At 62.3% G+C, this 56604-nt stretch carries 53 protein-coding genes, 2 tRNA genes and 4 rRNA genes (1 of these 59 cut by a window edge); 21 read left to right on the forward strand and 38 right to left on the reverse strand.

The window, feature by feature from the left end:
* Positions 1-125: 125 nt before the first annotated feature.
* The 5 genes from YQ44_RS23365 to rsmB form a co-directional block, all read right to left on the reverse strand.
* Positions 126-527, reverse strand: coding sequence for a GTPase (locus YQ44_RS23365; protein ID WP_071325425.1), 402 nt, complete (start codon positions 525-527; stop codon positions 126-128).
* A complete protein-coding gene (locus YQ44_RS23370) occupies positions 524-1243 on the reverse strand; it encodes a response regulator (RefSeq protein ID WP_071325426.1) in 720 nt (239 codons plus the stop codon). The genes YQ44_RS23365 and YQ44_RS23370 overlap by 4 nt, the downstream gene beginning before the upstream one ends.
* A gap of 97 nt (positions 1244-1340) precedes the next feature.
* Entirely contained in the window at positions 1341-3638 is a 2298-nt protein-coding gene (locus tag YQ44_RS23375) for a sensor histidine kinase (RefSeq protein ID WP_071325427.1), read from the reverse strand.
* Complete coding sequence (locus YQ44_RS23380) at positions 3638-4198, reverse strand: DUF4390 domain-containing protein (protein ID WP_232250981.1); 561 nt, start codon at positions 4196-4198, stop codon at positions 3638-3640. Before YQ44_RS23380 ends, YQ44_RS23375 begins: the two co-directional genes overlap by 1 nt.
* Positions 4199-4241: 43 nt before the next feature.
* Positions 4242-5669 carry a 16S rRNA (cytosine(967)-C(5))-methyltransferase RsmB gene (gene rsmB / locus YQ44_RS23385; protein ID WP_071325429.1) on the reverse strand — a complete coding sequence of 476 codons (1428 nt, stop codon included), beginning with the start codon at positions 5667-5669 and terminating at the stop codon, positions 4242-4244.
* Positions 5670-6046: 377 nt separating this feature from the next.
* Between rsmB and argS the strand changes: the two genes are divergently transcribed.
* Genes argS through YQ44_RS23420 form a run of 7 tightly spaced genes read left to right on the forward strand, consistent with a single transcriptional unit; the run spans position 6047 to position 12298 of the window.
* On the forward strand, positions 6047-7756 hold the full coding sequence (gene argS, locus YQ44_RS23390; protein ID WP_071325430.1) for an arginine--tRNA ligase: 1710 nt from the start codon (positions 6047-6049) through the stop codon (positions 7754-7756).
* Positions 7757-7776: 20 nt separating this feature from the next.
* A complete protein-coding gene (locus tag YQ44_RS23395; protein WP_071325431.1) occupies positions 7777-8487 on the forward strand; it encodes an SPOR domain-containing protein in 711 nt (236 codons plus the stop codon).
* A gap of 9 nt (positions 8488-8496) precedes the next feature.
* Positions 8497-9168, forward strand: a complete 672-nt coding sequence (locus YQ44_RS23400; protein ID WP_071325432.1) for a thiol:disulfide interchange protein DsbA/DsbL — start codon at positions 8497-8499, stop codon at positions 9166-9168.
* A gap of 49 nt (positions 9169-9217) precedes the next feature.
* Positions 9218-10012, forward strand: a complete 795-nt coding sequence (locus YQ44_RS23405; RefSeq protein WP_071325433.1) for an SDR family oxidoreductase — start codon at positions 9218-9220, stop codon at positions 10010-10012.
* 15 nt (positions 10013-10027) lie between these two features.
* Entirely contained in the window at positions 10028-10828 is an 801-nt protein-coding gene (locus tag YQ44_RS23410; protein WP_071325434.1) for a biotin--[acetyl-CoA-carboxylase] ligase, read from the forward strand.
* A gap of 4 nt (positions 10829-10832) precedes the next feature.
* The gene (locus YQ44_RS23415; protein ID WP_071325435.1) at positions 10833-11606 is read left to right on the forward strand and encodes a type III pantothenate kinase; all 774 of its coding nucleotides are present in this window, start codon (positions 10833-10835) and stop codon (positions 11604-11606) included.
* Entirely contained in the window at positions 11600-12298 is a 699-nt protein-coding gene (locus YQ44_RS23420; protein WP_071325436.1) for an SPOR domain-containing protein, read from the forward strand. Before YQ44_RS23415 ends, YQ44_RS23420 begins: the two co-directional genes overlap by 7 nt.
* A gap of 115 nt (positions 12299-12413) precedes the next feature.
* On the opposite strand, the gene YQ44_RS23425 is transcribed toward YQ44_RS23420, so the two are convergent.
* The 6 genes from YQ44_RS23425 to YQ44_RS23450 all read right to left on the reverse strand — a co-directional run bounded on the left by YQ44_RS23425 (position 12414) and on the right by YQ44_RS23450 (position 19330).
* Entirely contained in the window at positions 12414-13451 is a 1038-nt protein-coding gene (locus YQ44_RS23425; protein WP_071325437.1) for a septal ring lytic transglycosylase RlpA family protein, read from the reverse strand.
* Positions 13451-14566 carry a rod shape-determining protein RodA gene (rodA, locus tag YQ44_RS23430; RefSeq protein ID WP_071325438.1) on the reverse strand — a complete coding sequence of 372 codons (1116 nt, stop codon included), beginning with the start codon at positions 14564-14566 and terminating at the stop codon, positions 13451-13453. The genes YQ44_RS23425 and rodA overlap by 1 nt, the downstream gene beginning before the upstream one ends.
* A 67-nt stretch (positions 14567-14633) precedes the next feature.
* Complete coding sequence (mrdA, locus tag YQ44_RS23435; RefSeq protein WP_071325439.1) at positions 14634-16604, reverse strand: penicillin-binding protein 2; 1971 nt, start codon at positions 16602-16604, stop codon at positions 14634-14636.
* A gap of 12 nt (positions 16605-16616) precedes the next feature.
* Positions 16617-17129 carry a rod shape-determining protein MreD gene (gene mreD, locus YQ44_RS23440; RefSeq protein ID WP_071325440.1) on the reverse strand — a complete coding sequence of 171 codons (513 nt, stop codon included), beginning with the start codon at positions 17127-17129 and terminating at the stop codon, positions 16617-16619.
* Positions 17126-18181 carry a rod shape-determining protein MreC gene (mreC, locus tag YQ44_RS23445; protein WP_071325441.1) on the reverse strand — a complete coding sequence of 352 codons (1056 nt, stop codon included), beginning with the start codon at positions 18179-18181 and terminating at the stop codon, positions 17126-17128. The genes mreD and mreC overlap by 4 nt, the downstream gene beginning before the upstream one ends.
* 105 nt (positions 18182-18286) lie before the next feature.
* Complete coding sequence (locus tag YQ44_RS23450) at positions 18287-19330, reverse strand: rod shape-determining protein (protein WP_010393186.1); 1044 nt, start codon at positions 19328-19330, stop codon at positions 18287-18289.
* 350 nt (positions 19331-19680) lie between these two features.
* On the opposite strand from YQ44_RS23450, the gene gatC reads away from it, so the two are divergent.
* The 6 genes from gatC (at position 19681) to YQ44_RS23480 (ending at position 26111) form a co-directional block, all read left to right on the forward strand.
* Complete coding sequence (gene gatC, locus YQ44_RS23455; RefSeq protein ID WP_071325442.1) at positions 19681-19983, forward strand: Asp-tRNA(Asn)/Glu-tRNA(Gln) amidotransferase subunit GatC; 303 nt, start codon at positions 19681-19683, stop codon at positions 19981-19983.
* A gap of 178 nt (positions 19984-20161) precedes the next feature.
* Entirely contained in the window at positions 20162-21646 is a 1485-nt protein-coding gene (gene gatA, locus YQ44_RS23460; RefSeq protein WP_071325443.1) for an Asp-tRNA(Asn)/Glu-tRNA(Gln) amidotransferase subunit GatA, read from the forward strand.
* Between the two features lie 62 nt (positions 21647-21708).
* Positions 21709-23169, forward strand: a complete 1461-nt coding sequence (gatB, locus tag YQ44_RS23465) for an Asp-tRNA(Asn)/Glu-tRNA(Gln) amidotransferase subunit GatB (RefSeq protein WP_071325444.1) — start codon at positions 21709-21711, stop codon at positions 23167-23169.
* Between the two features lie 191 nt (positions 23170-23360).
* The gene (locus YQ44_RS23470) at positions 23361-23744 is read left to right on the forward strand and encodes a BlaI/MecI/CopY family transcriptional regulator (protein WP_071325445.1); all 384 of its coding nucleotides are present in this window, start codon (positions 23361-23363) and stop codon (positions 23742-23744) included.
* Entirely contained in the window at positions 23741-24988 is a 1248-nt protein-coding gene (locus YQ44_RS23475; protein ID WP_071325446.1) for a M56 family metallopeptidase, read from the forward strand. The genes YQ44_RS23470 and YQ44_RS23475 overlap by 4 nt, the downstream gene beginning before the upstream one ends.
* 85 nt (positions 24989-25073) lie before the next feature.
* Complete coding sequence (locus YQ44_RS23480) at positions 25074-26111, forward strand: oxidoreductase (protein WP_071325447.1); 1038 nt, start codon at positions 25074-25076, stop codon at positions 26109-26111.
* Positions 26112-26117: 6 nt separating this feature from the next.
* Here YQ44_RS23480 and YQ44_RS23485 read toward each other — a convergent pair whose 3' ends face one another.
* From YQ44_RS23485 to YQ44_RS23505, 5 genes are all read right to left on the reverse strand, one after another.
* Positions 26118-26447 carry a hypothetical protein gene (locus YQ44_RS23485; RefSeq protein WP_071326718.1) on the reverse strand — a complete coding sequence of 110 codons (330 nt, stop codon included), beginning with the start codon at positions 26445-26447 and terminating at the stop codon, positions 26118-26120.
* Entirely contained in the window at positions 26447-26911 is a 465-nt protein-coding gene (locus YQ44_RS23490) for a carboxypeptidase-like regulatory domain-containing protein (RefSeq protein WP_071325448.1), read from the reverse strand. The genes YQ44_RS23485 and YQ44_RS23490 overlap by 1 nt, the downstream gene beginning before the upstream one ends.
* Positions 26912-26981: 70 nt before the next feature.
* Positions 26982-27173, reverse strand: a complete 192-nt coding sequence (locus YQ44_RS23495; protein WP_010393172.1) for a YqaE/Pmp3 family membrane protein — start codon at positions 27171-27173, stop codon at positions 26982-26984.
* A 94-nt stretch (positions 27174-27267) separates the two neighbouring features.
* The gene (locus tag YQ44_RS23500; RefSeq protein ID WP_071325449.1) at positions 27268-28143 is read right to left on the reverse strand and encodes an alpha/beta fold hydrolase; all 876 of its coding nucleotides are present in this window, start codon (positions 28141-28143) and stop codon (positions 27268-27270) included.
* 21 nt (positions 28144-28164) lie between these two features.
* Entirely contained in the window at positions 28165-29058 is an 894-nt protein-coding gene (locus YQ44_RS23505; RefSeq protein ID WP_071325450.1) for a LysR substrate-binding domain-containing protein, read from the reverse strand.
* A 127-nt stretch (positions 29059-29185) separates the two neighbouring features.
* Between YQ44_RS23505 and YQ44_RS23510 the strand changes: the two genes are divergently transcribed.
* A complete protein-coding gene (locus YQ44_RS23510) occupies positions 29186-29929 on the forward strand; it encodes a sulfite exporter TauE/SafE family protein (protein ID WP_071325451.1) in 744 nt (247 codons plus the stop codon).
* A complete protein-coding gene (locus YQ44_RS23515) occupies positions 29917-30171 on the forward strand; it encodes a GNAT family N-acetyltransferase (protein WP_071325452.1) in 255 nt (84 codons plus the stop codon). Before YQ44_RS23510 ends, YQ44_RS23515 begins: the two co-directional genes overlap by 13 nt.
* Here YQ44_RS23515 and pyrE read toward each other — a convergent pair.
* Positions 30168-30830: an orotate phosphoribosyltransferase gene (pyrE, locus tag YQ44_RS23520; RefSeq protein ID WP_071325453.1), complete on the reverse strand. Its 663-nt coding sequence runs from the start codon at positions 30828-30830 to the stop codon at positions 30168-30170. The two genes, YQ44_RS23515 and pyrE, sit on opposite strands and share 4 nt — an antisense overlap.
* 132 nt (positions 30831-30962) lie before the next feature.
* Here pyrE and YQ44_RS23525 point away from each other — a divergent pair, with 132 nt between their 5' ends.
* Positions 30963-31739, forward strand: coding sequence for an exodeoxyribonuclease III (locus YQ44_RS23525; protein ID WP_034784687.1), 777 nt, complete (start codon positions 30963-30965; stop codon positions 31737-31739).
* Here YQ44_RS23525 and YQ44_RS23530 read toward each other — a convergent pair.
* The 14 genes from YQ44_RS23530 to YQ44_RS23595 form a co-directional block, all read right to left on the reverse strand.
* A complete protein-coding gene (locus YQ44_RS23530) occupies positions 31729-32472 on the reverse strand; it encodes a hypothetical protein (RefSeq protein WP_071325454.1) in 744 nt (247 codons plus the stop codon). The two genes, YQ44_RS23525 and YQ44_RS23530, sit on opposite strands and share 11 nt — an antisense overlap.
* Positions 32459-33403, reverse strand: coding sequence for a pseudouridine synthase (locus YQ44_RS23535; RefSeq protein WP_071325455.1), 945 nt, complete (start codon positions 33401-33403; stop codon positions 32459-32461). The genes YQ44_RS23530 and YQ44_RS23535 overlap by 14 nt, the downstream gene beginning before the upstream one ends.
* A 1-nt stretch (position 33404) precedes the next feature.
* Entirely contained in the window at positions 33405-34307 is a 903-nt protein-coding gene (locus tag YQ44_RS23540; RefSeq protein WP_071325456.1) for a M48 family metallopeptidase, read from the reverse strand.
* Positions 34288-35547, reverse strand: coding sequence for an AmpG family muropeptide MFS transporter (locus YQ44_RS23545; RefSeq protein WP_071325457.1), 1260 nt, complete (start codon positions 35545-35547; stop codon positions 34288-34290). Before YQ44_RS23545 ends, YQ44_RS23540 begins: the two co-directional genes overlap by 20 nt.
* Positions 35547-36158 (reverse strand): methionine biosynthesis protein MetW, encoded by a 612-nt coding sequence (gene metW, locus YQ44_RS23550; protein ID WP_071325458.1) that lies wholly within the window; start codon positions 36156-36158, stop codon positions 35547-35549. Before metW ends, YQ44_RS23545 begins: the two co-directional genes overlap by 1 nt.
* A complete protein-coding gene (gene metX, locus YQ44_RS23555) occupies positions 36155-37357 on the reverse strand; it encodes a homoserine O-succinyltransferase MetX (protein ID WP_083412018.1) in 1203 nt (400 codons plus the stop codon). Before metX ends, metW begins: the two co-directional genes overlap by 4 nt.
* A 134-nt stretch (positions 37358-37491) precedes the next feature.
* The gene (gene ptsP / locus YQ44_RS23560) at positions 37492-39234 is read right to left on the reverse strand and encodes a phosphoenolpyruvate--protein phosphotransferase (RefSeq protein WP_071326719.1); all 1743 of its coding nucleotides are present in this window, start codon (positions 39232-39234) and stop codon (positions 37492-37494) included.
* A gap of 44 nt (positions 39235-39278) precedes the next feature.
* A complete protein-coding gene (locus tag YQ44_RS23565) occupies positions 39279-39548 on the reverse strand; it encodes an HPr family phosphocarrier protein (RefSeq protein ID WP_010393142.1) in 270 nt (89 codons plus the stop codon).
* A gap of 92 nt (positions 39549-39640) precedes the next feature.
* Positions 39641-40045, reverse strand: coding sequence for a PTS sugar transporter subunit IIA (locus YQ44_RS23570; RefSeq protein ID WP_029496035.1), 405 nt, complete (start codon positions 40043-40045; stop codon positions 39641-39643).
* 15 nt (positions 40046-40060) lie between these two features.
* Complete coding sequence (gshB, locus tag YQ44_RS23575; protein ID WP_071325460.1) at positions 40061-41017, reverse strand: glutathione synthase; 957 nt, start codon at positions 41015-41017, stop codon at positions 40061-40063.
* Positions 41018-41126: 109 nt separating this feature from the next.
* Positions 41127-42425, reverse strand: a complete 1299-nt coding sequence (gene gshA / locus YQ44_RS23580) for a glutamate--cysteine ligase (RefSeq protein ID WP_070222828.1) — start codon at positions 42423-42425, stop codon at positions 41127-41129.
* 334 nt (positions 42426-42759) lie between these two features.
* Positions 42760-44301, reverse strand: a complete 1542-nt coding sequence (locus YQ44_RS23585) for an ammonium transporter (RefSeq protein ID WP_071325461.1) — start codon at positions 44299-44301, stop codon at positions 42760-42762.
* An 11-nt stretch (positions 44302-44312) separates the two neighbouring features.
* A complete protein-coding gene (locus YQ44_RS23590) occupies positions 44313-44651 on the reverse strand; it encodes a P-II family nitrogen regulator (RefSeq protein WP_010393464.1) in 339 nt (112 codons plus the stop codon).
* A gap of 11 nt (positions 44652-44662) precedes the next feature.
* Positions 44663-45427, reverse strand: a complete 765-nt coding sequence (locus tag YQ44_RS23595) for a TorF family putative porin (protein ID WP_071325462.1) — start codon at positions 45425-45427, stop codon at positions 44663-44665.
* Positions 45428-45697: 270 nt separating this feature from the next.
* Between YQ44_RS23595 and YQ44_RS23600 the strand changes: the two genes are divergently transcribed.
* From YQ44_RS23600 to YQ44_RS23615, 4 genes are all read left to right on the forward strand, one after another.
* A complete protein-coding gene (locus YQ44_RS23600; RefSeq protein WP_035824443.1) occupies positions 45698-45946 on the forward strand; it encodes an accessory factor UbiK family protein in 249 nt (82 codons plus the stop codon).
* A gap of 111 nt (positions 45947-46057) precedes the next feature.
* Complete coding sequence (locus tag YQ44_RS23605; RefSeq protein WP_071325463.1) at positions 46058-47578, forward strand: YifB family Mg chelatase-like AAA ATPase; 1521 nt, start codon at positions 46058-46060, stop codon at positions 47576-47578.
* A 77-nt stretch (positions 47579-47655) separates the two neighbouring features.
* Positions 47656-48201, forward strand: a complete 546-nt coding sequence (locus YQ44_RS23610; protein ID WP_071325464.1) for a hypothetical protein — start codon at positions 47656-47658, stop codon at positions 48199-48201.
* 180 nt (positions 48202-48381) lie between these two features.
* The gene (locus YQ44_RS23615; protein WP_071325465.1) at positions 48382-48726 is read left to right on the forward strand and encodes a DUF1840 domain-containing protein; all 345 of its coding nucleotides are present in this window, start codon (positions 48382-48384) and stop codon (positions 48724-48726) included.
* A gap of 60 nt (positions 48727-48786) precedes the next feature.
* On the opposite strand, the gene rrf (YQ44_RS23620) is transcribed toward YQ44_RS23615, so the two are convergent.
* The 7 genes from rrf (YQ44_RS23620) to YQ44_RS23650 form a co-directional block, all read right to left on the reverse strand.
* Positions 48787-48899 (reverse strand): 5S ribosomal RNA (gene rrf / locus YQ44_RS23620).
* Positions 48900-49079: 180 nt separating this feature from the next.
* Positions 49080-49192 (reverse strand): 5S ribosomal RNA (gene rrf / locus YQ44_RS23625).
* A gap of 149 nt (positions 49193-49341) precedes the next feature.
* Positions 49342-52231: ribosomal RNA gene (locus tag YQ44_RS23630) — 23S ribosomal RNA — on the reverse strand.
* Positions 52232-52488: 257 nt separating this feature from the next.
* A tRNA-Ala gene (locus YQ44_RS23635) sits at positions 52489-52564 on the reverse strand.
* Between the two features lie 18 nt (positions 52565-52582).
* Positions 52583-52659: transfer RNA gene (locus YQ44_RS23640), tRNA-Ile, on the reverse strand.
* Positions 52660-52757: 98 nt separating this feature from the next.
* Positions 52758-54288: ribosomal RNA gene (locus YQ44_RS23645) — 16S ribosomal RNA — on the reverse strand.
* The 16S, 23S and 5S rRNA genes sit together here with 2 tRNA genes alongside, the layout of an rRNA operon.
* A gap of 379 nt (positions 54289-54667) precedes the next feature.
* Positions 54668-55444, reverse strand: a complete 777-nt coding sequence (locus tag YQ44_RS23650; protein WP_071325466.1) for an enoyl-CoA hydratase — start codon at positions 55442-55444, stop codon at positions 54668-54670.
* A gap of 79 nt (positions 55445-55523) precedes the next feature.
* Between YQ44_RS23650 and YQ44_RS23655 the strand changes: the two genes are divergently transcribed.
* On the forward strand, positions 55524-56604 hold the 5' portion of the coding sequence (locus YQ44_RS23655) for an MFS transporter (protein ID WP_232250982.1). The gene runs 224 nt beyond the window's last position; the window shows 1081 of its 1305 coding nt (coding positions 1-1081); the start codon lies at positions 55524-55526; its stop codon lies beyond the right edge, outside the window.

The raw sequence follows: 56604 nt of genomic DNA on the forward strand, positions 1-56604 counted from the left end.
AGCAGGAGAAGCTCCTGCGGTGTCAGAACAGAGGTGGGGTTCACATGGCGCCATTTCAAGCGGCCATGCCACCCTGCGGGCTACAGAGTTGTAACGAGATGCAAACTGCGGCTGCGGTACGTCGGTCAGGAAACCAGCAGGTCCGGTTCGAGGGCCAGCAGGACATCGTAGGGACTGGCCGTCAGCCAGGTGCGCAATTGCTCGATGTGCGAGGCGTCGGCCAGGCTGATGAACAAGCGCGCGGGCGGATGGCGCAGCAGACGATTCAATGTTACACGCAATACGAGATTGCCGCTGCAGCACAGGCAACCGGGTGCGATACGCAACAGTTGCAAAGGAAATGATGGGGAAGGAGAAACTTGCTCGGCCAGGTCGGCCAGGATGGAGTTGCCGTCGGTCAGCCCTTCCAGGATCACGGCGGCCGGCTGGTCCGGCAGCAGGGCTTGCGCAATGGCAGCTTCGCGCTCACCGGCACGCCCGCCACTGACCAGGGTCAGCGGCGTCGCGTGCCGCGCGGCTGCCGTCACAGGCTTTTCTTGGCCAGCTTGCCCGGTTCGACACCCAGCTGTTTCAGCTTGCGGTACAAATGGGTACGCTCGAGGCCCGTTTTCTCGGCCACGCGGGTCATGCTGCCCCCTTCGCGGCCCAGATGGTGTTCGAAATACATGCGCTCGAACGCATCGCGCGCCTCGCGCAGCGGCAAGTCAAACGACAGGTTGTAGCCATGGCCTTCGGCCACCGCCGGCATGGCGATGCCTGGACGCACCATCAACTGCTGCGGCGCGCTGCCGCCAAAGCTGGGCACGGGATGGCTGCTTTCCTCGGCCACGACGGGCGCCACCGGACGCGGCGCCACGCTCGGCGCGCGCACGGTTTCCTGTGCCCGCGTCAAGCCTTGCTGGACGGCCTTGAGCAGCTTTTGCAGGGCAATCGGCTTTTCCAGGAAGTTCAGTGCGCCGATGCGTGTCGCCTCGACGGCCGTATCGATGGTGGCATGGCCCGACATCATGATCACCGGCATGGTCAGCAAGCCATCGCGCTGCCATTCCTTGAGCAAGGTCACGCCATCGGTATCGGGCATCCAGATATCGAGCAATACCAGATCCGGCGCACCGGCCGCCCTTGCCTCGCGTGCCTGCTGCGCATTCTCGGCCAGCTGGATAGCATGTCCTTCGTCGCCCAATATTTCCGAGAGCAACTCACGGATACCCATTTCATCATCCACTACGAGTATGTTTGCCATTCGTGTCTTGCCTTCCTCATTTCGCCGACCGTCGCGCACAAGATGCACGCGCGGACAACTATGATTTTATTAGTGTTTTAAATACTAAACCAGACGCTCACGCCAGGAATTCCTGGGCAGGAGTGTCGGGAGCTAACTTTAACAGCAAAATGACCACCGAAGCGCCATTGCCGTCGACCCGGTTCTCGATATCGATGCGTCCGCCATGTTCATCGATAATTTTCTTCACCATCGCCAGGCCCAGGCCCGTGCCGCGCGCCTTCGACGTGACGTAGGGCTCGAAAGCCCGCGCCAGGATCTTCGGCGCGAAACCAGGACCATTGTCGGTGATTGCCAGCCGCACGGCGATATTCACGCCACCGTCCGCACTGCGATAATGAATTGCTTCCGTCCTTACGTCAATCCGCGGATGCGGCGAGTCCGGCGGCAAGTCCGCCATGGCGTCCTGCGCGTTCTGCAGCAAGTTATGGATAACCTGGCGCAGCTGGGTCGGATCGCCCATCACCATCGGCAGATTCGGCGCCAGCAGCGGGTGGATGATATCGCCATCATCGCCGCGCAGGTACAGGTTCAGGATCTCTTCGATCAGCTCGTTCAAGCGCAGCGGCACCAGCACGGCAGGCGGCGTGCGCGCATAGTCGCGGAAGTCGTCGACCATGCGCTTCATCGCGTCGACCTGCTTGACGATGGTGGTGGTGGCGCGGCTGAGCAAATCGGCGTCCGGCTGCTCCAGCTTGCCTTCGAGCTTCATCTGCAGGCGTTCGGCCGACAGCTGGATGGGCGTCAGCGGATTCTTGATTTCATGTGCCAGGCGGCGCGCCACCTCGCCCCAGGCGATCGAACGCTGCGCGGATATGACGTCGGAAATATCATCGAAGACGACGATATAGCCGCTGCCCGATTCCAGCGGCAGGCGCGAACCGCGCGCCAGCAGGGCGATGTCATGCTCATCGGCACTGCTGCCGACGCGGCGCGGAATCTCGATTTGCCGCTGCCAGTGCAGGCGCTGCTGGTTGCGGCCCGATGCCGATTGCGCGCTCTGCGCCGTGAAGGCGCTGATGATGGCCGCGCCGAACTCTTCCATTCCAGCAACATTTGCCAGCGGCTGGCCCACCATGCTGGCGCCCGAATGCTGGAGGATGCGCTCGACCGATTCATTGCAAGTCACCAGTTTGAAATCGCCGTCGAGCACCATCACGCCGGCCGACATGTTCGCCAGCACGGATTCCAGGTGGGCCTTGGCGTTCTGCAGCGCGGCGCGGTTGCTTTCGACGGCCGTGCGCGCATCGAGCAGCTGGCGCGTCATGATGTTGAACGACTGCGTCAACGTGCCCAGCTCGTCCTTGGAAGCGACGATGGGGCGCGGCGACAGGTCGCCCTCGGCCACGGCGCGCGTGCCTTCGGCCAGCAGCAGCAAGGGCTGCGCCAGGTTGCCGGCGATCAGGAAGGCGCTGCCGATGGCGCCAAAGATGGCCAGCAGCAAGGTCAAGGTGAGGATTTCCATGTACATCTTGCGCAGGCCCACGCGCGCGACGAAACGCTCCTTGTATTCGCTGTAGGCGGCGCGCAGCATCTCGCCGTTGGTGGCCAGCTTGGGCGGCACCGATTGCAGCAATTGCAGGTAGCGGGGCGACACGGACGGTCCCGGCACGACCACCAGCACGCGCAAGCGCAGGCCGGCGGCCGCGTCGACGCCCGCGGGCGGCCCGGCGCGGATGCCGCCGCCGCCCGATTCCATGCTGTCGTCATGCAATTCCAGCCCGCCTTCGGCGGAGGCATAGCCGGCCGGCAAGGCCGCCTGCGCCAGCATGGCCGGCGTCGGCAAGTCGGCCGCGCTGTGCGGGCCGGCACTGGCCAGCAGGACGCCGTCGCCGCTGACGATCATGACATTTTGCATGCCCTCTTCGCGCAGCAGGCTCGTCAGTACCGCCGGACCGGCCACCGGGTCGCTGCCCAGCTCCTCGACGGCCTTGTGGCCACGGTGGTCGAGCTCGACCAGGGCCGCATCGAGGCCGGCGCGGCCCAGTTCCAGGCCCGACTCGAGCGCCGCTTCAATCTTGACGTTGAACCACGATTCGATCGAATGGGAAACGAATTGCACGGAGACGAGGAAAATCACGAGGCCGGGCAGGATGCCGACGGCGGCGAACAGCATCACCAGGCGCATCATCAGCTTGGAGCCGAACTTGCCGCTCTTGTAGCGGGCATACAGGCGGCCCAGCGAAATGCCGACCAGCGCCAGCAGGGACACGGCCACGGCGGCGTTCAGGCCCAGCAGCCAGGTGTAGTAGCGGTCGAAGAAGCCGGAATTATCGGAAGCCGAGGCCAGCAGGAACAGCAGGATACTGACAATGCCGCCGCCCACCACCAGCAGATAGCGCAATGCTTGACTCACTACTCCGCCGTATACAAGAAGGTTTTTTTATTCGAAGCCAGGCGCCAGTCGCTGTTATTGAAGGCATTGACCTGTATCGGCTTGGGCAGGTAGTCGCGGTCCATGCCCATGCGCAGGGTCACGTTATACGTCTGCCCCACTTTCAGCGCGCCGCGCGGCGCCACCAGCCAGCGGCTGGGCCGGCGGATCAGGAACAGCGCATCGTCCAGGGTGGCAAAGCTTTGCTGCAAGCCGCCGCCCGACACATGGTACTGGCGCGTCAGCACGTTGTACGACAGCCGGCTGGTCTGGCGCGCAACGATGGCCTTTTCATCGAACCAGTACCAGCGGGGCCGCGTCAGTTCGATTTCCGTCGTGAAAAACAGCGGCACACCGTGCTGCACGGCGTCATCGAGGTCGTGATTGAGTTCAAAGGAATAGGTGGCGGCCAGCTTGTAGCCTTCTTCGCTCGACTCGATGTAGGCACGCGTGATCTCGACCATATCGGCGGCCTGCGCGCGCGGCATGGTACACGCCAGCATCAGCAGCAGGGCCAGGAGTCGGAAGAGTCGTGTTGTCACAAGTGTGCCGGTGTAGTCCGTAGGAAAAGATTCGACGTATCGCTCAAGCCGCATTTTTTTGGAACAGCGCATAGAACAAACCGTCATGGTCCTGCTCCGCGCTGCCAGTCGGCAACAGCTGACCAGGAGCTGTCAACCGGGTCGCATTATTACGCACCGCAAATGCCGCCGCCTGTGCCTCGGACTCTTGCGGCCACAGTGAACAAGTCACGAACAGCAATTTACCATCGGGGCGCAGCATCTGCCACAGGTTGTCCAGAATTTTGGACGAAAGTGTTGCAAGTTGGAACGCATCGCCCTTGCGGCGCAACCAGCGGATGTCCGGATGGCGGCGCACGATGCCCGAGGCCGTGCACGGCACGTCGGCCAGGATGCGGTCGTACTGCTGGCCATCCCACCACGCGCTCGATTGCGCATCCTGCGCCTTCAAGGTCGCGTCCAGGCCCAGGCGCTCGAGGTTTTCCGCGATGCGCGGCAGGCGTTTGGCATCGGCATCGATAGCCGTGACGTGCACATCGGCCAACTCGAGGATGTGGCAAGTCTTGCCGCCAGGCGCCGCGCAGGCGTCCAGCACGCGCATGCCGTCCTGCAAGTCCAGCAGCGGCGCGGCCAATTGCGCGCCGGCATCCTGAACGGAAACGACACCCTGTTCGAAGCCGGGAATCAGGGCCACGCCGATCGGCTTGTCCAGGCGCACGGCAAACGGCCCCACCTGGCGCGCGGCGATGCCAGCGTCCGCCAGCACGGCCAGGTACGCTTCCACCGTGCTCTTGCGGCGATTCACGCGCAAGGTCAGTGGCGGTACGGCATTGCCCGCCGTCAAAATGGCTTGCCAGTCGCGGGGATAGGCCAGGCGCAGCGAATCGATCCACCACTGCGGATAATTCCATTGCGCCAAGGGTTGCTGCAGGGCCGCTTCCAGCAAGGACTTGCGCTCGCGCAAGAAACGGCGCAAGACGGCGTTCACCATGCCCTTGGCATGCGCCAGGTCAGGGTGCGACGTGGCCACCGTGACAGCCTGGTCCACAACGGTAAACTCTTCGTACGGCTGCTCGCCCGGCTCGGCGGACATCAGGGACAGCGCGCAGCACAGCAGCGCGGCCAGCATCGGCGGCTCGGGCGCCTTCGACGTCATCAGGCCGACCAGGGTTTCGCTACGGCCCAGCTGGCGCATGGTACGGTAGGAAATATCCTGGATGGCGCCGCGCGCTTGCGGGCTGGCGTTCGATTGCGCAAACACCTTGGCCAGCGCCTGCGGCAGGGCCGTGCCCGTGCGCACTTGCGCCACGGCATTGGCAGCGCCCAGCAGGCAAAACGCCAGCGAGTCGGCGCGCAAATCGGGTTGGAAGCCAGGCTGCAAGACCGGTTTCAAGTCGGGATGGTAGCTGGGACGCAATTTCGGCGCGGCAGGTGCGGCAAACTGGCCTGGCGCCGGCTTGGTTTTCAATTTCAGCGTGGGGCGCTTGTTCATAAATTATCCGGTGTGGCTGCGCGCGGCTGGCGGCATGGGGCAGATTCGCGGCCGCGCGTCATCAATAAAGGGTCGATTGTAGCGTTTGTGGCGGCCTCTGGACCAAGCGATTGCAGTGATACGGGTAAATTGCGGCAAAAAACTGCATATATACAAGCGGAATGCGCCATGCTGATGTTTTCGTGCACCAGCACGGGCGTGCCTTCCTGATAATATCGTGAAATGCCCCCGCATGGGTGCGCCGCTGGCAAGCGTATTGTTCCCGGCGGCAAACCAGTATAATTAACGCAGTCTGGGCGGCTGTCACCACTTGCCGTCCGTTTTGCTTTTTGATTCATTCTATTCATTCTTAACGCGGTTCCACCGCCATCCTGCTCATGCTCGCCCAACAGAAACAAGAAATCATCGCCCTGTTCCAGGCCGCCCTCGCTCCCGTCCTGGCCGGCACTTCGCTGACGCCATCCGTGGTGCTCGAGCGACCACGCGATGCATCGCATGGCGACGTCGCCTGCAATATCGCCATGCAACTGGCCAAGCAGCTGAAACAGAATCCGCGCGAACTGGCGCAAACCATCGTCACCGCCGTGCTGGCCAATCCGGCCGGCAAGGGCCTGGTCGAAGCGGTGGAAATCGCCGGCCCCGGCTTCATCAACGTGCGTGTGTCCGCCGCCGCGAAACAGGCCGTGGTGAAAACCATCCTCGGCGAAGGCGCCGATTACGGGCGCAGCACGGCAGGCGCCGGCAAGCAGGTCATCCTGGAATTCGTCTCGGCCAATCCGACCGGCCCGCTGCACGTGGGCCATGGCCGCCAGGCGGCCCTGGGCGACGCCCTGTCCTCGCTGTTCGACGCGCAAGGTTTCAAGGTCACGCGCGAGTTCTACTATAACGACGCGGGCGTGCAGATCCAGACCCTGGCCAATTCCGTGCAGGCGCGCGCGCGCGGCTTCAAGCCCGGCGATGCCGAATGGCCCGAGTCGGCCTATAACGGCGACTACATCGCCGATATCGCCAACGATTTCAAGGCCGGCAAGACTGTCTCGGCCAGCGATGGCCAGCCTGCCACGGCCAACGGCAACGTGGACGACATCGATTCGATCCGCCCGTTTGCCGTCACCTACCTGCGCAACGAGCAGGACATCGACTTGCAGGCGTTTGGCGTGAAGTTCGACAATTACTACCTCGAGTCGTCGCTGTACGCCGACGGCAAGGTCAACAGCGCCGTGGAAACGCTGATCAAGGCGGGCCACACCTATGAGCAGGATGGCGCGCTGTGGCTGCGCACCACCGACTTCGGCGACGACAAGGACCGCGTCATGCGCAAGACGGACGGCACCTACACGTATTTCGTGCCGGACGTGGCGTATCACCTGGTGAAATGGCAGCGCGGCTTCGTACAGGCGATCAACATCCAGGGCAGCGACCACCACGGCACCATCGCGCGCGTGCGCGCCGGCCTGCAGGCGGTCGACATGGGCATCCCGCAAGGCTACCCCGACTACGTGCTGCACAAGATGGTCACCGTCATGAAGGACGGCGAAGAAGTGAAGATCTCGAAGCGCGCTGGCTCCTACGTCACCGTGCGCGACCTGATCGAATGGTCGGGCGGCGGCGACATCGCCAAGGGCCGCGACGCCGTGCGCTTCTTCCTGATCTCGCGCAAGGCCGACACGGAATTCGTCTTCGACGTCGACGTGGCGCTGAAAACGACCGATGAAAACCCGGTCTATTACGTGCAGTACGCGCACGCGCGCATCTGCCGCATCCTGGAAAACTGGGGCGGCGATGAAAGCACGATCGCCGGTGTTGACTTGTCGCCACTGACGGCGCCGACCGAGGCGACCCTGCTGGCGACCCTGGCCGCCTATCCGGAAACGCTGGCGCGCGCGCAAGCCGAACTGGGCCCGCACCAGGTGGCCTTCTACCTGCGCGACCTGGCGGCCAACCTGCACAGCTTCTACTTTGCCGAAAAAGTGCTGGTCGAGGACGACGCCGTCAAGCTGGCCCGTCTGGCGCTGGTCATCGCCGCGCGCCAGGTGCTGCGCAATGGCCTGGCACTGATTGGCGTATCCGCGCCAAATAAAATGTAATCGCGAAGGTCAAACCGCAAATGAGTCACGCTTCCCGCTTTTCTTCCGCCCGGCGCCAGCAGGGCAATACCCTGGTCGGCATCATCATCGGCCTGGTCATCGGCCTGGGCATCGCCGTGGTGGTCGCCCTGGTGATCACCAAGGGGACCTCGCCATTCACCGACAAGTCGGGCAAGGCCGGCAAATCGGCCGAGCCGACGGCCGGCCAGATCGCCGACCCGAACAAGCCGATGTACGGCAACAAGGAAGCGGCCAAGGAAGCGGCGCGCGATTTTTCCAAGGAACCGCGCGAAATCAGCACGCCAACGCAGCCTGCCGCGCCGGCTCCCGCACCGGCGCCAGCGCAGCAGCCAAAGGCGCCGCCGCCTGACGCGCTGCAGGAACTGATCGGCACCCTGAAGGACAAGCCGGCGCCGAAAGCGCCAGCTGCCGCTCCTGCGCCGCAAGCCAAGGCCGACGTGAAAGCCGAGGCCAAGGCCGATGCGGCAGGCGACAAATGGATTTATTATCTGCAGGCCGGCGCCTTCCATGACATGGCGGACGCCGAAAGCACGCGCGGCAAACTGGCGCTGCTCGGTTTCGAGGCGGCCATCAGCGACCGCAGCACCGACGCCGGCGTGCTGCACCGCGTGCGCATCGGGCCATTCAACCAGCTTGAAGCCATGAACCGCGCACGCACCAAACTGTCCGAAAACGGCATCGATGTCGCCGTCGTCCGCAACCAAAAATAAGGAACCAGCATGCGTTTTCTGAAAAAATTCCTGTTCGCCGCCGCCCTGTGCACCGCCGCCGTGGGCGCATCCGCCTCGCCGGCCGATCCGAAGAATGGCGTCGAGTATGAAACCCTGCCGACGCCGCAGACGACGGACGCGGGCAAGAAGATCGAAGTGACGGAGTTTTTCGCGTATTACTGCCCGCATTGCAATGTGCTCGAACCGCAACTGGCCGCCTGGGTCAAGAAACAGGGCGACAACATCGTCTTCAAGCGCGTGCACGTCTCGCGCGATGACAGCGTGGCGCCGCAACAGCGCCTGTTCTTCACCCTGCAAGCCATGGGCCTGCTCGACAAGCTGCATGTCAAGGTGTTCCAGGCCATGCACGTGGAGCGCAACCGCCTCAACACCGACGAAGCCGTGTTCGACTTCGTCGCCAAGCAGGGCGTGGATCGCCAGAAGTTCATCGACACCTACCGCTCGATGGGTATCTCGGCCCGCGTGCGCCATGCGGACGCCATGATGCAGGCGTATAACGTGACGTTCTGGCCCATGATCGCCATCGATGGCCGCTACATCACCTCGCCGTCGCAAGCGGATCAAGGCAGCAAGTCGGCCAGGACCGAAGAGCAGCTGAACGCCCAGGCGTTGACCGTGATGGACGTGCTGGTCGCGAAAGCCAAAACGGAAAAGAAATAAGCATGGACACCTGCCTGGCGCGCCCGGACACCGCCGCGTGCATCGCCTGATGCACGGCGCGCCTTACAGCGTGTTCATCACGGGCGCGTCGAGCGGGCTGGGCGCCGCCCTGGCGCTGCAGTACGCGCGCCAGGGCGCCACGCTGGGCCTGCTGGCCCGCCGCGGCGACACCCTGCAGCAACTGATCGCCTCCCTGCCCCACCCTGAACGCCACCGCGCGTATGCCGTCGACGTGTGCGACCACGCCGCCCTGAAAAGCGCGGCCGCCGACTTCATCGGCTACGCCGGGCGCATCGACGCCGTCATCGCCAGTGCCGGCGTGTCGTTTGGCACCCTGACCGAACACGCGGAAGACCTCGACGCCTTCGCGCGCCTCATCGCCATCAACGTCACGGCCACCGTCGCCACCTTCGCGCCCTTCATCGCCGCCATGAAAAGCCAGGGCAGCGGGCGCCTGGTCGGCATCGGCAGCGTGGCCGGCATCCGCGGCCTGCCTGGCGCGGAAGCGTACAGCGCCTCGAAGGCGGCCGTCATCAGCTACTGCGAATCGCTGCGCCTGGAATTGAAACCTGCGGGCATCAAGGTCGTCACCATCACGCCCGGCTACATCGACACGCCGATGACGCGCCACAACGCCTACCGCATGCCCTTCCTGATGCCGGCCGGGCGATTCGCCGCACGCGCCGCGCGCGCCATCGCCGACGGCGACAGCTACCGCGTGATCCCGTGGCAGATGGGCGTGGTGGCCAAGCTGCTGCGCGCGCTGCCCAATGCCGTGTATGACCTGGCCTTCGCGAATGCGCCGCACAAGGCGCGCAGCAAGCCATCCGGCGACAGCCTGTAACACCCAGATACCCCCATGACGAAGCATACAGACCTGAACAGCGCGGCCATTGCCGCCCATTGCGCCACCGGCGCCGCCCACGTGGCCATCGAAGTGGTCGATGAAACCGGCTCCACCAATGCCGACCTGCTGGCGCGCTGCGCCACCCTGGCCGGCCCCACGCTGCGCATCGCCGGCCAGCAGACGGCGGGCCGCGGCCGCGCCGGACGGCCGTGGGTGTCGCAGCCGGACGCCAGCCTGATGTTCTCGCTGGCCTGGCGCTTCAAGGGCCCGCTGCACCAGCTGGTGGGCTTGCCGCTGGCCGTCGGCGTGGCGCTGGCCGAGACCATGTCGTCGCTGGGCGTGCCGGTGCAATTGAAGTGGCCGAACGACCTGCTCAAGGATGGCCATAAACTGGCCGGCATCCTCGTCGAGACGCAGCAGGCGCAAGGCAACGATGGCGGCGTGTGGGCCGTGATCGGCTGCGGCATCAACCTGCTGATGCCCGATGCGCTGGAACAGCAGATCGGGCGCAGCGTCTCGGCCGTGCCCTGGCTGGCGCAAATGGAACGCAACACCCTGGTGGCGGCCCTGCTCAGCCGCCTGGCCGGCGTGCTGGCCGAATTCGACGATACCGGTTTTGCGCCGTTTACGGAACGCTGGAACGCGCTGCACGCCTGGCAAGGCCAGCACGTGAAAATCCTCGACAATGGCCAGCTGCTGCAGCAAGGCGTGGCGGCCGGCGTGGACCACCTGGGCCGCCTGCTGCTGCGCACCGATGGCGGCCTGCAGGAAGTCATGTCCGGCGACGTCTCGCTGCGCCTGACCCAGGAGTAAGCACATGCTACTGCTCATCGACGCCGGCAATACGCGCATCAAATGGGCGTTGTCCGCCCCCGCCAGCACGGCGGGAGCCTGGCTGGCCAGCGGCGCCGTGGCGCATGCGCAGCTCGACACCCTGGCCGCCGCCTGGGCCAGCCTGGACATTTCTGGCGTGCTGCTGTCGAACGTGGCGGGGACGGCCATCGGCGCGCGCCTGCGGGCGCAGCTGCCGGCCTTGCCGCCGCCGGCGATCGCCACCTTTGCCTCGCTGCCACGACTGGCCGGACTGAGGAACGACTACCGCGACCCGGCGCAGCTGGGCTGCGACCGCTTTGCCGCCGCCATCGGCGCGCATGCGCTGGCGCCGGGCCAGGCCGTCATCGTCGCCAATTGTGGCACCGCCACCACCATCGACGCCATCACGGCCGACGGTGTCTTCCTGGGCGGGATGATCCTGCCCGGGCTGGGACTGATGGCCAGTTCGCTGGCGCGCAACACGGCGCAACTGCCGCAGATCGCCGGCGACAGCCCCCTGCCGGCCGGTTTCGCCGACAATACGGATGACGCCATCCTCTCCGGCTGCCTGGCGGCGCAGGCGGGCGCCATCGAACGGGCCGTGCGCATGCATGGCGCCAGCGCCTGCCTGCTGTCGGGCGGCGCCGCATCCCGCATCGCGCCCGCCCTGACGCTACCGGTGCCGCTGCAACTGGTGGACAATATCGTCATGATCGGCCTGCAGGCGGCCGCGCGCAGCGGCGAAGAAGCAGGACAACAAGGAACACACGCATGCTGAAATTCGTCTTCTGGCTGCTGGCCGGCGTCAACCTGCTGGTGTTTGCCATCGGCCAGGGTTACCTGGGCAGCTTTCGCAGCGAGACGCGCGAACCGGCGCGCCTGAAGAACCAGTTGCAGGCCGGCAAGCTCACCTTGCTGACGCCGGAACAGGCAACCGCTCCCGCCGCGCCGCCGGCCGCCGAACAGGCCGCCGCGGCGACGCCCGCCGTGCCGGCGCCACCGCTATCGTACGCATGCACGGAAGTGGGCAATTTCCTGCTGGCCGATGGCCGCCGTTTCGAAGCGCAAGTGGCCGCGCTGGACCTGGGCGACCGCCAGTCGCGCCGCAACGTGGCCGGCCAGGATATCTCGAGTTATATGGTGTACATCCCGCCGCAGGGCAGCAAGGAAGGCGCCGAGCGCAAGGCCGGTGAATTGAAGCAGCTGGGCGTGACGAATTATTTCATCATGGGTGACGGCAGCCCGATGCGCTGGGGCATTTCGCTGGGCGTGTTCAAGTCGGAAGGCAGCGCGCAGAACCAGCTGGCATCGCTCAACAAACAGGGCGTGCACAGCGCCCGCGTCGCGCCCCGCTACAGCGCCAGCAAGCAGCTGGCCTATCAGTTCCGCGACCTCGACGCGGCCACGCGCGCGCGCCTGGAAAAAATCAAGGCGCAGTTCCCGGACCAGGATCTGCGCAGCTGCAAGTAAGCCGCAACCTGGCGCGCCTGACACAATGCTCAGGCCCAGGCGCTGCGCCGCAGGCGGTACGCATGGATAGCCAGGCGCGGCAACAACACACGAACTTTTTTCACACGCTTTACGTCTAGCGTTGAATCACGATCGGCTTGATGCCGGTCGACTCGGGCAAGCTGGCCGCCGCCCGCGCCGCATCGGCGCGGCTCGAGAATGGACCGCCGTACAGGCGGAACAGATTCCCCGCCTGCACCACGCCCAGGGTGCCCAGGGCCGTGTAGGGCTCCAGGCGCGCGCGGCCCGTTTCCGCATTGTCGGCGCGCGAATACGCGCCCAGCTGCAGATAGAAGCCGCTGGCCAGCGCCGCCGGTGCAGGCGCGGCGACCGTCGCGTCGACGGGCAGCATCTGCGTCGACACTTCCGGCTGCACCACGGCCTGCGTCTCCACCGGCGTGTCGATGGAAATGGCGACCACGGAAGGCACGGGTTTCGGCGCCGCGCGTGCCGCCAGGATGGCGTCGATATCGGCCGGCAGCAGGCGCTCGACCACCACCTGGTGGCTGCCCTTGCCCAGGAAGCCCAGTTTCAGCGCCGCCGTGTACGACACGTCGATCACGCGCGTGGCGTGGAACGGGCCGCGGTCGTTGATGCGCACGATCACCTGTTCGCCGCTCTCGATGCTCGTCACGCGCGCATACGATGGAATCGGCAAGGTCGGGTGGGCCGCCGTCATCTTGTACATATCGTAGATCTCGCCCGACGAGGTGCGCTGGCCATGGAATTTCTTGCCATACCAGGTGCCCGTGCCGCGCTGCGTAAACGGTTCGTTATTCGTGATCGGCGTGTAGGTCTTGCCGAAGACGACGTAAGGACGGTTCGAGCGCGTGGAATACGGCTCGTTGCGCACTTCCGCATCGGGCACGTCGCGCAGGTTAGGCGGTGGGCTGTCGCCCGGACCGTCATCCTTGTAATAGCCGCCGCGCCCGGAACCGGCCGCCGGCAATGCCGGCAAGGTGGGATCCTGGCGCACGGGGGACTTGACCTTGCCGCCGGACGGCATCGGGACGTTGGCCGGCGGCTTTTGCGGCGTCGTGCCGCAGGCGGCAAGGGTCAGCAGGACCGCGAGGCCCAGGCCACGCGCGGCGCAGGTATCGTAAGGCGCGCGCATCAGGTCTGCACCAGCTTGCGATGGCGCTGTATGCTCATCAGGATACCGGTCGCCACGCCCAGGGTCAGCAGCGCGGTGCCGCCATAGCTAAGGAATGGCAAGGGCACGCCAACCACCGGCAGGATGCCGCTGACCATGCCCATGTTTACAAAGGCGTAAGTAAAGAAAATCATCGTTATCGCTCCTGCCAGCAGGCGAGTGAAAAAACTGGGGGCGTTGGCGGCGATCATCATCCCCCGTCCCACCAGCAGCAAATACATCAGCATCAGGATCAGATTGCCGACCAGGCCGAACTCCTCGGAATAGACGGCAAAAATGAAGTCGGTCGTGCGCTCCGGGACAAACTCCAGGTGCGCCTGCGTGCCATGCGTCCAGCCCTTGCCCGTCACGCCGCCGGAGCCGATGGCGATGATGGACTGGATGATGTGGAAACCCTTGCCCAGCGGGTCCTTGGTCGGGTCGATCAGCATCATCACGCGGTCGCGCTGGTAATCATGCAGGTGCGACCAGGCGATCGGCAGGCAGGAGACAAAGGTGATCAGCAGGCCGGCCAGCACCTTCCACGACAGGCCGGCCAGGAAAATCACGGTGAAGCCGGCGGCCACCACCAGCAGCGCCGTGCCCAGGTCGGGCTGGCGCGCGATCAGGTAGACGGGCACCAGCAGCAGCACGGCCGCCACCAGGAACGATTTCCAGCGCAGGGCGCCGGCATTGTGCTGGAAAAACCAGGCCAGCATCAGCGGCGTGGCGATCTTCAGGAATTCGGACGGCTGGATATCGATCACGCCGATATGCAGCCAGCGCCGCGCACCGAGCTTGATGGTGCCGAACAGCGCCACGGCCACCAGCAGCAGCACCGAGATCGTGTAGGCGGGCACGGCGATGCGCATCATCATCTGCGGCGTCACATTGGCCGCCATCCACATGACGAAAAAGCACAGCAGGATGTTGCGCAGGTGGTCTTCGATCTTGCCGGGGATGCCGATGCTGGCCGAATACAGGGTCAGCAGGCTGGTGCTGAGCAGCATCAGGATGATGATCATCAGCGGCGGATCGAACACCGCCAGATAGGGTTTGGCGCGCCGCCACAGCGAGCGCCTCTCGTTAATGGGCATGTGCTTCCTTATTGCCTTGAGGTCTGGCGCGCCGCCATGGCGAGCGCCTCTCGTAATGAGAAACGTTTCATTGTTGTCTGGCAGGCGCCGGGGCGGCCTGCTCGTCAGTGATTTCTTCCAGGGTGCGCACTTCGTCGACGTCTTCCTTCGGCACCTTGGTCCGGTCTTTTTCCTTGTCGCTCGGGCGCTTGCCCAACAGGTAATAGTCGAGCGCCTTGCGCGCGATCGGCGCGGCCACGCCGGCGCCAAAGCCGGCATTTTCCACCACGATGGCAATCGCGATGCGCGGCTTGTCGGCCGGCGCGAAGGCGGTAAACAGGGCGTTGTCGCGCAGGCGCTCGGCCAGCAGCTTGGCATTGTACTTCTCGTTTTTCTTGATGCCCACCACCTGCGCCGTACCCGTCTTGCCGCCCACCGTGTACTGCACGCCGGTGAAGATGCGCGCGGCAGTGCCGCCCTGCTCGCTGGTCACGCCCACCATGGCGCGCTTGATGATGTCGATGTTTTCCTGCTTGAGCGCGATGCGGTAGCTTTCCTTCGGCACCGTCAAGGTGCGCGCCCGCGTATTCGCGTCCTCGATGATTTTCACCAGGTGCGGCTTCATCACCACGCCGTTATTGGCCAGGTTGGCCGTCGCGTGGGCGATCTGCAGCGGCGTATAGGAATTGTAGCCGGAGCCGTTACTCACCGAAATCGTGTCGCCGCCCACCCATTTCTTTTGCTGCGGCGTCTTGAAGCGGTTGCGCTTCCATTCCGTCGACGGCAGCACGCCCGTCTTCTCATTATTCAGGTCGATGCCCGTCAGCTGGCCGAAGCCGAACGGCTTCATGAAATCGTGGATGGCGTCGATGCCCATGTCGCGCCCCAGCTGGTAATAATAGGTGTTGCACGAGACGACGATGGACTTGTGCATGTCGACCGTGCCGTGGCCGCCCACCTTGTCGTCGCGGAAGGTGTGGCCGCCCAGGATGAAGAAGCCGGGGTCGGAAATCGACTGGCTCGGCGTGCGCTTGCCCAGCTCCAGCGCGGCCAGCGCCATGAACGGCTTGAAGGTCGAGCCGGGCGCGTAGGTGCCGGACAGGGGACGGTTGACCATCGGCCGGTCCAGCGAGGTATTGAGTTCGTTCCAGCTTTGCTGGTCGATGCCGTCGACGAACAGGTTCGGGTCGTAGCCGGGCTTGGAGACGTAGGCCAGGATGTCGCCCGTGGCCGGGTCGATCGCCACGGCCGCGCCGCGCCATTCGCCGAACGCTTCCTCGACCACTTTCTGCAGCTCGATGTCGATCGACAGGATCAGATTGTTGCCCGGCGTGGCCGCCGTGCGCGACAAGGTGCGCATGGCGCGCCCGCCGGCCGACACTTCCACTTCTTCGTAGCCGGTGGTGCCATGCAACTGCTTCTCGTAGCTTTTTTCCAGGCCCTCCTTGCCGATATGGTCGGTGCCGTTGTAGTTGGCGGCATCCTCGCCCTCTTCCAGGGCCTTGGCTTCATTGCGGTTGATGCGGCCGATGAAGCCCACCACGTGCGACGCCACCTCGCCCATCGGATACTGGCGGAACAATCGCGCCTGCACTTCCACGCCGGGGAAGCGGAAACGCTGCGCCGTGAAACGCGCCACTTCCTCGTCCGTCAGGCGCGTGCGCAGCGGCACGCTGACAAAATTCTTCGACTCTTCCAGCAGCTTCTTGAAGCGGCGGCGGTCCTTGATGTCGATCTGCACCAGGGTCGACAGCTCGTCGATCACCGAATCGAGGCTGGCGCTCAGCTTCGACGGCGTGATTTCCAGCGTGTAGGCCGAGTAATTGCGCGCCAGGACCACGCCATTGCGGTCGAGGATCAGGCCACGCGTGGGCACGATGGGCACCACGGCGATGCGGTTGTCCTCGGCCTTGGTCGCATAGTCCTCGTGCTTGATCACCTGCAGCCAGATGAAGCGCGCCAGCAGCAGCGAAAAGCAGACGAAGACGAGCGCGCCCAGGACGGTCAGGCGCATGCGGAAAAAATGCAGTTCGCGCTCGGTATTCTTAAGTTCAGTCATTGCAGGCGCCCGTCAGATCGGCCGGTTGTGGTCGCGGTCCACGGCGCGGCGCTGCGGCGCCAGCAGGATCCACGTGATCATGGGCCACAGGGCGACGGCGACGAAGCTCTCGATGAAATTGAGCCAGCCGGGGAAGCGCCCGGAGACGATCAGGCGCGTCAGCAGTTGCAGCGCCTGCGTCAGCAGCAGCAGCGGCAACACGTGCAGCGCCTGCGTCATGACGGGGAACCACAGCACGCGGCGGTGCATCATGATGGCGAAGTAGGACAGCAGAGTGTAGGCCAGCGCATTCTCGCCCAGCAGGGTCGAGTCGTGCACGTCCATCATCAGGCCCATGAAAAAGGCCACGCCGATGCCGACCTTGCGCGGCTGGTGGATGCCCCAGAAGACCAGCACCAGCGCGACGAAATCGGGCACGCCGACGAAATGTCCCCATGGCAGCAGGTTCAGCAAGAAAGCGCACAGCAGCGAAAAGCCGATGAACAGGGGGCTGACCGGCAGCAGGATGTAATGCGGGCGGTTCATCGTGTCGCTTCCTTCGGTGGCACGGCGGCGGGTGCGGGCACCGCTGCCGGTTTCGGTGCGGGCGCGGGCGTCTGCGCCGCTGGCGCTTTCGCCGCCGGCGTGGCCGCGGCATTCGCGGTAGCCGGCGCTGTCGCGACGGCAGGGTCCTTGATCGGCGCCATCTTGCCGGCGATCTTGCGGCCCGTCTTGACGTCTTCGGCCGGTGGCCGCGGCGCGATCTCCGGCGACGTCATCAGGATGAGCAGTTGCGTGTTGCGCTCGATGCCGGCCAGCGGCTGGCACACGACACGGCCGAACGGGCCATGCGCATTGCGCTCGACCAGGGTGACGCGCGCCACGGCCAGGCCGGCCGGGTACAGGCCGTCGAGGCCCGAGGTGATGACGACATCGCCGATCTGGATGTCGGCGCTGGGCGCCGTGAAGCGCAATTCCATGGTGCCGGACTTGCCGCGCCCGATGGCCACGCTGCGCACGCCATTGCGCAGCAGCTGCACGGGAATGGCTTGCTCTTCATCGGTCAGGAGGGTCACTTCGGACGTAAACGGGAACACGCGCGTGACTTGCCCGACCACGCCCAGGTTGTCGATCACGGGGCGGCCCAGTTCCACGCCGTTCTGGATGCCCCGGTCCAGCACGATCTTGCGCGTGGCCGAATCGCGCGTGTCATACAGGACTTCGGCCATCATGGTCTTGACGGGCACGCGTTCGCGCGCCTCCATCAATTTGCGCAAATGGTTGTTTTCAACGATGTTAAGCTGCGCCTGCTGCAGGATCTGCGCCGAGGCGATCTGTTCGTGTTTCAGGTCGCGCACCTGTTTTTCCAGGGCCGACAGCGAAGAAAAGTAATTGCCGACGCCGAGCGCCACGTCGCGCGGCACCAGGGCCGCCATCTGCACCGGATACAGCACAGTGCCGACTGCCTGGCGCACGGCCGTCAGCGCGTGCATGCGCGAATCGACCAGCAACAGGGCGATAGAAATGCCGGCGAACACCATCATCTTGACGCGGGCAGAGGCGCCTTGTTTGAAAAGTGGCGGAGGACTGTATTCCATGACATCCAATAATCAGGCGCAGTGCGCCAACGTGCAAGCCCCGGGCAAACGCCGGTGCCAAAACCAAAAAAAGGCCGGAAAATGGTTTCCGGCCCTTCTGTCAGATTATTCGTAGGAGAAGATCGAGCCGAGCTTGTCCATACGTTCCAGTGCCATCCCGGAACCGCGCACCACGCAGGTGAGCGGGTCCTCGGCCACCAGCACCGGCAGGCCGGTTTCCTCCATCAGCAGGCGGTCCAGGTCGCGCAGCAGTGCGCCGCCGCCCGTCAGCATCATGCCTTTTTCGGCGATGTCGGCGCCCAGTTCCGGCGGCGTTTGCTCCAGCGCGTTTTTCACGGCCGAGACGATGTTGTTCAGCGGGTCGGTCAGCGCCTCGAGGATCTCGTTGCTCGAGATGGTGAACGAACGCGGGATGCCTTCGGACAGGTTGCGGCCCTTGACTTCCATTTCCTTCACTTCCGAACCAGGGAAAGCCGAACCGATGGCCTTCTTGATGGCTTCGGCCGTCTGTTCGCCGATCAGCATGCCGTAGTTGCGGCGGATGTAGTTGACGATGGCTTCATCGAACTTGTCGCCGCCGACGCGCACGGAGCCCTTGTAGACCATGCCGCCCAGCGAGATGATGCCCACTTCCGTGGTGCCGCCGCCGATGTCGACCACCATCGAACCCGTCGCTTCGGACACGGGCAAGCCCGCGCCGATGGCCGCCGCCATCGGTTCTTCGATCAGGTACACCTGCGAAGCGCCGGCGCCCAGTGCCGATTCGCGGATCGCGCGGCGTTCGACCTGGGTCGAGCCGCACGGCACGCAAATGATGATGCGCGGCGATGGACGGAAGAATTTCGAATCGTGCACCATGCGGATGAATTGCTTGAGCATTTGCTCGGTCACGGTGAAGTCGGCGATCACGCCATCTTTCATCGGACGAATCGCTTCGATATTGCCCGGCACTTTGCCCAGCATCTGCTTGGCTTCCTTGCCGACTGCCTGAATGGTCTTCTTGCCATTCGGACCGCCTTCCTGGCGGATGGCGACGACGGATGGCTCGTCCAGGACGATACCGAGGCCGCGCACATAAATAAGGGTGTTGGCCGTGCCCAAGTCAATGGCCAGATCGGTGGAGATATACCTGCGTAAAAAACCAAACATGAGTGTCCTGTAGCGCATCGAGCTGCGCAAAAGCTGTTTATGGGGAGTTTCAAAGCGGGCGCTTTCAGGCACCCTGAAAATCCAAAAGGCGATTTTTCCGGGTTTCGCTTGGCGCTTGCGCAATCTTTTCTATGCTGCGGCAGCAGTCCATCAGCGCCGGCAACGCATTAACCCGCCATTCTACCTTATAATTTGAATGCGATTTGCTCAAAAACCATGGAAAAGTGCGACTCTTGCAGCCGCGAGTTACGCGGCATTCCAGAGTTTTTGTGAGCAAAAGAGCAGTAAATACCCGCGTTTTATCAAAACGCCAACTTAATACTAATGCGCGGCACTCCGCGCCATTCGCCATGTCCCTGACACTATCCGACGTAAAACGCATCGCCCACCTGGCGCAACTTGAAATGGCCGACGAGCAGGCCGTCACGTCGCTTGAGCAATTGAACAAGATTTTCGCGCTGGCCGAACAAATGCAAGCCGTCAATACCGATGGCGTGGCCCCCCTGAGCCACCCGCTGGCCGCCCACATGGACAATATCGCCCTGCGCCTGCGCGACGATATCGCCACCGAGCAGAACCGCCGCGACGACTACCAGGCCGTGGCGCCGAAGGTACAAGATGGACTCTACCTCGTGCCAAAAGTGATCGAATAACTGGCACCTGACATAAGCTGCTGCGCGTCGCGATTTGCGGCCTCCGATGCTCACTGTGCTCAAGCACAGCTGCGCTTCCCGGCCGCAACTCACTTCCGCTCGCTATGCTTCCGTCAGGCGCTAGAACGGCGCAGTGCACGAAAAACAACCTTGCCGAATAGATAAATATAGAAACGCCATGCATACAAAATCCATCAAACAGCTGTCCACGCTTTTGCAGAACAAGGAAATTTCCGCCGTTGCACTGGCGACGCATTTCCTCGACCGCATCGCGGCGGACACCTCGAATGCCTTCCTGCACGTCGACCGTGCCCTGACCCTGGCGCAAGCTGCCGAAGCCGATGCCCGCATCGCGGCCGGCACGGCCACGCCATTGACGGGCGTGCCGATCGCGCACAAGGACCTGTTCGTGACAAAAGGCTGGCGCACGACGGCCGGCTCGAACATGCTGGCCAACTACGCCAGCCCGTTTGACGCCACCGTGGTGGAAAAATTCCAGGCGGCCGGCATGGTCACCCTGGGCAAGGTCAATTGCGACGAATTCGCCATGGGTTCCGGCAACGAAAACTCGGCCTTTGGCGCCGTGCAGAACCCGTGGGACAAGACGGCCGTGCCGGGCGGCTCCTCGGGCGGCTCGGCCGCCGCCGTGGCCGCGGGCCTGACGCCGGCGGCCACCGGCACCGACACGGGCGGCTCGATCCGCCAGCCAGCCGCCTTCTGCGGCATCACCGGCATCAAGCCGACCTATGGCCGCGTCTCGCGCTTCGGCATGATCGCGTTTGCCTCCTCGCTGGACCAGGGCGGCCCGATGGCCCGCTCGGCCGAAGACTGCGCCCTGCTGCTGACCGCCATGGCCGGCTTCGACGAGCGCGATTCGACCAGCCTGTCGCCGGAACAGGGCGGCGTGGCGGAAGATTTTTCGCGCGAACTGGGCCAGCCCTTGACGGGCCTGCGCATCGGCGTGCCGCGCGAGTATTTTGGCGAAGGCCTGGCCAAGGACGTGGAAGCGGCCGTGCGCGGCGCGCTGGCGCAGTATGAAAAGCTGGGCGCCACCCTGGTCGACATCTCTCTGCCGAACACGGCCCTGTCGATTCCCGCCTATTACATGATCGCCCCGGCCGAAGCGTCGTCGAACCTGTCGCGCTACGACGGCGTGCGCTACGGCCACCGCGCGGCCGAGTACAAGGACTTGCAGGACATGTACAAGAAATCGCGCGCGGAAGGCTTCGGCCCCGAAGTACAGCGCCGCATCATGGTCGGCACCTACGTGCTGTGCCATGGCTACTACGACGCCTACTACCTGAAGGCGCAAAAGATCCGCCGCCTGATCGCGCAGGATTTCGACGCCGTGCTGAATGGCCCGAACGCCGTCTGCGACGTCATCATGGGACCGGTCGCGCCGACCGTGGCCTGGGACCTGGGCGACAAGACCGACGACCCGGTGGCAAACTACCTGGCCGACATCTACACCCTGTCGACCAGCCTGGCCGGCCTGCCCGGCATGTCGATTCCTTGCGGCTTCGGCGCAGGCGAGAAGAACGGCAAGCGCCCCGTCGGCCTGCAAATCATCGGCAATTACTTCGGCGAAGCGAAATTGCTGAACGTGGCGCACCAGTTCCAGCAAGTGACAGACTGGCACACGCGCAGCCCTGCCGGCGTTTAAGAGCAGACCAAGAACAGATTTGCGCCGCCCAGGCGGCGCCACCAAAAATAAGCGAGAACACTATGCAATGGGAAGTCGTCATCGGTCTTGAGAACCACGTGCAGCTCACGACCGAATCCAAAATTTTCAGCGGTTCGCCGATCAAGTACGGCGCCGAAGCCAACACGCAAGCGAGCCCCGTCGACCTGGCCCTGCCAGGCGTGCTGCCGGTGATGAACAAGCAGGCCGTCGACCGCGCGATCCGCTTCGGCCTGGCCGTGGGCGCCACCGTCGCGCCGCACTCGGTCTTCGCGCGCAAGAACTACTTTTATCCGGATTCGCCGAAAGGCTACCAGATCAGCCAGTTCGAGGACCCCGTCGTCATCGGCGGCGCCCTGACCTTCGGCTATGAAAAGGATGGCGAATTCGTCACCAAGACGGTGAACCTGACGCGCGCCCACCTGGAAGAAGACGCCGGCAAATCCCTGCACGAAGATTATGCAGGCATGAGCGGCATCGACTTGAACCGCGCCGGCACGCCGCTGCTGGAAATCGTCTCGGAGCCGGAAATCCGCAGCGCCGCCGAAGCCGTGGCCTACGCCAAGGCCCTGCACTCACTGGTCATGTGGCTGGGCGTTTGCGACGGCAACATGCAGGAAGGCTCGTTCCGCTGCGACGTCAACGTCTCCGTGCGCCCCGTCGGCCAGAAGGAATTCGGCACCCGCTGCGAGATCAAGAACCTGAACTCCTTCCGCTTCATCGAGGAAGCCGTGCACGTCGAAGTGCGCCGCCAGATCGAGCTGATCGAAGACGGCGGCAAGGTCGTGCAGGCGACCCGCCTGTACGATCCGGACCGCAAGGAAACGCGCGAAATGCGCAGCAAGGAAGACGCCCAGGATTACCGCTATTTCCCGGACCCGGACCTGCCGCCGCTGGCCATCTCGCAGGCGTGGATCGACGAGGTCAAGGCCGCGATGCCGGAACTGCCGGCCGCCATGCGCGCCCGCTTCATCAGCGAATACGCGCTGCCGGAATATGATGCGCTGGTGCTGACGCAATCGAAGGCCATGGCGACCTATTTCGTCGCCGTGGTCGACAAGGCCGGCAAGGAAAACGCCAAGGCCGCCGCCAACTGGCTGATGGGCGACGTATCGTCGACCCTGAACCGCGAAGGCGTGGACCTCGATGAGGCGCCCGTCTCCGCCGCGCAGCTGGCCGCCATGCTGAAACGCATCGCCGACGGCACGATCTCGAACAAGGCGGCGAAAGAAGTCTTTGCCGGCATGTGGGAAGCGAAGTCCGGCGACGAGCACCTGGTCGACACCATCATCGACGCCAAGGGCCTGAAGCAGATTTCGGATTCGGGCGCGCTGGAAGCCATCGTCGATGAAGTGCTGGCGGCCAACGCCAAGTCGGTGGAGCAGTACCGCGCCGGCAAGGAAGCGGCCATCAACGCGCTGATCGGCCAGGCCATGAAGGCATCGAAAGGCAAGGCCAACCCGGCCCAGCTGACGGAACTGCTGAAAGCCAAGCTGGCGGGATAAGCATCCCGCCTGGAACAGAAAAAGACGCTGCGGCGTCTTTTTTTTCGCCCGCAAACCGCTGTTCAAACATTCTTGTCTAGATTCTTTGCCTTATTTTAAAGGCGCTGACGGCAATCTGAAAATTAAAGTATACATTTTTGTCTACAACGATTATTCTAGCCTTATTGAATTTCAGGCAAGAGGAAAACAGCATGGCCAAGACCCCCGACATTCCGAAACCGACGGCAGCCGAACTCGATCTGCTGCAGGCGCTGTGGCCGCTGGGCGCCGCCACGGCCAAGCAGGTGCACGAGGCGATGGCGCTGGCCAAGCCGGCCATCACGTACGGCACCGTGCTGCGCCTGATGCAGATCATGCACGCCAAGGGCTTGCTGATCCGCGATGCAAGCCAGCGGTCGCACGTGTATGCGCCGGCCCAGGCGCAGGACAGCCTGCAGACGAACCTGCTGAAGGAATTGATGCAGAAAGCCTTTGCCGGCTCGGCCAAGGCGCTGGTGCTGGCGGCCCTGCGCACGGGCGTGTCGCGCGCCGAACGCGATGAGATTGAAAAAATGCTCAAGGATGAACAATCATGAGCGGCTTCGTGCCGGCCCTGGGCTGGACCCTGCTGCACTTCCTGTGGCAAGGCCTGCTGATCGGCTGCGCCACGGCGCTGGCGCGGGCCGTCCTGCGCAATGCGCGCCCCGAGGCGCGCTACGCCGTCGGCTGCGGCGCCCTGCTGGCCTGCCTGGCATGGCCGGCGGCGGGCTTGTATCTGCGCCTGGACGGCGGCGAGGCCACGGCGGCCCTTTTCTCCGGCACCTTGCTGCCGGCCGCCCTGCTGGTGCCCGACAGCTTGCCCGACCTGGACCTGGCCTTGCGCGCCATCGTCGGCATCTGGGCGCTGTGCGCCGCCATGCTGGCCCTGCGCATGGCGCTGGGCATGCTGTGGATAGGACGCAGCGCCAGCAAGAACGGGGCCACGCACGCCCTCTGGCAAACGCGCCTGTCCAGCATGGCGCAAGACGCCGGCGTGACGCGGCCCGTGCGCCTGCGCGTGCTCGACGGCATTGCCAGCCCGCTGACGGCCGGCATCTGGCGCCCCATGGTGCTGGTGCCCGCCGCGCTGATCACCGGCATGCCGCCGCACCTGCTCGAGGCGCTGCTGGCGCACGAACTGGCGCATATCCGGCGCCACGATTATCTGCTCAACCTGCTGCAAAACGCCATCGAGGCGCTGCTGTTCTTCCACCCTGCCGTCTGGTGGATTTCACGCGGCGTGCGCCTCGAACGCGAACACATTGCAGATGATTTCGCAGCAAGACAACTGGGCGAACCGCGGCGTCTGGCTCTTGCACTCTCGGAACTGGAACGTCTCCAGTTCTCAACCCACCACCTGGCCCAGGCGGCCAACGGAGGAGATCTTATGTCACGTATCAAACGATTGCTGCGCCCCGCACCACAAACCCTGAACTGGAAAGCGGCCATACCGCTGCTGGCGCTGGCTGGCGCCTGCCTCGGCATCTATGGCCAGGCCGTCGCCGCCGATAGCGCCCCGGCAGTGGATCGCCAGGCCGTCGCCGATTTTGCCACCTGCAGCAAACCGATCTACCCAGCCGCCTCACGGCAGGCGAAAGAGGCCGGCACCGTCAACCTGTCACTCGATATCGATGCCAACGGCAAGGTACTGGCATCGAAACTGGTGCGCAGCAGCGGCCATCCGGCCCTCGATGAGGCGGCGCGCAGCGGCATCGCCAAGTGCATCTTCAAACCGGCGCTGGCCGGCGGCAAGCCGGTCAGTTCGACCGTGCCCTTCCAGTACGTCTGGAGTCTGAAGTAATGCCAGGGCGGCGCACCGCGCATGCGGTGGCGCCGCCCGCTTGCAGGTATGATCTTGGCTTCTTTCACGTTCCCTTGAACACGCCATGAACAAGATCAAAACCGGCCTCGTCGGCTACGGCTTTGCCGGCGCCACCTTCCACGCTCCCGTACTGTCCACCATCGATGCCCTGGAACTGGCCGCCGTCGCCTCCAGCAAACCCGACCTCGTGCACAAGGATTGGCCGCAAGCGACCGTGTATGCGGAAGCGGCGCAGCTGTTTGCCGACCCCGCGATCGAACTGGTGGTCATTGCCGCCCCCAACGAAGCCCATTTCAGCCTGGCGCTGGCGGCCCTGCAAGCGGGCAAGCACGTGGTGGTGGACAAGCCATTCACGATTTCCAGCGCCGAGGCGCAGACCCTGATTGCCGTGGCCAGCGAGCGCAAGCTGGTGCTCAGCGTGTACCACAACCGGCGCTGGGATGGCGATTTCCTGACCCTGAAAACGCTGCTGGCGCAAGGGACGCTGGGCCGTATCGCCAGCGTCGAATCGCACTTCGACCGTTTCCGTCCCGAGATCCGCCAGCGCTGGCGCGAGTCCGATGCGCCGGGCGGCGGGCTGCTGTACGACCTGGGCCCGCACATGCTGGACCAGGCCATGCAATTGTTCGGCCAGCCGGAGAAACTGTACGCGGACATCGCCCTGCAGCGCGACGGCGCGCAGGCCGTCGATTACATGCACATCGTGCTGTACTACGACAGGCTGCGCGTGGTGCTGCAAGCCGGCTGCCTGGTGAAGGCGCCGACGGCGCGCTTCGCCGTGCACGGCGATCAGGGCAGTTTCGTGAAGTTCGGCCTCGACCCGCAGGAAGACGCCTTGAAGGCGGGCGGCAGGCCGGGCCAGCCCGGCTGGGGCGTGGATCCCGTGCGCGGCGCGCTGCACCTGGGCGCGCAGCCGGATGGCCACTGCCAGCACCTGGAGATGCAGCCTGGCCGCTACCAGGATTTTTACCAGGGCATGGCCGACGCCATCCGCCACGGCACGCCGGCCCCGGTGGCGGCCGAGGATGCGGCGGCGACGATACGCCTGATCGAACTGGCCCTGCAAAGCGCCGCCGAAGGCCGCGTGCTCACGGTCGCTTGATCAACCTCAGTTGATGACGAAGGCCAGCACCACGGCGCCCAGCGCCAGCAGTGCCAGGCCGCAGATGAACACCAGCTCGCCCCACCATTCGTAGCGCAGGCGCGCATGGCCGGGGCGCAGCGACATGAAAGACATGACGGCGCTGACGAGAAACACGATGGCGTCGACGGCCAGCAGCTTGTCGATGACCACACGCACGTCGCCGCGCGGCGCCAGGTGGCCGATCGACAGCACCGTCATGCACACGCCGATCATCGTTGCCGAGGTGGGCAGGATATGGGCAGACAAACCGCGCGCCGGCACGCCCCGTTCGGGCGCCTTGCCGTCGCCTGGCATCACGACTGGCCCTGGTTCGTTCCCGCCGGCCAGACCAGCTCCACGCGCGCGGACGATCCGGCCTTGACCTGCACCTTGCGATCCAGCGTCTTGCCGGCCAGGCTGGCGCGCAGGCTGTAGCTGCCCGGCGCCAGCTTCGCCAGCAGGAAGGGGCCGCTGGCCGTCGTCTCGAGCACCACGGCGCCCTTGGCGTCGCGTATTTCCAGCTTCACGTCGGAGGCAAATTCCGCCTTGCCCGCCGCCTGCACGGAAAACACGAGGCTCAAAGGCCAATGCCGGCTGGCGCTCTTGATGGCCGTCGATTCATCGAGGCCGATGCCGCCGCTCAGGTACTCGACGGCCCCGCTCTTTTGCACGGTCGGCAATGCGCTCTCGCTCTGCGCCTGCGCCGCACTTCCCAGCAACAGGCCGGCGGCCAGCATCGCCCCCGCCAGGCCCCGGATACCGCGTCTGTTTGGTGCCATCTCACTCTCCTCGCGTCGTGTCGTTTGAATCAAGATAGGAAGCGCAGCTTAGGCCAGCCTTAGAACGCGGTCAGCGGCGCCGCATGGCCTCGGCGATCTTCTGGTCCGTCTTGTACTGGCTCAGCGCGTACACGGCCCAGATCGTGGCGGGCAGCCAGCCGATCACGGTAATTTGCAGTATCAGGCAGATGATGCCGGCGATCGGGCGGCCGATCGTGAAAAAGGTCAGCCATGGGAGTATCAAAGCAATCAGCAAGCGCATATTGTTTCCTTGTGCATCCCCTGTGCCGCGGGGACCGGGCCGGCTTGCGCCAGCGTTGAAAATAGTGAAACCCATTATAGCGATACGGGCGGGATCAAGCCGCAGCCGGCGCGAGCAATTTTTCCATCCAGGCCAGGATGGCGGCAAAGATTTCGTCGCGGTTCAGCTCATTGAAATTCTCGTGGTAGTTGGCCGGATAGAAATGGTAATCGAGCAAGCCGTCCGGCACGCTGCGCAGCATGGTTTCCGTGGCGCGGCTGTTGGCCAGCTTGTCGTCGCCCGCCACCACGGCGAACAGGGGAAAACGCCAGCCGGCCAGGCCCGCCGACAGCGACTTTTGCGCCGTCGTCAGCGCATGCGCGAAGCGCACCGATGCTTCGCTGGCGCGGATGCCGTCGCGCTCGTCCTGGAAATGGCGCTCGGTGATGGCCTGGTCATGCGTGAGCAGCATGGTCAAGTTGCCCAATGGCACTTTCATCGTGGGGAAACGCTGCGCCAGCCAGCCCGACAGCATCTGCAGCACCTTCGGCACGGGAATCGCATTCACGTAGTACGGTGACGAAATGATGAAGCCCTTGATGGCCGGGTCGTCCGCGCAACGCCACAGCCCCAGGTGCGTGGCGATCAGGCCGCCCATGGAATGGCCCATGACGAACACGGGCAAGCCCGGATACGCCTGCTTGACCCAGGCGAGGAACAGCTCCGCATCATCGAGGAAGGCCTCGAACGACGGGATATCGACCTTGCGCTTGCCATCGTGCCCCACCATGTCGAAACTCACCGTGGCGATGCCGTGCTGGCGGAAGTACAGCGCCGGCGTGACATAGTCGCCCGCATGCGCCATGCCGCCGTGGATCGCCAGGATCACGGCGCGCGGCCGTTGCGGCTCTGGCGGCTGCCAGATATGGATAGGCCGCTCGACCTGGTCGCTGCACAGCAGGCTGGCCATCTTGTCTTCTGAAAAACGCATCGCTACTCCTGTCATGCCCCGTCACGCTTGCAGATGTTCGACCAGCTGGCGCGCGTACAGGGGTAATTCACTGAACTGGCGCACGCAGATCATCAGATTGCGTATCGACCAGGGATCGGATAATTCCATGCAGCGCAGCGCCATCGTCTGCTGGCAGCGGCGCGCCGCCGCCAGCGGCACCACGCTGACGCCCACGCCGCTGGCCACCATGCGGCACACGGCATCGAAGCTGCGCAGGCGCACGCGCACTTTCAACGGGCGGCCCAGGCGCGCCGCATGCAGGCCCAAGTACTGCTGCATCGCGCTGTCGTCGGCCAGGCCGATGAAATCGTGATCGAGCACCGTGGAGAAATCGACGACGCCATCCTGGCCCAGGGCGCGGTAATGCACGCGGTCCGCCGCCGCGATCACCACCAGGCGGTCGGGGCGAAACAAGAACGTCTGCAGGCCGCGCATGTCGACCGAGTCGGAAACGATGCCCATGTCGGCCAGCCCTTCCGAGACGGCCTTGACGATATCGTAACTGAGGCGCTCCTCCAGGTCGACGGAGAGATTCGGGTGGCGGTCGAGAAAAGCGCCAAGCGCCTCGGGCAGGAACTCGCTGAGCGCGGCCGTGTTGCACAACAGGCGCAGCTGGCCTTTCAAGCCGCGCGCAAATTCGCCAAGCTCGCCGCGCATTTTCTCCATTTGCAGCAACACCAGGCGCGCGTGATGCAGCAGGGTCTGGCCCACCGGCGTCGGCTCCACGCCGCGCCGGCCGCGCAGCAGCAGCGGCATGCCCAGCATCTCTTCCATGCCGCGCACGCGCGCGCTGCTCGATGCCAGCGCCAGATGGCTGCGCGCGGCGCCCGCCGTCAGGCTGCCCGCTTCCACCACGTTGACAAACAGCTGCAAATCGACCAGATCAAAGCGCATGACAGCCCTCCCTTGCCAACATCTTATCAGTCTTCGTATTTTACAGAGGCTGGCTCAAAATAATCCGCCTTGGCGAAATCCGCGAACGCGCGCAGAATCCACGCAAATTCACTATGGAATAAAAAAGATGGAGACGTCATTCCTGCTGGCCGTCGGCGCCAGCTTCCTCGTCGCTGGCTTCGTCAAGGGCGTAGTCGGACTGGGACTGCCGACGGTGGCGATGGGCATGCTCAGCCTCGTCATGGCGCCCGTGCAGGCGGCGGCCCTGCTGATCGTGCCGTCGATGGTGACGAACGCATGGCAGCTGGCGGCCGGCCCCGGCTTGCGCGTCCTGCTGCGCCGTTTGTGGCCGATGCTGGCCGCCGTCATGGCCGGCACCCTGGCGGGTGGCGCCTGGCTGCCGCGCGACAGCGGCGTATGGGCCGTCGTCGCGCTGGGCGTGGCGCTGATGCTGTATGCGCTGGCGGGATTGCTCTCGCTGCACGTGCGGGTGCCGGCGCGCCACGAAGCGTGGCTGGGGCCTCTGGCCGGCGCCGCGACGGGGCTGGTGACGGCGGCGACTGGCGTGTTCGTGATCCCGGCCGTGCCGTATCTGCAGGGACTGGGGCTGGCGCGCGATGCGCTGGTGCAGGCGCTGGGATTGGCGTTTACCGCCTCGACCGTGGCGCTGGCCGCCAGCCTGGCCCTGCATGGCGACTTCAGCCTGGGCGCGGCCGGCGCATCGGCCTATGCGCTGCTGCCGGCGCTGGCGGGCATGCTGGCCGGGCAATGGCTGCGCGGGCGCATCGCGCAAGACGTGTTCAAGCGCTGCTTTTTTATCGGGCTATTTTTTCTGGGCCTGCATTCGGCGCTGAAGCCATGGCTGGCGTGATGACCATCGACTGGCAGGGCGAACACGCCCTGTGCGCGTGGATCGACGGCCAGCAGGTGGCCATGCTCGACATCAGCAAGCACGCGAACGCCGTGACGGTGAACATGCTGTTCGTGAAACCGCCGTTCCGGCGGCGCGGCATCGGCGGCGCGCTGCTGCGGCGGCTGTTGCAATGCCATCCGCAAGCCGGCGCCGCCTGCAGCGACCCGCGGCTGCGGGTGCTGCTGGAGAAGACTACTTAAATGCCATAGCGGGTGCGGTAGGCGGAAACCGCCTCTTTGTGCTTCAGCAGTTCCGGATCGGCGCCGGCGCCGTTCAGGTAGCCGAACAGGTCGTCCAGGTTGCCGATCGAGATGACGGGAATGCCGTATTGTTTCGACACTTCCTGCACCGCCGAACTTGGCGACAGCTGGCCGTCCGGGCCCGAGCGCTCCATGCGGTCCAGGGCGATCAGCACGGCGCATGGCTCGGCGCCGGCGGCGCGGATCATGTCCACCGATTCGCGCACCGAGGTGCCGGCCGAGATCACATCGTCAATGATGACAACCTTGCCATGCAGTTTGGCGCCGACGATGGTGCCGCCTTCGCCATGGTCCTTGGCTTCCTTGCGGTTGAAGGCGAACGACGTGTTGCGGCCCTTGCCGGCCAGCGCCACGGCGGTGGCCGATGCCAGGGTGATGCCCTTGTAGGCGGGGCCGAACAGCATGTCGAATTCGACGCCCGAGTCGAGCAGGGTCTGCGCGTAGAACTGCGCCAGCTCGGCCAGGGTGGCGCCGTCATGGAACAGGCCCGCATTGAAGAAGTACGGCGATGATCGCCCGGCCTTGGTGGTGAACTCGCCGAACCGCAAGACTCCCTTGGATACTGAAAACGCGATAAACTGCTGGCGTAAATTATTCACATTAGCCTCATTTTTTAAAAGTGCCTGTATTTTAATCCGCGCGCACCGGCGAGACAATCGCCATGCCATGCCCGCCGGCCCCGTCCAGCGCCGGTTTTGCTCAACATTCGCTCTGAAGACTGCCTTTCGACCATGCCAAAAATTATCTCCGCCAACCTGAACGGTATCCGTTCCGCCGCCAAAAAAGGCTTTTTCAACTGGATGGGCACGCAAACCGCCGATTTCATCTGCGTGCAGGAATTGAAGGCGCAGCTGCCCGACATGACGCCGGAATTCCTCAACCCGCATGGCTACCATGGCCATTTCCACTACGCCGAGAAAAAGGGCTATTCCGGCACGGGCGTGTACAGCAAGGTCGAACCGGACGCCGTGCATATCGGCTTCGGCAGCCCGGAATTCGATGCCGAAGGCCGCTACGTACGCTGTGATTTTGGCAACCTGTCCGTCATTTCCGTGTACTGCCCGTCCGGCTCGTCCGGCCCGGAGCGCCAGGAAGCCAAGTTCCGCTTCATGGAACTGTTCCTGCCGCACCTGCTGGCATTGAAGGCGCTGGGCCGCGAAGTGGTCATCTGCGGCGACTGGAATATCGCCCACCATGAAATCGACCTGAAAAACTGGAAGGGCAACAAGAAAAACTCCGGCTTCCTGCCCGAGGAGCGCGCGTGGCTCACGCGCGTCTTCGACGAAGTGGGCTTTGTCGACGTGCACCGCGGCCTGGACAAGCGCGAAGACCAGTACACGTGGTGGAGCAACCGCGGACAAGCCTACGCGAAGAACGTGGGCTGGCGCATCGACTACCACGTCGCCACGCCCGGCATCGCGGCCCAGGCGCACACGGTCAGCGTCTACAAGGACGAACGCTTTTCCGACCATGCGCCGCTGATCATCGACTACACGCTCAAGAGCTGAACAGCGCTTCCAGGTCGGCCGTCGCCAGCGGCTGGCTGCGCGCATTGTCCAATTGCGCGCGGAACGATTTGCGCGGGTGAACCGTCAGGATCTTGCCCGTGACGGCCAGCCGGTCGACCAGGCTGGGCGCCATCGATGGAAACTGCGCCTCGCCCAGCTTCTGCACGCGCTCCGCGCCCGTCGCCAGATGCACGGCACGCACGAATACCTCGGTTGGCTGCGGATGCGCGGGAATGGTTTGCTCGATGGCGAGCGCATAGTGCTTCGTGGTCTTGCTCTTGAGCGTGAGGCGGAAGGCCTCGCCCGCCGCCGCGATCTCCGCCTGCACCTCGTCCAGCACATTCGCCATGGCCGGTGCCAGCGCGCCCAGCACGGCAAACGTGGCGCGGCCCAGCACCGCCATTTTCTCGGGCTGGGACAGCGCGTTGAAGGTGGCCGGGTCCAGCCCATGCAACACCACCTGGTGCCATGCCTCGGCCGCGCGGTCGGACAGGGCGATGGCGCCGTCAGGCAGCGACGCCGTCAGGCACAGGTACAGCTGGCTGGCGTGGCCGATCGACACGTCCAGCTGGCCGCAGCGGCGCGCGATGCGTTCGCCCAGCGCCGTGGCGCCTGCGGGAACGTCGAACAGGCTGCCCGCATACGCGGGAAAACGCTGGCCCCGCTGGGGCGGCTCGGCGCTTTCAAAGTAGCGCACATCTTCCAGCAAGCGGGCTGGCTTATCCTGCGCCATGGCACTCCTCTCCCTCCAGCGCCAGCACCCTGCGGCTGGCATACTGGCGCTCCTGCCCCGTCAACGGATCGGTGAACGCGATGGCGCGCGCCAGCAGCTGCAGCGGCTGCGACATGTCGTCCTCCTTGCACGGCAGGGCCAGCGGATAAAACGCATCGTTGACGATGGGGATGCCCAGCGACGCCAGGTGCACGCGCAGCTGGTGCTTGCGGCCCGTGTGCGGCTGCAGCCGATACAGGTTCAGCTCGCCGCGCTGTTCGATAATGTCGATAATGGTTTCCGAATTCGGCTCGCCCGCTTCCTCGCGCATGAGGAAAAACTTGTCGCCATCGACCATGCGGCTGCGGTAGGTGAATGGAAAATCACGGCCATCGAGGCGCGGCGCCAGCGCTTCATAGGTCTTGCGCACTTCGCGGCGCTGGAACAGCGACTGGTAGACGCCACGGCTGGACGGCTGGCGCGAAAAGATCACCACGCCGGCCGTCTCGCGGTCGAGGCGGTGGATCGGCGTCAGCTCGGCGCAATCGAGGCTTTTCTTCAGGCGCGTCAGCAAAGTCTCCTGCACGAAGCGCCCGCCCGGCGTCATGGGCAGGAAATGCGGCTTGTCGACCACCACCAGGTGCTCGTCCTGGTACAGGATCGCTTCCTGGAACGGGATCGGCGTTTCGCGTTCCAGCTCGCGGTAGTAAAAGATGCGCATGCCGCGCCGGTACGCGCTGCCCGGCGCCAGCGCGGCGCCGTCGCCATCGACCACGTCGCCGCGCGCCATGCGGTCCAGCCATTGCGCGGCGCTGATCTGCGGATAGCGCTCGACCAGAAAGGACAGCATGTCGGGCCACTGTCCTTCCGGCAGCCACAGGTAGCTGGGCGCGACGCCGTCGCGCATGGGCAGCGGCACGGCGGCCGCCGGCTTGTTGCCGCGAACGGACATCCTAGCGCGCGGCAATCGCGTTGCTGCGGTATGGCGGCAAGGCGTCGACGCTGACGCCCTTGCTGCGCGCGTACAGCGGCAGCACCTGCGCCATGTGGCTGTTCATCTGCGAGATGCGGTCCTTGCCCGACGGGTGCGTCGAAAGGAATTCCGGCGGCGCGCCCTTGCTCACGGCGGCCATTTTCTGCCACAGCACGACGCCGGCGCGCGGGTCGAAACCGGCGCGCGCAGCCAGGTCCATGCCGATCAGGTCCGCTTCGCGTTCATCGTCGCGCGAGAACTTCAGCATCACGCCCTGGGCCGCCATATTCGTGGCGGTGCTGGTCAGATTCGGATCGACGCCGAGCCAGGCCGACAGGCCCGCGCCGGCCAGCTTGGCGCCGACGGCCGCCAGATTGCCCTTGCCCGCCTGCGCCTGCGAGTGCTCGCGCAGCGCATGCGAAATTTCATGGCCCATGACGACGGCGACTTCATCGTCGGTCAGGTTCAGCTTGGTGATAATCCCGCTGTAAAAGGCGATCTGCCCGCCCGGCATGCAAAAGGCGTTGACCTGGTCGGAATTGAGCAGGTTGATCTGCCAGTTCCAGTTGGCCGCCGCTTCGTTCCAGCGCGTGGCGAACGGGATGATGCGCTGCGCGATGGCGCGCAGGCGCCTGACCTGCGGATCGCTGTCGGGCACCAGCGCATTTTTTTCCTTCGCTTCGTTGACCAGCTGCGCATATTGCTGCTTCGATTGTGCATTGAAATCGGCGCCGCCGGCAAAGATGCGCGAAGTCGACAAGGGACGCACCTTGATGCCATCCTGGACCGTTGCCTGCTGGGCGAAGGCGGACAGGGGCGCCAGCGCGGTAACCGCGCACAGGCTGGCCAGGACGGCGCAGCGTTTAAGGGATACTGGTGCCATTGGCAGACCTCCATGGAGCAATTTTAGGCAACATCATCATGGCCGGGAAGGCCAGGAAGAAGCAGACGATGAAAAACGAGAACCAGCCCAGCTCGGCGACGAGGAAACCGACCGAGGCGTTGATCAGGGTGCGCGGCACGGCGCTCAGGCTGGAAAATAGCGCATATTGCGTGGCCGTGTAGCGCGGATCCGTGGTGCGCGACAAGAACGCAACAAAGGCGGCGGCGCCCAGCCCCAGGCTGGCAAACGCCTCGAAGCCGATCACGGCGCTGAGCAGCACGGTATTCGGTCCCACTTGCGCCAGCCAGGCAAAACCGAGGATGGCGATCGCCTGCAGCGCGCCAAACACCCACAGGCCGCGGTTGATGCCCAGCTTGAGCATCCACACGCCGCCCACCACGCCACCGGCCAGGCTGGCCCAGAAACCCGTGGTATTGGCGGCCAGGCCGATCTGCGTCATGCTAAAGCCAAGGTCCAGGTAAAACTTCGTCGCCAGCGCCGTCGCCATGCTGTCGCCGATTTTATACAGTAATACGAAGGCGAGGATCCACATTGCGTTGCGCCAGCCATCGCGCGCGATGAATTCCTGGAATGGCAGGATGATCGCTTCGCGCATGGTCTTCGGCGGCGAGCCGTACACGCTCGGCTCCTTCACCAGCAAGGTGCAGACAAAACCGGGCAGCATGAAGGCGGCCGTGATCCAGAACACGGGCTGCCACGGCATGCGGTCGGCCAGGATCAGCGACAGCGCGCCCGGCACCATGCCGGCCACCTTATACGCGTTGACGATGACGGCCGCGCCCAGGCCCTGCTCGTTATCGCTGAGGATTTCACGGCGGTAGGCATCGATGACGATGTCCTGGCTGGCCGACAAAAAGGCCACGCCGCCGGCGGCGGCCGCGATCAGGCCGATCTGCGTGAGCGGATCAAGCATGCCCATGGCGCCGATGGAAAAGAACAGCGCCACCTGCGTGAGCGCCATCCAGCCGCGCCGGCGCCCCAGGCCGAGGATGCTGTAACGGTCCATCAGGGGGGCCCACAGGAATTTCCAGATATACGGGAACTGCACCAGGGCGAACAGCCCCAGCGCCTTCACGTTCAGCCCCGACTTGGCCAGCCACGCCTGCAGCAGGTACAGCAGGATGAACAGGGGCAGGCCGGAACTGAAGCCCAGCACCAGCACGGCCAGCATGCGGCCGTTGGCATAGGAACGCCAGCCTGGCGCCGGGCTCTTACTCATCAATGCACCGCTTTTTTACGCAGGCGGAAGACGGCCAGGTCGCCGCGCAGGTTCGGCAGCACGGACACCATCTTGCCTTCGGCCAGGGCCACGCACTCGATCACTTCCAGGCCGCACTCCTCGGCCAGTTCGCGGAAGTCGTTGATCGTAGCGCAGCGCACGTTGGGCGTGTCGTACCACTGGTAAGGCAGCGATTTCGACACGGGCATGCGGCCCTTCAGCAGCGCCACGCGGTGCGGCCAGTAGGCGAAGTTGGGAAACGAGACGATGGCCTCGGCGCCCACGCGCACGATGTCGCGCAACAGCGGCTCGACCTGTTTCATCATCTGCAGCGACGACAGGCACAGCACCGTGTCGAAGCTGTTGTCGCCAAAGATGGACAAGCCCTTTTCCATGTCCTGCTGGATCACATTCACGCCGCGCAAGGTACTGGCCAGTACCTTGTCGTCGGCGATCTCGATGCCGTAGCCGCTGCACTCCTTGTCGCTTTGCAGGTACTCGAGCATCACGCCTTCGCCGCACCCCACGTCCAGCACGTGCGCGTTGTTCGGCACCCAGTGGGCGATGAAGGCCAGGTCGGGGCGCAGCGCGCTCAATTCGTCAAAAGTCATGCGATCTCCTTCGCGCCCTGGCGGACGGCGGTGTGCTGTGCTGCCGCAGCGGGCACGCCCGCCGCGATGTCGTTCCATACCTGGCCGTAGTAGGCGCGCACCATGTTCATGTAGCGCGGGTCTTCCAGCAGGAAGGCGTCGTGGCCGTGCGGCGCATCGATCTCGGCATACGTGACCTGGCGCCGGTTGCAGACCAGCGCTTCGACGATCTCGCGGCTGCGCTCGGGCGAGAAGCGCCAGTCGGTGGAGAACGAGGCAAGGAAGAACTTGGCCTTGGTGCCCGATAGGGCCTTGGCCAGGTCGCCGCCATGCGCGCGCGCCGGATCGAAATAATCGAGCGCCTTGGTGATCAGTAAATACGTGTTGGCGTCGAAGTATTCGGAGAACTTGTCGCCCTGGTAGCGCAGGTACGATTCGATCTCGAAGTCGATGCCGAAGCCGAATTTGTAGTCGCCCGTCTGCGCCGCATCGCGCAGCTTGCGGCCGAACTTTTCCGCCATGTCGTCGTTCGACAGGTAGGTGATGTGGCCCACCATGCGCGCCACGCGCAGGCCGTTCTTCGGCACCACGCCGTGCGCATAGAAGTCGCCGCCATGGTAATCGGGGTCCGACAGGATGGCCTGGCGCGCCACGTCGTTGAAGGCGATGTTCTGCGCCGACAGCTTGGCCGTCGAAGCGATCACCACGCAGTGGCGCAGCCGCTCGGGGAACATGATGCTCCACGCCAGCGCCTGCATGCCGCCCAGGGAGCCGCCCATCACGGCGGCGAACTGGCTGATGCCCAGTTCATCGGCCAGGCGCGCCTGCGCGCTGACCCAGTCTTCCACCGTGACGACGGGGAAGGCGGCGCCATACGGCTTGCCGGTGGCGGGATTGGTGTGCATCGGGCCCGTCGAGCCGAAGCAGGAGCCCAGGTTGTTGACGCCGATGACGAAGAATTTGTTGGTGTCGAGCGGCTTGCCGGGACCCACCATATTGTCCCACCAGCCCGTGCTTTTCGGTTCATCCGCGTAGACGCCGGCCACGTGGTGCGAGGCGTTCAGGGCGTGGCAAACCAGCACCGCGTTCGATTTGTCGGCGTTCAGGGTGCCGTAGGTTTCATACATCAACATATAGTCCAGCAGCGATGCTCCGCTTTGCAGCTGCAGGGGTTCCGCAAAATACATGGTTTGCGGCGAAACGATTCCAATGGATGACATGTGTGTCGGTTTATAAAGGGGGGCGGCCCCACGGGCCATGGTCGATGCAAAACCGCGATGGTAGGTTTTGCAACTTTAACATCAGGACACATCATGCCGCGCGCGATGTGTCCTGATGCTGATGAAGTGACAGTTTACATGAGCTGAAGTTGCTGGACAGCTTCCGCGATCACATTTGGCTCCATCGAGCGCATAATTTTGCGCATTTGTGGTGCGATCAGCCCCAGGTCGCTGTTGAGGATCTCTTGCTTGACCGCCAACAGTTGCGCTGGATGCATGGAAAACTCGCGCAGCCCCATGCCCAGCAGCAGGCGCGTGAGCTTGACGTCGCCCGCCATCTCGCCGCAGACGGCCACGTCTATGCCCGCCTTGTGGCCGGCGGCGATCGTCATCGAGATCAGTTGCAGCACGGCCGGATGCAGCGGATTGTACAAATGCGCCACCTCGTAATCGACGCGGTCGATGGCCAGCGTGTACTGGATCAAGTCGTTCGTGCCGATCGACAGGAAATCCATGCGCTTGACGAACATGGGCAGCGCCAGCGCGGCGGCGGGAATTTCGATCATTGCGCCCACTTCGACCTCGTCGTCGAACTTGACGCCTTCCTCGCGCAGGCTGGCCTTGGCTTGCGCGATCATGGCCAGCGACTGGTCGATCTCGAACGCATGCGCGAGCATGGGTATCAGGATGCGCACCTTGCCGAAGGCCGAGGCGCGCAGAATCGCCCGCAGCTGCGTCAGGAACAGCTGCGGCTCGGCCAGGCAATAGCGGATGGCGCGCAAGCCCAGGGCCGGGTTCAATGCCGTATGGTCGGCCTGGTCGAGCGGCTTGTCGGCGCCGATGTCGAGCGTGCGGATGGTCACCACGCGCCCCTTCATCGATTGCACCGTATTGCGGTAGGCCTCGAACTGTTCGTCCTCGGTGGGGATCTTGTGGGCCCGGCCCATGAACAGGAATTCGGAGCGGAACAGGCCCACGCCGCTGGCGCCCGACTCCAGGGCAAACGGGCAATCCTCGGGCAGCTCGATATTCGCCAGCAGGGTGATGGGGGTGCCGCACCTGGTGACGGCCGGCGTCTTTTTCAGCTTGCCCAGCTTCTTGCGCGCGCGCTGCATCGCCACCTGGCGCTCGCGGTACTGTTCCAGCACCAGCGCGCTGGGGTTGGCAATGACCACGCCGGCGTCGCCGTCGATGATCAGCCAGTCGTCCTGCTCGATCAGGGTCGATGCCTGCGACATGCCGACGGCGGCCGGGATATCCAGGCTGCGCGCGACGATGGCCGTGTGCGAGTTCTGCCCGCCGACATCGGTGATGAAGCCGATGAAGGAGCGGTCGCGGAACTGCAGCATGTCCGCCGGCGAGATATCGTGCGCGACGACGACCATCTGCGCCATCAATTCGTCTTCGGCGGCCGCTTTCGGCAGCAGCTGTTCGGTGCCCAGCAAGACCTTCAGCACGCGCTCGGCCACTTGCTGGATGTCGGCCTTGCGTTCGCGCAGATACGGATCTTCGATTTCGTCGAACTGGGCCGATAATTCATCAATTTGCGTCAGCAGCGCCCATTCGGCGTTGTAGTGGCGCGAGCGGATGATGTCGAGCGGCGCTTCGGCGATCATCGGGTCCGACAGGATCAGCGCGTGCACGTCGATGAAGGCGCCCAGTTCGGTCGGCGCATCCTTGGGCAAATCGTTCCACAGGGTTTGCAGCTCCTTGTGGACGGTGGCGATGGCGTTCTGCAAACGCTGTACTTCGGCTTCGATCTGTTCCTGAGCGACCAGGTAGTGTTTGACGTCAAGGGCGGCCGGCGCCAGCAAATGCGCGCGGCCAATGGCGATACCGCGGGAAACCGGGATGCCGTGGAGCGTGAAGGATGCCATGGGGTGACCTGTCGGAATGCGGCTGCGGCTGCGTTCGGCGGGCATTACTCGCCTTCGCCAAACCTGTCGTTGATCAGGGCGGTGAGGGCATCGACGCATGCCTGCTCATCATCGCCCTCTGCTTCCAGGGTCACTTTCGCGCCCTTGCCGGCGGCCAGCATCATCACGCCCATGATGGACTTGGCGTTGATGCGGCGCGCGTTGCGGGTCAGCCAGACGTCGCTCTTGAACTTGGCGGCCAGTTGGGTAAATTTGGCGGAAGCGCGTGCATGCAGTCCCAGCTTGTTGATGATTTCGAGTTCTTTTTGAATCATTTTTGTATAGTCTCTATCCCTGAATGCACTGCATTGATGACAGCCCTTGCCTATAAAACCCGCCGCCTTCAGGGCGGCGGCCATGTCATTCCCTACTCGCCGACGCGAATGCGGTTATCCACGCGCACGGCGCCGCTTTGCGCGCCGGCCAGCGCCATCTCCACCACCACGTCGAGCGTATCGCGGCGATACGTGATGGCGCGCAGCAACATCGGCAGGCTGATGCCGGCGATCACTTCCACCCTGCCCGCATCGGCCAGCTTGTTGCAGCAGTTCGACGGCGTGCCGCCCTTCACGTCGGTAATCACCAGCACGCCGGAGCCGTCGTCGAGACGGCAGATGGCTTCCGACGCCAGCTTCTGTACTTCGGCCAGGTCCTGGTCCGCGACCACGTCGATGGCTTCAAAACGTTCCGTTGGCCCCCGAAACACATGCGCGCAGGCGGCGATGAACGCCTGTCCCAGCGGTGCATGTGTCATGAGCAAGATCCCTACCATAGTCATTTCGCCTTATTAACGTTGCTGCGTTTGCGCAACGCCTTGCTCGACCGCATCGACAAACATGGCGGCCACGTCAAAACCAGTCTGCTGCATGATTTCCTGGAAGCAGGTCGGACTGGTGACATTGACTTCCGTCAGATAGTCGCCGATCACGTCCAATCCTACCAGCATCAGGCCACGCGCGGCCAGGATGGGGCCAAGCTTTTCAGCGATTTCCAGGTCGCGCGCCGTCAATGGCTGCGCCACGCCCGTGCCGCCGGCCGCCAGGTTGCCGCGCACTTCGCCGGCCTGCGGAATGCGCGCCAGCGAAAACGGCACCGGCTTGCCGCCGATGACGAGGATGCGCTTGTCGCCCTTGACGATGTCGGCGATGAAGCGCTGCGCCATGATGGTTTGCGCGCCGTTGTCCGTCAGCGTCTCGATGATGGCGCCCAGGTTCAGGCCATCGGCCTTGACGCGGAAGATGCCCGTGCCGCCCATGCCGTCGAGCGGCTTGAAGATGACGTCCTGGTGCTTGGCGTGGAAGGCGCGCAGGCGCGCTTCGCTGGACGTGACCAGCGTCGGCGAGGTGAATTCGGAAAACTGCGCGATGGCCAGCTTTTCATTGTTGTCGCGGATGGCCGATGGCTTGTTGAAGACGCAGGCGCCCTGCTTTTCCGCCAGTTCCAGCAGATACGTGCCATACACGTATTCCATGTCGAACGGCGGATCCTTGCGCTCGATGATGGCGTCCAGGGTCGACAGGCGCACTTCTTCGGTGGAGACGGCCTTGTACCAGTCGTGCTCGTCGCCCGTCAGCTCGATCTGCGTGACCCGCGCCGTGACGATGCCCTCTTCCAGCGCCATGTCCTTCTGCTCGAACGCGTAGACGGCATGACCGCGCCTGGCCGCCTCGCGCATCATGGCGAAGGTGGAGTCTTTGTAAGTCTTGAAGCCAGCCAGCGGGTCGGCGAGGAATGCGATTTTCATGGTACGGTCCAATCGGGGTGCTTGGGTAAGGAATGCTTGATTCTAGCCGAGATCGCCAGGCGGGGTTCCCCGAGGGGAGCCGCCGCGCCCGGCAGGCGCCCGCGCCAGCTCAATACACCTCGGGATTCGGATCCGTGCGCTCCATTTCCAGCGACGCGGCCAGCAAGGCCAGGCGCGCCACCACGCCATACACATAGAAACGGTTCGGCGCGGCCGTGCCCGGCTTGGCCTTCAAGTCCGGCACGGCATGCTGCTGGGCAAATGCCAGCGGCACGTACTGCGAGCCGGGCGCGTTCAGGTTCTGGTCCACGCCCTTTTCCGCGTGCACGCGGTAGAAACCGCCCACCACGTAGCGGTCGATCATGTAGACGACGGGCTCGGCCACGGCATCCTTGATGCTTTCAAAGGTCGGCACGCCTTCCTGGATGATGACGTCGGTGACGACTTTGCCATCCTTGACGATGGACATCTTGTCGCGCTGCTTGCGCGACAGGTCGCGCACTTCGCTGGCGTCGCGCACCGTCATGATGCCCGTGCCATACGTGCCCGCATCGGGCTTGACGATGACGAAGGGCTTTTCCTTGATGCCGTATTCCTTGTATTTCTTGCGGATCTTCGCCAGCAGCACGTCGACGCTGGCGGCCAGGGCGTCTTCGCCCTCGCCTTCCTGGAAGTTGACGTCGCTGCACTTGGCGTGGAACGGGTTGAGCATCCACGGGTCGACATCGATCATCTTGCCGAATTTTTTCACCACTTCATCGTAGGCCGTGTAGTGGTTGCTCTTGCGGCGCAAGGCCCAGCCCGCGTGCAAAGGCGGCAGCAGGCTTTGCTCATGAATATTTTGCAAGATATCGGGAATGCCGTCCGACAAGTCGTTATTCAGCAAAATCGTGCACGGATCGAAATCCTTCAAGCCCAGGCGGCGGCCATTGTTCAGGCGCACGAGGGGCTCAATGACCAGCATATTTCCGTCAGGCAAGGCCAATGGCGTCGGCTGCGTGATTTCGGGCGACCAGGAGCCGAAGCGCACGTGCAGCCCCGTCTGGCGGAAGATCTGCATCAGGCGCGCCACGTTCTGCAGATACTGCGGCGTGGTGTTGTGCAACTCCGGCACGATCAGCAGGTTGCGGGCATCCGGGCAATACTTGTCGATGGCGGCCATGGCCGCTTGCACGGACAGGGGCAGCATTTCCGTGGCCAGGTTATGGAAACCGCCAGGGAAGAGATTGGTATCGACGGGGGCCAGCTTGTAGCCGGCGTTGCGCAAGTCAACCGAGCAATAGAAAGGCGGCGTGTGCTCTTGCCACTCCATGCGGAACCAGCGCTCAATGGCCGGCGTCGCGGCCAGAATCTTTTTTTCGAGGTCGAGCAGCGGTCCGGTCAGGGCCGTGACGAGGTGGGGAACCATAGTTACATCCTTAAATTATGTGCAGTAATCGAAAAGCACACAGAACTGCCGACTATATTACCGTGTAAGTACCCCAAATCGGGGCAAAAGCCTTGTTTTAAAGACCTTTTCCATTCCCATAACGAAAAAAAGGCGCCTCGATGAGGCGCCTTTTCAAGCAAAACAACGCTGGCATGCTGCGCCGGGGCGCCGCAGTGCCAGAAAATCAACAATCACACCGTCTGACAAAACCGTAGCGAGCGGCGGCGAGTTGCGGCTGAGAAGCGGAGCTGTGCGCATGCACAGTGAGCATCGCAGGCCGCAAATCGCGACGCGCAGCAGGTTTGGCCTGGCGTTACCCGTGGTAGGCCTGTTCGCCGTGGCTGGTGATATCGAGGCCTTCGCGTTCTTCCTCTTCCGGTACGCGCAGGCCGATGACGATGTCGACCAGTTTATAGGCGATGACGGACACGACGGCCGACCAGATGATGGTCGTGCCGACAGCCTGCGCCTGTACCCACACCTGGTGGCCGATCGAATACGGGTCGGCCGACATCTTGTTGGTGACATAGTCGAAGATGCCCTGGCCGCCCAGTTGCGGCGCCGCAAACACGCCCGTCAGCAAGGCACCGAGGATGCCGCCCACGCCATGGACGCCGAACACGTCGAGCGAATCGTCGGCACCGATCAGGCGTTTCAAGCCATTCACGCCCCACAGGCAGACGATACCGGCGAGCAAGCCGATGACCAGGCCGCCCATCGGGCCGACGAAGCCGGCCGCCGGGGTAATGGCCACCAGGCCGGCAACGGCGCCGGACGCGCCGCCGAGCATGGAAGGCTTGCCCTTGGTAATCCACTCGCCAAACACCCACGACAGGGTGGCGGCAGCCGTGGCCAGCATGGTATTGACGAAGGCCAGAGCCGCCACGTCGCCCGCTTCCATCGAGGAACCGGCATTGAAACCGAACCAGCCCACCCACAGCAGGGACGCGCCGATCATGGTCATCGTCAGCGAATGCGGCGCCATCGATTCACGGCCGTAGCCGACGCGCTTGCCGATCATGATGGCGCCCACCAGGCCGGCGATAGCGGCATTGATGTGCACCACGGTGCCGCCGGCGAAGTCCAGCGCGCCTTTTTGCCAGATCCAGCCAGCCTTGGCCGCTTCGGTGGCTGCCGTCGCCGCATCGGTGATCAGGTCAGGGCCGGTCCAGAACCAGACCATGTGCGCCGCTGGCAGGTAGGCAAACGTGAACCACAGTACGACGAAGGCCAGCACGGCGGAAAACTTGGCGCGTTCGGCAAAGGCACCGACGATCAGCGAGCAGGTAATCGCGGCAAACGTGCCCTGGAAGGCGACAAACACGAACTCGGGAATGACGACGCCCTTGCTGAAGGTGGCGGCGGCGGCAAACGTGCCCTTGGCCGGATCCCAGATGCCATTCAGGAAGAGACGGTCGAAGCCGCCGAAGAAGGCGGTTTTCTCCGTGAAGGCGACCGAATAGCCATAAATGCACCACAGCACCACCACCAGGGAAAACACCATGAACACTTGCATCAATACCGACAGCATGTTCTTCGAGCGCACCAGGCCGCCGTAGAACAGGGCCAGACCTGGGATCGTCATCAGGATCACCAGCACGGTGCAGATCATCATGAAACTGGTGTCGCCCTTGTTGGCGACGGGCGCCGGCGCGGCAGCCGCTGGGGCAGGAGCGGCGGCGGCTGGCGCGGCAGCCGGCACGGCGGCATCGGGCGCCGGCGTCGCGGCAGGCGTGGCAACAGCGGCCGTCACGGCTTCCGGCTTGGCCGGGGCATCGGCAAAACTGGGCGCGGCAACCCCAAACGCACACAGACAGGCTAACCCAGCTAACAATGTTGTTATATTTTTACGCATCAATATTCCCCTTAGAGCGCTTCGTTGCCGGTTTCACCGGTCCGGATGCGGATGACCTGTTCCAGGTTGTACACAAAAATCTTGCCATCGCCGATTTTACCGGTGCGCGCGGCGCCCTCGATGGCTTCGATGGCCTGGTCGACAATGGCGTCGTCGACCGCCGCTTCGATTTTGGTTTTTGGCAGGAAATCAACCACATACTCGGCGCCACGGTACAGTTCCGTATGGCCTTTCTGACGGCCGAACCCCTTCACTTCGGTGACGGTAATCCCTTGCACATTGATAGCCGACAAGGCTTCGCGCACTTCGTCCAGTTTGAACGGTTTAATGATTGCAGTAATCATTTTCATGGCAGTCTCGCTTAAAAGGTTTTGGAAACAGTCAATACGAGGCCCGTTTTCGCCAGATTCTTGCCATTGGGCGCCAGCGAAGCGATGTTGGCCTTCACGGCAGCCAGCGACACGGTCGCCATGCCGAAGTCCTTGGTCACGCCGATCTTGTAATCGCTATAGCTGAGGGAATTGTTGTGCTCGACCTTTTGCCGGCCCACGTGCAGGTTCAGCATGTAGCCATCATGCACTTCCACGTTGGCGCCCAGGTCCAGGTAACCGCTATTCTTGCTGTCGGCCACGCCGAACAGATTCGTCGTCGAATGCGAGTACTTGATATATAGCGGGCCATAACCGAGCTGGCCGTACAGTTCGAAGGTATTCGCATTCGTGCTCAGGCCGTTCGAGGGATAGAAGTAATACAGGCCGCCCACGTCATACGTGAAATCCTTGCTGAGTTCGCCGCGCTTGCCGCCGTAGATATCCCATTCCAGATCCGTATCGCCGCCGCCATCCTTGATCCATTTGATGCTCGACAACCAGGTGCCCACGTACAGGCCAGTCGGATTGTGCGTATAGTCGGCGCCGCCGCTGACGGCAGGTTTCAGGCGGCTTTGCGACAGACCACGGTAACGGTAATCGCTGGTCAGCGCCACGTTGTAGCTGACCACGTTGTCGGGCACAGCTTCGGCGGCGGGCGCCGCTGCCGCTTCCTGCGCCATCGCGCTGCCGCACACGGCGGTCATGGCCAGTGTCAACGCTGCTGCTAAAGTCATGTTCTTGGACAGATTCTTCATGGCGATTCCCTTTTATTGAACTTTTAAAGCGGTTGAGGTTTAAAATCTTGGCTGGAGATCACAAAGCGTTCATCCATGCTTTAGCAGAATACGTGCCAGCTCCATTGCCACCTTGACAGGTGCGTTTCCGTCCATACATACCCTGCAAGCCCCTGGGCATGCGGGAACGGGCGGCTAAAGCATTGTGAATTTGCCCAGTTTCGCACCAGATTAACGCCGCTGTGCACCGCAATGGTGCGATGCACAGGCCGCACCATAAAAGGACTGACCATGGACATGAATACCTTCTTTAACGACTTGCAAGGCAAGATCCATCAAGCCATCGAAAACTCGCCGGCCAAGGATATCGAGAAGAACGTGAAATCGATGATGACCCAGGGCTTCGCCCGCCTGGATCTCGTCACGCGCGAGGAATTCGATATCCAGGCCCAGGTCCTGGCCAAGACCCGCGCCAAGCTCGATGCACTGGAATTGCGCCTGATCGAACTGGAAACGCGCCTGAACGATCCAAAAGCGTAAATCGCCGCACGCAAGGCGCCGTAATCGGCGTTCTTGCTGGCATAGCGCAAGCCGCACGCCGTTTCAAGGACTAGACTGATCCTGCCCGCGCCCGCGCTACAGGGGGATCTGATGAGTCTGGCAGTCCTGAAAAGCCGTGCCCTGGCCGGCATGGAAGCGCCCGAGGTAAGTGTCGAAGTCCATCTTGCCAATGGCTTGCCGTCCTTTACGATCGTCGGCTTGCCGGATACGGAAGTGAAGGAATCGCGCGACCGCGTACGTGCCGCGCTGCAAAACTGCGGTTTTGACATGCCGGCGCGGCGCATCACGGCCAACCTGGCCCCGGCGGATCTGCCCAAGGAATCGGGCCGTTTCGACCTGCCCATCGCGCTAGGCATTCTGGCCGCCTCCGGCCAATTGCCGGGCGACCAATTACACCACTATGAATTCGCTGGCGAACTGTCGCTGTCAGGACAGCTACGTCCCATCCGGGGCGCGCTGGCCATGACGTTTGCCATGCAACGCGACAAGACCGGCGTGCCGCGCGCCTTCATCTTGCCGCACGCGAACGCGGACGAGGCGGCGCTCGTCCGCGATGCCGGCATCTACCCAGCCCACACCCTGCTCGAGGTATGCGCGCATTTTGCCGCGCGCGCCAGCCATACGCCCCTGCAGCGCCACCAGCCCATGCCGGCTGCACCCGCTTTCCTGTATCCGGACTTTGCCGATGTGCAGGGACAACAGCAAGCGCGGCGCGCGCTGGAAGTGGCTGCCGCTGGCGGCCACAACGTCCTGATGGTGGGTCCGCCTGGTGCAGGCAAGACCATGCTGGCCAGCCGTTTTCCCGGCATGCTGCCACCGATGAGCGACGAAGAGGCGCTGGAATCGGCCGCCGTGCATTCGCTGGGCGGCAATTTTAAAGTGGAACACTGGAAACGGCGCCCCTATCGTGCGCCCCATCAGACGGCTTCCGGCGTGGCCTTGGTGGGCGGAGGCAATGTTCCGCGGCCCGGCGAAATTTCGCTGGCGCACTGCGGCGTGCTCTTCCTCGATGAAATTGCCGAATTCGACCGCAAAGTGCTCGACGTGCTGCGCCAGCCCATGGAATCGGGCGTCATCACCATTTCGCGCGCGGCCCGCCAAGCCGATTTTCCCGCCCGCTTCCAGCTGATCGCCGCCATGAACCCGTGTCCCTGCGGTTATCTGGGCCACGCATCCGGCCGCTGCCGGTGCACGCCGGACGCTGTGCTGCGCTACCACGGCCGCTTGTCCGGACCGCTACTCGACCGTATCGACTTGCAGATTGAAGTGGCGGCCATGCCGCCGGCGTCGCTGGGCAGGCAAGCCGGTGCTGGCGAAGGCACGCAACAAATCGCCACGCGCGTGGCGGCGGCGTCGGCCCTGCAATTGGCGCGCCAGGGCAAATTGAACCAGCGGCTGAACAACGTGGAAATCGAACAGCATTGCCAGCTGGAACAACATGGCGAGCGGCTGCTGCACAGTGCCATGTTGCACCTGCACTGGTCGGCACGCACTTATCACCGGGTGCTGCGCGTGGCCCGCAGCATCGCCGACCTGGCAGGCAGTCCAGTCATCGAACAAGCACATGTGGCCGAAGCGATCCAGTACCGGCGCGTGCTGCGTGAAATATAAGGTGGGCAGATAAGGTGGCCCAATCCGCCCGTACGCGCGCGATTGCACATGATGGGCGGCGCTGCTACCATCTGCTGATGAAAAAAACATCACTTGCCCTATTTCTGGCGACGCTTGCCGCTGCCAGCGTCCTGGCCGCCTGCAGTCCGAAATTCGACTGGCGCGATTATCGCAGCCCCGACGCCCAGTTCACGGCCTTGTTTCCTGGCAAGCCGGCCGTACTGACGCGCGAAGTGGATCTCGACGGCAAGAAAGTCAGCCTGACCATGACCGCCAGCGAAGTCGATGGCAGCACCTTCGCCATCGGCAGCGCCGTGCTCGACACTGCGGAGCAGGCGCAGGCGGCCTTGCCCGCCATGCGGACAGCATTATTGAAAAATATCAATGGCACCGTGCGCAGCGAAAAATCGGCGTCAGCGGCCAGCAGCTCGCCGGCCGGCACACGCCAGCGCAGTTCGCTGAGCATCGAGGCGGCCGGCACGCAGCAAGGCAAGCCGGTCTTGCTGGTCGGGCGTTTCGTGGCGCAGGACAAACGCATCTTCCAGGTCATCATCCTCGGCGAAGAAAGCAAGCTATCGCGTGACACCATCGATACCTTCATGGACGCCGTGAAGCTCGATTGAGACTTAACGCTTGCTTAAATGGCGGTCCGCACGAGAGATGGGCCCTTGTAAATAGGTGCGCTGTCCAACAGATGGGAGTATCCGGTTTGCAATCGTGCCAACCGGGCAAACGGACGGCCTGTGTGAAGTTTCAAGTCGTGATATTGTTTCGACACTAACAACAAGTTCCAGAAAGCGCTTATGTTGATCTCATTCAAATCCAAATCCTCCCCTGAAGTGCTGATGTACCAGGAACATGCGCAGCGTATCCTCGACATCCTGCACAAGAACCCCACGCGCGGCGTCATCACGCCTGCCGAAGCGGGAGATGCCCTGGCCCTGCTGGAAAAAGAAGTCGCGGAAAGCAAACTGCATCCCGAAAACGACATCGAGCACGATGCGCATACGCCAGAGACGCTGGAAGATGGCGAAACGGGCGCCCATGCGCGTGCGCAAAAAGTCCATTTTTCGCAGCGCGCCTATCCGTTGATGGAAATGCTGCGCTCGGCCAAGGCGGAAGGTGAAAGCATCACCTGGGGCATCTAGTCCGATGACCGCTGCAGACGAAAAAAAACCCCGCGTCTGCGGGGTTTTTTTATATAACAAGCCTGACGATAACCTACTTTCACACTGGTTGCAGCACTATCATCGGCGCAAAGTTGTTTCACGGTCCTGTTCGGGATGGGAAGGGGTGGGACCAACTTGCTATGGTCATCAGGCATAACTTTTTCAACAGCTTGCTCCCAACGGGGCAGCAAACCATCTGATCTGAGGAGGCGAATTATATAGGAATTTGCCTGAGGATGGGAGTGAAAATAGGGTTTTTATGGCGATAAAACCGGCAGACGAAAAAAAACCCCGCCATCACTGGCGGGGTTTTTCTCTACTGCGTATAACAAGCCTGACGATAACCTACTTTCACACTGGTTGCAGCACTATCATCGGCGCAAAGTTGTTTCACGGTCCTGTTCGGGATGGGAAGGGGTGGGACCAACTTGCTATGGTCATCAGGCATAACTTGTATGACAGCCTGTCCCCGACGGGGCGACAGGTGTCGAAATCTGGAAGAAGCGGATTATGTATTGAGGTATTACTTGGGTAATGAGTGGTATCAACAACTCACAACGTTACTTTCTCATCCTCTGTACCTGCTAAGGTTATAGGGACAAGCCGTACGGGCAATTAGTACTGGTTAGCTTAATGCATTACTGCACTTCCACACCCAGCCTATCAACGTCCTGGTCTCGAACGACCCTTCAAAGAGCTCAAGGCTCTGGGAAATCTCATCTCAAGGCAAGTTTCCCGCTTAGATGCTTTCAGCGGTTATCTCTTCCGAACTTAGCTACCCGGCAATGCCACTGGCGTGACAACCGGTACACCAGAGGTTCGTCCACTCCGGTCCTCTCGTACTAGGAGCAGCCCCCTTCAAATTTCCAACGCCCACGGCAGATAGGGACCAAACTGTCTCACGACGTTTTAAACCCAGCTCACGTACCACTTTAAATGGCGAACAGCCATACCCTTGGGACCGGCTACAGCCCCAGGATGTGATGAGCCGACATCGAGGTGCCAAACTCCCCCGTCGATATGAACTCTTGGGAGGAATCAGCCTGTTATCCCCAGAGTACCTTTTATCCGTTGAGCGATGGCCCTTCCATACAGAACCACCGGATCACTATGTCCTACTTTCGTACCTGCTCGACTTGTCAGTCTCGCAGTTAAGCACGCTTATGCCATTGCACTATCAACACGATGTCCGACCGTATCTAGCGTACCTTCGAACTCCTCCGTTACACTTTAGGAGGAGACCGCCCCAGTCAAACTGCCTACCATGCACTGTCCCCGATCCGGATAACGGACCAAGGTTAGAACCTCAAACAAACCAGGGTGGTATTTCAAGGTTGGCTCCACGAGAACTAGCGTCCCCGCTTCAAAGCCTCCCACCTATCCTACACAGATTGGTTCAAAGTCCAATGCAAAGCTACAGTAAAGGTTCATGGGGTCTTTCCGTCTAGCCGCGGGTAGATTGCATCATCACAAACATTTCAACTTCGCTGAGTCTCGGGAGGAGACAGTGTGGCCATCGTTACGCCATTCGTGCAGGTCGGAACTTACCCGACAAGGAATTTCGCTACCTTAGGACCGTTATAGTTACGGCCGCCGTTTACTGGGACTTCAATCAAGAGCTTGCACCCCATCATTTAATCTTCCAGCACCGGGCAGGCGTCACACCCTATACGTCCACTTTCGTGTTTGCAGAGTGCTGTGTTTTTATTAAACAGTCGCAGCCACCAGTTTATTGCAACCCTTTCACCCTCATGGAGTAAACCAATCAAGCTACCGGGGCGTACCTTTTCCCGAAGTTACGGTACCAATTTGCCGAGTTCCTTCTCCCGAGTTCTCTCAAGCGCCTTAGAATACTCATCTCGCCCACCTGTGTCGGTTTGCGGTACGGTCTCGTATGACTGAAGCTTAGAGGCTTTTCTTGGAACCACTTCCGATTGCTTCGTGAACAAGTTCACTCGTCTCAACCCCTTGAATTCCGCACCCGGATTTGCCTAAGTGCCTTCTATGAGCCAAAAACCAACTATTCCAACAGTTGGACAACCTTCCGCGATCCGTCCCCCCATCGCATCATACGACGGTGCAGGAATATTAACCTGCTTCCCATCAGCTACGCATCTCTGCCTCGCCTTAGGGGCCGACTCACCCTGCTCCGATGAACGTTGAACAGGAAACCTTGGGCTTACGGCGTGGAGGCTTTTCACCCCCATTATCGCTACTCATGTCAGCATTCGCACTTCTGATACCTCCAGCATCCTTTACAAGACACCTTCGCAGGCTTACAGAACGCTCTCCTACCATATATATCTGTGATAAATCACAGAACAATATCCGCAGCTTCGGTGACTGGCTTAGCCCCGTTACATCTTCCGCGCAGGACGACTCGATCAGTGAGCTATTACGCTTTCTTTAAATGATGGCTGCTTCTAAGCCAACATCCTGACTGTTTTAGCCTTCCCACTTCGTTTTCCACTTAGCCAATCTTTGGGACCTTAGCTGGCGGTCTGGGTTGTTTCCCTCTTGACGCCGGACGTTAGCACCCGACGTCTGTCTCCCAAGCTCGCACTCATCGGTATTCGGAGTTTGCAATGGTTTGGTAAGTCGCAATGACCCCCTAGCCATAACAGTGCTCTACCCCCGATGGTGATACTTGAGGCACTACCTAAATAGTTTTCGGAGAGAACCAGCTATTTCCAAGTTTGTTTAGCCTTTCACCCCTACCCACAGCTCATCCCCTAATTTTTCAACATTAGTGGGTTCGGACCTCCAGGGCGTGTTACCGCACCTTCATCCTGGCCATGAGTAGATCACTTGGTTTCGGGTCTACACCCAGCGACTGATCGCCCTATTCGGACTCGATTTCTCTACGGCTTCCCTATTCGGTTAACCTTGCCACTGAATGTAAGTCGCTGACCCATTATACAAAAGGTACGCAGTCACGGAACAAGTCCGCTCCTACTGTTTGTATGCACACGGTTTCAGGATCTATTTCACTCCCCTTCCGGGGTTCTTTTCGCCTTTCCCTCACGGTACTGGTTCACTATCGGTCGATTACGAGTATTTAGCCTTGGAGGATGGTCCCCCCATATTCAGACAGGATGTCACGTGTCCCGCCCTACTTGTCGTACGCTTAGTACCACCGGTCCGATTTCACATACGGGGCTATCACCCACTATGGCTCCTATTTCCAGAGGATTCTGTTATCGGTCCGACTATCACGTACAGGCTCTTCCCATTTCGCTCGCCGCTACTTTGGGAATCTCGGTTGATTTCTTTTCCTGCAGCTACTTAGATGTTTCAGTTCGCCGCGTTCGCCTTGCATACCTATGTATTCAGTATGCAATACCCTAAAAGGGTGGGTTGCCCCATTCGGAAATCTGCGGATCAAAGTGTGTTTGCTCACTCCCCGCAGCTTATCGCAAGCTACTACGTCCTTCATCGCCTGTAATCGCCAAGGCATCCACCATGTGCACTTATTCGCTTGTCCCTATAACGTTAGCCTCTGATTACCGAAGTAATCAAAGAGCGCTACAGGGATAAGAAAGTACAACGTTGTTGCTTGTTTGTTGATACATACAATCATTACCCATTGAGCCGTCTCATGTATTGCTACATGTATAGACTCAATCAATAAATAATCTTTACTTCTTCCAGATTGTTAAAGAACGAAACAGCTTTGATCGCTAAAAGATCAAACCTAAACCTCAGTCACTGACCGGCTTACGTTTGCACTTTCAAAGTACTTGGTGGAGGATGACGGGATCGAACCGACGACCCCCTGCTTGCAAAGCAGGTGCTCTCCCAGCTGAGCTAATCCCCCTGAGATTTACTACTTAACTGGTAGGGCTGGTTGGACTCGAACCAACGACCCCCGCGTTATCAACACGGTGCTCTAACCAGCTGAGCTACAGCCCCAACGCGGTGCTACTACGACTACTGTTTCTTCTCTTACTAACAGCCGATAAGTGTGAACATTTGATGCGTGAATCATTACTGATTCGTGCAAACTCTAGAAAGGAGGTGATCCAGCCGCACCTTCCGATACGGCTACCTTGTTACGACTTCACCCCAGTCACGAATCCTACCGTGGTAAGCGCCCTCCTTACGGTTAAGCTACCTACTTCTGGTAAAACCCGCTCCCATGGTGTGACGGGCGGTGTGTACAAGACCCGGGAACGTATTCACCGCGACATGCTGATCCGCGATTACTAGCGATTCCAACTTCATGCAGTCGAGTTGCAGACTACAATCCGGACTACGATACACTTTCTGCGATTAGCTCCCCCTCGCGGGTTGGCGGCGCTCTGTATGTACCATTGTATGACGTGTGAAGCCCTACCCATAAGGGCCATGAGGACTTGACGTCATCCCCACCTTCCTCCGGTTTGTCACCGGCAGTCTCATTAGAGTGCCCTTTCGTAGCAACTAATGACAAGGGTTGCGCTCGTTGCGGGACTTAACCCAACATCTCACGACACGAGCTGACGACAGCCATGCAGCACCTGTGTACTGGTTCTCTTTCGAGCACTCCTCAATCTCTCGAGGATTCCAGCCATGTCAAGGGTAGGTAAGGTTTTTCGCGTTGCATCGAATTAATCCACATCATCCACCGCTTGTGCGGGTCCCCGTCAATTCCTTTGAGTTTTAATCTTGCGACCGTACTCCCCAGGCGGTCTACTTCACGCGTTAGCTGCGTTACCAAGTCAATTAAGACCCGACAACTAGTAGACATCGTTTAGGGCGTGGACTACCAGGGTATCTAATCCTGTTTGCTCCCCACGCTTTCGTGCATGAGCGTCAATCTTGACCCAGGGGGCTGCCTTCGCCATCGGTGTTCCTCCACATATCTACGCATTTCACTGCTACACGTGGAATTCTACCCCCCTCTGCCAGATTCTAGCCTTGCAGTCTCCAATGCAATTCCCAGGTTGAGCCCGGGGATTTCACATCAGACTTACAAAACCGCCTGCGCACGCTTTACGCCCAGTAATTCCGATTAACGCTTGCACCCTACGTATTACCGCGGCTGCTGGCACGTAGTTAGCCGGTGCTTATTCTTCAGGTACCGTCATTAGCAAGAGATATTAGCCCTCACCGTTTCTTCCCTGACAAAAGAGCTTTACAACCCGAAGGCCTTCTTCACTCACGCGGCATTGCTGGATCAGGCTTTCGCCCATTGTCCAAAATTCCCCACTGCTGCCTCCCGTAGGAGTCTGGACCGTGTCTCAGTTCCAGTGTGGCTGGTCGTCCTCTCAGACCAGCTACTGATCGATGCCTTGGTAGGCTTTTACCCTACCAACTAGCTAATCAGATATCGGCCGCTCCACGAGCATGAGGTCTTGCGATCCCCCACTTTCATCCTTAGATCGTATGCGGTATTAGCGTAACTTTCGCTACGTTATCCCCCACTCTAGGGTACGTTCCGATATATTACTCACCCGTTCGCCACTCGCCACCAGAGCAAGCTCCGTGCTGCCGTTCGACTTGCATGTGTAAGGCATGCCGCCAGCGTTCAATCTGAGCCAGGATCAAACTCTTCAGTTTAATCTCTGTTACTTTGCCGTTTTACCGGCACCGTCTTGCGACGGGTCGCTCACTCAAAAAACTGACAGGCTACTTCCGAAGAAGTATCCTATTTCATTATTTCTTGTGAACATTTGATATTTTAAGTATTACGCCAATCCGAAGATTGACGCTGCACTTACATCAAATGCCCACACTTATCGACTGTTAATTGTTAAAGAACTGTATTCGGTTACTGCTTTCGCGCTATCGACAAAGCGTTGTGTTTGTCAGCTGCGAAGAAGGAAGAGTATGAAGCGTTTGCAGCATTTCGTCAACCTTCTTTTTTTACTACCCAGCCCCGGAAGGCCGTCCCTTTTGTGCCGCAAACTAGTGCGTCTCATCGGGGAGGCGAATCATATCAAAGACCGTCGAAGTTTGGCAAGCGCTTTTCCAGGAAAGCGTGCATGCCTTCTTTTTGTGCTGGCGTGCCGAAGGCGGCCTGGAACAAACGGCGCTCGTAGGCGACGCCATCGGTCAAGGTCGTTTCAAAGGCGCGGTTGACGCAATCCTTGATCATCATGGCAACCGAGGTCGGCATGGCGGCAATGGCCTTGGCGGCAGCCAGGGTTTCTTCCAGCAATTTATCGGCAGGCACGACGCGCGACACGAGACCGATGCGCTCAGCTTCTGCCGCGTCGATAGTGCGTGCCGTCAACAGCAAGTCCATGGCCTTGGCCTTGCCGATGGCGCGCGGCAAGCGCTGCGTGCCGCCCGCGCCTGGCGTGACGCCGACCTTGATTTCCGGCTGGCCAAATTTGGCGCTGTCGGCAGCGATCAGGAAATCGCACATCATGGCCAGTTCGCAGCCACCACCCAAGGCATAGCCGGCCACCGCGCCTACCACTGGTTTGCGCACGCGCAAGATATGCTCCCAGTTGCGGCTGATGTAGCCCTGCGTAAAAGTATCTGGATATGTATAGTCGGCCATGGCCGCGATATCGGCGCCGGCAGCAAACGCTTTTTCGCTGCCCGTCAGCACGATGCAGCCGATATTCTCATCCGCGTCGAATTTGAGCAAGGCATCACCCAGCTCATTCATCATATTGTCGTTCAATGCGTTGAGCGCCTTCGGGCGGTTCAGGCGGATAACCGCCACTTTGTCCTGGATGTCGATGATCAGGTCTTCGTATTGCATATGGTCTCCTCTGGATGAACACGGTAGCGACGATTGTAGCGGCTAATGGCAGCGGCGCGGCAGGCGCGCTGCTATTATTGTGAGCCTGATCACTACTTATATTGAGCGGCAAATTCTCTCCTCTTTCCTCCAGTCTTGCGCCAGCCGCCTGCGCGGCGACGGCAGCGCCGCCAGCGTCAATTTTCGCCGCCTGTGGTTCAGCAATGGCCTCAATTGCTTCGGCGCCCAGATCACCTCGCTGGCCTTGCCCCTATGCGCGGTACTGCTGCTGCATGCGACACCGGAACAGATGGGCCTGCTGGTCGCCCTGCAGGCGCTGCCGTTCGCCCTCTTCGGCCTGCCCGTCGGCGTGCTGCTGGACCGGCGCAGCAAACACCCGATCATGCTGTTCAGCGAAACCATGTCGGGCCTGGCCCTGGCCAGCGTGGCCGTCGCGTATTGGTGCGGCGTGCTGTCGATGCCCTGGTTATATATAGTGGGATTCATTATCGGCACGGGCTTCGTCGTGGGAGGCGGCGCCGAGCAGGTTTTTCTGACCTTCCTCGTGGGCCGCGATGGCTTGATCGACGCCCAGTCGAAATTTGCCGCGACAGAATCGGCCTCACGCCTGATCGGTCCCGGCCTGGCTGGCGTGCTGGTGCAAGTCTTGTCGGCACCGGCCGCCATCCTGTGCACGGCGTGCGGCTACCTTGTTTCCGTATGCAATCTGCGCGCCATGAGCGTGCGCGATCCACGACCCGCGCCGTCCGACAAGCACGCCCTGCGCGACATCGCCGACGGCTTGCTGTTTGTCTGGCGCGAGCCACTGCTGCGTGCGCTGGCCTGGGGCGCCGGCATCTGGCATTTCCTGTTTTACGCCAGCATGGCCTTGACGGTCCTGTTTGCCACGCGCGACCTGGGCATGAGTCCGGGCGTGCTGGGCATGACGCAGATGCTCGGCGGCGCCGGCGTGCTGCTGAGCGCCTTCATCGTCAAGCCGCTGACGCGCCGCTACGGCGCCGGCCGTACCATCCTGATCGGACTGGCGTCGACTTCGCTATGCTTTGCGTTGACGCCATGCATCCCTGCCCTGCTATTTGGCAGCGCGGCCGCCAGCGCCGTGGCCTATGCCATCCTGATGTTCTTTTTCGATTGCGGCGTGATGCTGTTCTTTATTCCCT

This window comes from Janthinobacterium sp. 1_2014MBL_MicDiv (assembly GCF_001865675.1).
Lineage (GTDB): Bacteria > Pseudomonadota > Gammaproteobacteria > Burkholderiales > Burkholderiaceae_D > Janthinobacterium.

Coding starts and splice junctions, on each gene's coding strand:
- YQ44_RS23370 (WP_071325426.1), bottom strand. CDS start 1,243: ATGGCAAACATACTCGTAGTGGATGATGAAATGGGTATCCGTGAGTTG.
- rsmB (WP_071325429.1), bottom strand. CDS start 5,669: ATGAACAAGCGCCCCACGCTGAAATTGAAAACCAAGCCGGCGCCAGGC.
- argS (WP_071325430.1), top strand. CDS start 6,047: ATGCTCGCCCAACAGAAACAAGAAATCATCGCCCTGTTCCAGGCCGCC.
- YQ44_RS23395 (WP_071325431.1), top strand. CDS start 7,777: ATGAGTCACGCTTCCCGCTTTTCTTCCGCCCGGCGCCAGCAGGGCAAT.
- YQ44_RS23400 (WP_071325432.1), top strand. CDS start 8,497: ATGCGTTTTCTGAAAAAATTCCTGTTCGCCGCCGCCCTGTGCACCGCC.
- YQ44_RS23405 (WP_071325433.1), top strand. CDS start 9,218: ATGCACGGCGCGCCTTACAGCGTGTTCATCACGGGCGCGTCGAGCGGG.
- YQ44_RS23410 (WP_071325434.1), top strand. CDS start 10,028: ATGACGAAGCATACAGACCTGAACAGCGCGGCCATTGCCGCCCATTGC.
- YQ44_RS23415 (WP_071325435.1), top strand. CDS start 10,833: ATGCTACTGCTCATCGACGCCGGCAATACGCGCATCAAATGGGCGTTG.
- YQ44_RS23420 (WP_071325436.1), top strand. CDS start 11,600: ATGCTGAAATTCGTCTTCTGGCTGCTGGCCGGCGTCAACCTGCTGGTG.
- YQ44_RS23425 (WP_071325437.1), bottom strand. CDS start 13,451: ATGCGCGCGCCTTACGATACCTGCGCCGCGCGTGGCCTGGGCCTCGCG.
- rodA (WP_071325438.1), bottom strand. CDS start 14,566: ATGCCCATTAACGAGAGGCGCTCGCTGTGGCGGCGCGCCAAACCCTAT.
- mrdA (WP_071325439.1), bottom strand. CDS start 16,604: ATGACTGAACTTAAGAATACCGAGCGCGAACTGCATTTTTTCCGCATG.
- mreD (WP_071325440.1), bottom strand. CDS start 17,129: ATGAACCGCCCGCATTACATCCTGCTGCCGGTCAGCCCCCTGTTCATC.
- mreC (WP_071325441.1), bottom strand. CDS start 18,181: ATGGAATACAGTCCTCCGCCACTTTTCAAACAAGGCGCCTCTGCCCGC.
- YQ44_RS23450 (WP_010393186.1), bottom strand. CDS start 19,330: ATGTTTGGTTTTTTACGCAGGTATATCTCCACCGATCTGGCCATTGAC.
- gatC (WP_071325442.1), top strand. CDS start 19,681: ATGTCCCTGACACTATCCGACGTAAAACGCATCGCCCACCTGGCGCAA.
- gatA (WP_071325443.1), top strand. CDS start 20,162: ATGCATACAAAATCCATCAAACAGCTGTCCACGCTTTTGCAGAACAAG.
- gatB (WP_071325444.1), top strand. CDS start 21,709: ATGCAATGGGAAGTCGTCATCGGTCTTGAGAACCACGTGCAGCTCACG.
- YQ44_RS23470 (WP_071325445.1), top strand. CDS start 23,361: ATGGCCAAGACCCCCGACATTCCGAAACCGACGGCAGCCGAACTCGAT.
- YQ44_RS23475 (WP_071325446.1), top strand. CDS start 23,741: ATGAGCGGCTTCGTGCCGGCCCTGGGCTGGACCCTGCTGCACTTCCTG.
- YQ44_RS23480 (WP_071325447.1), top strand. CDS start 25,074: ATGAACAAGATCAAAACCGGCCTCGTCGGCTACGGCTTTGCCGGCGCC.
- YQ44_RS23485 (WP_071326718.1), bottom strand. CDS start 26,447: ATGCCAGGCGACGGCAAGGCGCCCGAACGGGGCGTGCCGGCGCGCGGT.
- YQ44_RS23490 (WP_071325448.1), bottom strand. CDS start 26,911: ATGGCACCAAACAGACGCGGTATCCGGGGCCTGGCGGGGGCGATGCTG.
- YQ44_RS23495 (WP_010393172.1), bottom strand. CDS start 27,173: ATGCGCTTGCTGATTGCTTTGATACTCCCATGGCTGACCTTTTTCACG.
- YQ44_RS23500 (WP_071325449.1), bottom strand. CDS start 28,143: ATGCGTTTTTCAGAAGACAAGATGGCCAGCCTGCTGTGCAGCGACCAG.
- YQ44_RS23505 (WP_071325450.1), bottom strand. CDS start 29,058: ATGCGCTTTGATCTGGTCGATTTGCAGCTGTTTGTCAACGTGGTGGAA.
- YQ44_RS23510 (WP_071325451.1), top strand. CDS start 29,186: ATGGAGACGTCATTCCTGCTGGCCGTCGGCGCCAGCTTCCTCGTCGCT.
- YQ44_RS23515 (WP_071325452.1), top strand. CDS start 29,917: ATGGCTGGCGTGATGACCATCGACTGGCAGGGCGAACACGCCCTGTGC.
- YQ44_RS23525 (WP_034784687.1), top strand. CDS start 30,963: ATGCCAAAAATTATCTCCGCCAACCTGAACGGTATCCGTTCCGCCGCC.
- YQ44_RS23530 (WP_071325454.1), bottom strand. CDS start 32,472: ATGGCGCAGGATAAGCCAGCCCGCTTGCTGGAAGATGTGCGCTACTTT.
- YQ44_RS23535 (WP_071325455.1), bottom strand. CDS start 33,403: ATGTCCGTTCGCGGCAACAAGCCGGCGGCCGCCGTGCCGCTGCCCATG.
- YQ44_RS23540 (WP_071325456.1), bottom strand. CDS start 34,307: ATGGCACCAGTATCCCTTAAACGCTGCGCCGTCCTGGCCAGCCTGTGC.
- YQ44_RS23545 (WP_071325457.1), bottom strand. CDS start 35,547: ATGAGTAAGAGCCCGGCGCCAGGCTGGCGTTCCTATGCCAACGGCCGC.
- metW (WP_071325458.1), bottom strand. CDS start 36,158: ATGACTTTTGACGAATTGAGCGCGCTGCGCCCCGACCTGGCCTTCATC.
- metX (WP_083412018.1), bottom strand. CDS start 37,357: ATGTCATCCATTGGAATCGTTTCGCCGCAAACCATGTATTTTGCGGAA.
- ptsP (WP_071326719.1), bottom strand. CDS start 39,234: ATGGCATCCTTCACGCTCCACGGCATCCCGGTTTCCCGCGGTATCGCC.
- YQ44_RS23565 (WP_010393142.1), bottom strand. CDS start 39,548: ATGATTCAAAAAGAACTCGAAATCATCAACAAGCTGGGACTGCATGCA.
- YQ44_RS23570 (WP_029496035.1), bottom strand. CDS start 40,045: ATGGTAGGGATCTTGCTCATGACACATGCACCGCTGGGACAGGCGTTC.
- gshB (WP_071325460.1), bottom strand. CDS start 41,017: ATGAAAATCGCATTCCTCGCCGACCCGCTGGCTGGCTTCAAGACTTAC.
- gshA (WP_070222828.1), bottom strand. CDS start 42,425: ATGGTTCCCCACCTCGTCACGGCCCTGACCGGACCGCTGCTCGACCTC.
- YQ44_RS23585 (WP_071325461.1), bottom strand. CDS start 44,301: ATGCGTAAAAATATAACAACATTGTTAGCTGGGTTAGCCTGTCTGTGT.
- YQ44_RS23590 (WP_010393464.1), bottom strand. CDS start 44,651: ATGAAAATGATTACTGCAATCATTAAACCGTTCAAACTGGACGAAGTG.
- YQ44_RS23595 (WP_071325462.1), bottom strand. CDS start 45,427: ATGAAGAATCTGTCCAAGAACATGACTTTAGCAGCAGCGTTGACACTG.
- YQ44_RS23600 (WP_035824443.1), top strand. CDS start 45,698: ATGGACATGAATACCTTCTTTAACGACTTGCAAGGCAAGATCCATCAA.
- YQ44_RS23605 (WP_071325463.1), top strand. CDS start 46,058: ATGAGTCTGGCAGTCCTGAAAAGCCGTGCCCTGGCCGGCATGGAAGCG.
- YQ44_RS23610 (WP_071325464.1), top strand. CDS start 47,656: ATGAAAAAAACATCACTTGCCCTATTTCTGGCGACGCTTGCCGCTGCC.
- YQ44_RS23615 (WP_071325465.1), top strand. CDS start 48,382: ATGTTGATCTCATTCAAATCCAAATCCTCCCCTGAAGTGCTGATGTAC.
- YQ44_RS23650 (WP_071325466.1), bottom strand. CDS start 55,444: ATGCAATACGAAGACCTGATCATCGACATCCAGGACAAAGTGGCGGTT.